Consider the following 56,717-nt stretch of genomic DNA (forward strand, 5'->3'; position numbering starts at 1 on the left):
GATTTCATCAGCCGTCAGGGCGGCACCTTTCTCATAATTCCAGATGATTTCAGGTTTGAACTGGTCTCTGTGCTCCCTGATCAGCGGGCCCATATTGGCGACAAACCAGGCTGCCCGCAGGGTCTGGAAACAATCAGCGGCTGCAGTCAGATCCGGGCAGTCCTCAATCACTTCAACGCCAGCTTCTCTGAACTTGTCAGCTGCGGCCCGGCAGATCTCCTGCACCATCGGATCAACCGGCATGATGCCGCCAAGATCCGGGGCAAAGGCCACTCGTCCGGGCGGTCGCCGGTTCTGCACCTGAGAGAGATAGCTTTCGCCGGATATGTTACCGACCGAAAGCGGGTCTTCTGCATGACGGCGCGCAAGTGCATCCAGCATCAGCGCCACATCCGCCGCAGTACGCCCCATCGGGCCTTCAACGGACAGATGGCTGAAGGCATATTCTTCCGGACCAAAAGGGCAGACGCCGGGGCTGGGTCGCAGGCCGACAATCCCGTTGAATGACGCCGGCATACGCAGTGACCCGCCGAGATCACTGCCCAATGCGGCAAACACCGCCCCCGATGCGACAGCAGCAGCCGACCCGCCGGAAGATCCGGCAACAGATTTCCGGCTGTCCCACGGATTACGTGTCTTGCCGAACACCTCGTTGAAGGTCGAGCCACCCGCGCCAAATTCCGGCGTATTGGTTTTGCCCATCACAATCCCCCCCTGTGCTTCGAGGGTTTCGACGATAAAAGATGACCTTGCCGGAACATGACCGGAGAAAACCGGCGATCCCCAGGTAGACCGGACACCGGCAACGGGGCTCAGATCCTTGATTCCCACCGGCAGCCCTCCCAGCAGGCCGGCAGCATCCGTACCCGCCATGATACGCCGCGCATGATCGCGGGCCCGATCCGGACAAAGCGTCGGAATGGCATTGAGTTCAGCATCCACCGCGGCAATGCGTTTCGCAGACGCTTCGACCAGATCCAGCGGCGTAACCTCGCCGGCATGAAGCAGGTCAACCGCCTCGCATGCCGTCAGTTGACAGAGATCATCCGCCATAGTGCCCCAGCCCCAGCTTGATTTCGGTTCCAGTTAATCTGTCACTGACATGCTATCGCCTTATCACGTCCGCCTGCACGTCATTCTGTACGGGACAAAGCGGCAGATCGCCGGATACTGAAACCAACAGACACTTTTCATGAGGACAGAACATGACAGCCTACGTGATTGCACAGATCGATGTTCAGGACACCGGAGCGTACGAAACCTACAAGTCCATGGCCCCCGCTGCGATTTCGGCTTATGGCGGGAAGTATATTGCCCGGGGTGGCGCGCTGGAAATTCTGGAAGGCGAAAACGACCTGCCCCGAACCGTCATTCTCGAATTTCCGGATATGGATACTGCGCGAACCTGGTACAATTCACCGGAATATGGCGCCGCGAAAGCTGCCCGGGAAGGCGCTGCCAGAACCCGGTTCCTGCTGGTCGACGGGCTTTAAGGGATATCCGGCAGACCCTGCTGCCGGTCTGCCCGGATCATCCGCGATAGCGCACTACCTTCTGATCGATTGCGCCGAAAATCGATGTACCGTCGATATCCAGCATCTCGATACGGATCGTGTCGCCGAACTGCATGAACGGGGTGGTCGGCTTGCCGTTATTGATGGTCTCGTACATGCGCAGTTCAGCAATACAGGAATAACCGACACCACCGTCTTCAATGGCCGAGCCATAGCGGGTGTTCTGTTTATTCGAAACGGTTCCCGAACCGATGATGGTGCCTGCTCCCAGGGGGCGGGTTTTCGCCGCATGACTGATCAGCCTCGGGAAGTTGAAAGTCATATCAACACCCGCCTGCGGCTTGCCGAACGGCTTGCCGTTGAGTTCCGACAGAAGCGGAAGGTGAAGCTTGCCACCCAGCCATGAGGCCCCCAGTTCATCTCTGGTTACGGCAACCGGTGAGAAGGCGGATGACGGTTTGGACTGAAAGAAACCAAATCCCTTTTCCAGTTCCGCCGGGATCAGGTTTCGCAGACTGACATCATTCACCAGCATCAGCAGCTTGATATGCGCTCCCGCCAGTTCCGGTGCGAGCCCCATCGGAACATCATCTGTAATCACTGCGATCTCTGACTCGAAATCAATGCCCCAGGCTTCGTCTTCCATTTCGATATCGTCACGCGGTCCGATAAAGCTGTCGGAGCCGCCCTGATACATCAGAGGGTCTTCGTAAAAACTGGCCGGCACTTCCGCATTCCGGGCTTTGCGCACCAGTTCCACATGATTGACGTAGGCACTGCCATCCGCCCACTGATAGGCACGCGGCAGAGGAGATGCCAGTGCACTCATGGCAAGATCAAAGGCATCCTTTTCAGTGCCTTCATTCAAACCGTCATAAATGCGTTCCAACTGAGGCGCGACATCATACCAGTTCTGCACGGCAAACTGCATTGTGGGGGCAACAGAGTCTGCCCGGACTGCCTTTGACAGATCACGGCTGACAACGATCAGCGTACCATCCCGGCCGCCTTCCTTCAGGGTCGCAAGCTTCACTCCGTATTCTCCTTCACACGCCAGGAATCCACATAACCATCCCACTCAACCCCGTCTGGTATTGCACCAATATCCAGCGGGTCACGGGTATCCACCATCACCGCATATTCATCTGTCGCCGGCTTACGGGGCGTAAACGCAGCCTCCAGCGCTTTCGGATGCGGCCCGTGCGTGAATCCGCAGGGATGAAATGTCACCATTCCCACCTCGATATTGTCGCGGCTGAAAAAGTCACCGGCGTGATAGAACAGAACTTCATCAAAATCATCATTGTTATGATAAAATGGGACTTTCAGCGCCTCCGGGTCACTTTCAAAAGGCCGCGGCGTAAAGGTACAGACGACGAACCGGTCGGCCACAAAGGTGGAATGAACTGACGGCGGAACATGATAGCGATGGCTCATGACCGGCCGAATATCGCGCAGATTCAGCCGGACAGCCGCAAGATCACCTTTCCAGCCAACAATATCCAGCGGGTTGTAGGGATAGCTGACCGTGCTGATGACGTTCCGCCGCTTGATCCGCACCTGCCAGACTCCACCCGGTCCGGTCTGGGTTTTCTGGTTCTCGAAGTGTTCATTGATGAGCGGCGTGTCCAGCACCGCAGGGTCGAAAATTGCATGTGGCCCAAGCACGCCTTTATCCGGCAGTTTGTAGGATCCGTTAGTTGCCTCGATCATCAGGGCCGTGACCTGGCTTGTGGTTTCAATGCGCCACATCGTACCCCGCGGCAGCAACAGATAATCCCCGGCTTCAAAAGACAGGTGACCAAAGTCACAGAACAGATCCCCCGCCCCCTGATGAATGAACAGCAGATCATCGCCATCGCCATTGCGGACCAGGTGATCCATTTTCGCCGGGGCACGCCAGAACCGCATCTGAACGGAAGCATTGTGCAGGATGGTTGTTGCCCCCCAGGGGCTGGCCTGCGTCGCGCTGATCCGGTTCAGGTCAAATGCGCGGGGACGAAGGGGACCTTCCCAGTCAACCCAGCCCGTAGGCGGATGGGCGTGATAGAAATGAGTGGCCGGACCGAAGAAGCCCTCCTTCCCCATTTCGCGCTCATAAGTGCCTTTCGGCAAAGCCACATGCGCCTGCCGGGCAGCCAGTCCGGAGCTACGCGGAAAAGAGATATTGTGCTTCATGTTCCACTCCCTGAGATGCGCCTTGACGGGTGATCTGAAATTAGTTTCATATGAAACTAAGTCAAGAATGATCGGGTGCTGCAATGGGTAGAAAATGCACAGACAGTGATAGCGGACAGGCTGAACTGCGGCTTGAGGAATTTCTGCCCTACCGCCTGTCGATTCTGGCCGGCCGGGTTTCTGTATCGTTTGCCGGTATCTACAAGCAGCGTTTCGGCATTTCGATACCCCAATGGCGCGTGCTTGCGAATCTGGGGCAATTTGCTCCGCTGTCAGCCGCTGAACTGGCCCGGCACAGCTCTATGGACAAGGTTCAGATCAGCCGGACAATCTCAAAAATGGCCCGGGCCGGGCTGATCACCCGACAGACAGACCCTGACGACAATCGCGCTCTGATTCTCAGCCTGAGTGACAGAGGGCAGGCGTTGCTTGCACAAATCATCCCGCTGGCACTGGCCTGGGAGGCAGAGCTTCTCTCGGATCTGGACGAACAGGAAATCGCTTTGCTGGATAACCTGCTGAATCGCCTTGGAAACAAGGTTGACCGGCTGTCCGCTACAGCAGATTAACGTTATAAAATACCCTCACACCGGCCCGGGACTACAAAGGGAGAGACAGCACATGAAGCATTACGGTTATTTCCGAAGTTCTGCCGCCTATCGCGTCAGAATCGCTCTGGCCCTCAAAGAACTACCGCACGACTTTATCAGCGTGCATCTGAAAAAAGACGGCGGACAGCATCAGAAGCCGGATTATCTCAGCCTCAACCCGCAGGGTCTGGTGCCGACACTGATAACCGACGACGGGGCTGCACTTACACAATCGCTGGCGATCATTGAATATCTTGATGAAGTTCACCCAACGCCTGCATTTCTGCCATCTGACCCGCTCGGGCGGGCCAAGGTTCGCGCCATCGCACAGGCGATTGCCTGCGATATTCACCCCGTCAACAATCTGCGTATTCTCGACTACATCACCGGCCCTCTGGGCGGCAGCAAGGAAGATATGCTGATCTGGTACAAACACTGGATCAATGAAGGCTTCAGGGGATTGGAAGGGCTGTTGCAGGCTTCTTCTCATGGCAAATTCTGCTATGGCGACACACCCGGTCTGGCCGATATCTGTCTGGTCCCGCAGGTGTTCAATGCCCAGCGTTTCAATTGCGACCTCTCCGCCTTCCCGCGATCTGTCGAGATTGCCAGCCGTTGCAACGAAATGCCTGCCTTCGCGAATGCTGCGCCCGGCAAACAGCCGGATGCAGAATAGACCGGTCAGGAAGGGGCGACGGCATTTGCCGTTTTCGCTATACTGACCAAAGAACCACTGAAAGCCGATTGCCATGCCTGCACCTGAAATCCTGCCTGATGCCCCGCTATTGCTGCGTGAGGATGACGGCCCCGTTGCCCGCCTCACCCTCAACCGCCCGGACCAGTTCAATGCATTGTCAGAGGAAATGCTGGATGCCCTGCAACTGACACTGGACGAAATTGCAGAGACACCGGCAATCCGTCTGGTCACCATCGGCGCCCGTGGCAAGGCGTTCTGCGCCGGACATGACCTGAAGCAGATGCGCGCCCGGCCGGACCAGCATTATTACGAATGGCTGTTCCGGAAATGCAGCCGGATGATGCTGACCATGATGCGCCTGCCACAACCGGTCATTGCCCGGGTGCAGGGCATCGCCACTGCCGCCGGGTGTCAGCTGGTTGCCAATTGCGACCTTGCCGTCGCCAGCGAGGACGCGCGATTTGCCACCTCCGGTATTGGCGTCGGGCTGTTCTGCTTTACACCCGGCGTTGCCCTGTCCCGCAATGTCAGCCGCAAAGATGCCTTCGAGATGCTGTTTACCGGTGATTTTATTGATGCGCCGAGGGCAAAATCCATGGGGCTGGTCAACCGTGTGGTCTTGCCGGAAGCACTGGATAAAGCCGTTGACGCACTGGCCGCTCCCATCCTGTCAAAATCAGCAGCTGCGGTCGCCGCCGGCAAACGCGCCTATTACCGACAGCTTGAAATGGGTGTCGATGCGGCCTACGCCTTCACCGCAGAAGAAATGGCCCGGAACATGATGTGCGCCGATGCCAGCGAGGGCATTGATGCTTTCCTGCAAAAGCGTAAACCGGAGTGGACGCACAAATAATCCGCCATTTCTTCCGGTTTTGAGATGCATCAATGCAAAACTCCGTCGCTCGCCTGACTATCTGCGGGAACGCTGATGTTCCCCACAGATGGAGGCTGCAATGTTTGATACCATTATCGTCCCGATTGATCTGAGCCAGGCAGAAGTTGCCCCGCAGATGATTAAACTTGCGAAGGCTCTTTCCAAACCCGGCGCGAAGCTGATCCTGTGCAATGTGCTCTGGAATATTCCGGAATATGTCGCGATCGAACTGCCGGAAAATCTGGGCAAGGAGGCCCGTGCAAAGGCTGAGGCGAAGCTCTCTGCGATTGCCACCCAGTCCGGAATCAGTGCGGATATCGTTGTGGCAAGCGGGCAGCCCGCAAATGAAATCATCAGGCTCGCAGAAAAACGCAATGCCGGCCTGATTATTGTCGCGTCCCACAAACCGGGACTTCAGGACTTTTTCATCGGTTCAACCGCATCGCGGATTGTCAGCCATGCAAAGTGTAATGTGCATGTGATGCGCTGAAGTATCTGCTGAAGGGGCGGGTGTCCCACCTGTCCCTTCAGGCTGTCTTGAGTTTATCGACCAGCTTGCGGAGATCCTTGATCAGCCCGGCAACCGTGCCGCCGCCGTTGCGGATCACCGCCATGAATTCATCGCGCTGGGTCTTGCGCAGGCTGATACCTTCGACGACCACATCAACGGCGCGAAGGCCGGCCGCGGTTTCGTGAACGAACCAGTCCAGCCGTACATCCTGACCGTCCTTGCCCCTGAACACGGACTGAACCCGGTGCACGTCATCCTGAAATTTGTCTGAACGGCCGACCTGAAGGCTGCCGCCATCAAATTTGGAGAACCGCTGGGCATAGGAATGAACCACATATTCCTCAAAAACCTTGAGGTAGTCGCTGCGTTCATCTTCGGTCGCCTGCCGCCAGTAGCGGCCAAGCACATATTTACCGATGTAATCAACATCGAACCCATCCTGAAACACAGCCCGCAGCTCACTGACTTTCTGTTCATCACTGCGTGCTTCATCGCTGGAAATTGTCAGCGCTCTGGAGGCCATGGACTGGACAAAGGCATCGGGTTCCGCAGCCGCCGCACGTTCGATATGCGCGACAACACCAATCATGCTGACAATGAACAGTAGGGTGATCAGCCGTTGCAGCGTCCGTGTAATGGAGTGGATCGCACTGGTGTCACTATTCGGCATGGCTCGTCTCCCACAAGATGAACGTCAGGTGACCGGTTGCCTTCAGGGTCATCACCCAGCGGGCTGTTTTCCCGGTCGTTATTCTCTCTTTGTACAGACTATATAACGGACGGGATGTGATACGGTTCACAATGACGACAAATAATCCTGAATCGATGACGAAGCCCGCTTGCTGTCCTATGATGAACATTCATTCAGATCAGAGACCCGCCATGGACCATAGTGCCTATTCCGACGATTATCTTCGCCGCGTGCTTGCCGAAACCAAAACCGTTGCCATGGTTGGGGCCTCACCCAACTGGAATCGTCCCTCCTTCTTTGTGATGAAATATCTTCAGGCCAAGGGCTACCGGGTTCTGCCGGTTAACCCCCGGTCTGCAGGTGAAGAAATTCTGGGTGAGACCGTATATGCCACTCTTGCAGAGGCCCCCGGTCCATTTGAAATGGTCGATATCTTCCGCAATTCAGCCGCTGCCGGACCAATCACGGACGAGGCAATCAGTGTCGCCGCAGACAAAGGTGTGAAGTCGGTCTGGATGCAGCTCACCGTCATCAATCCGGAAGCCGCAGAACGGGCAGAGGCGTCCGGACTTGATGTGGTGATGAACCGCTGTCCGAAGATTGAATATGGCCGGCTGTTCGGTGAACTTGCCTGGGGTGGCATCAACACCGGCATTATCACAGCCAGACGTCCGAAGGTGAAACGGGTATGAGCAGCAGCAAACCAACAAAATACGGCTTTGAGACAAGGTCCATCCATGCCGGGGCTATCCCCGACCCCACAACCGGGGCGCGGAATGTGCCGATTTACCAGACCACATCCTATGTCTTTGACGATGTGGAACATGCAGCGTCGCTGTTCAATCTGCAGACCTTTGGCTATATCTATTCCCGGCTGACCAATCCGACTGTTGCCGCTCTGGAAGAACGGGTTGCCAGCCTTGAGAACGCCCGCGCTGCCGTCGCCTGTGCTTCCGGTCATGCGGCACAGTTTCTGACCTTCTTTACCCTGCTGCAGCCCGGCGACCACTTCATTGCTTCGCGCAATCTCTATGGCGGGTCGATCACCCAGTTCGGGCTCAGCTTCAAGCGGCTGGGATGGAACTGCACCTTCGTCGATGCAACCGATCCTCAGAATATCCGTGATGCGATGACACCGGACATGAAGGCAATCTTCATTGAAACGCTGGCCAATCCCGGCGGCATCATCCTCGATATGGAGCCGATTGCCGAAATCGCGAAAGATGCCGGCATTCCGCTGATCGTCGATAACACCGTATCCACCCCCTATCTGCTGAACCCCTGCGACTGGGGCGCTGATATTGTCGTGCATTCCGCCACCAAGTTTCTTGGCGGGCATGGCACATCAATGGGCGGGGTGGTTGTTGAATCCGGTCAGTTCGACTGGGCGCAGAACAACAAGTTCCCGTCAATGACGGAACCGGAACCGGCCTATCACGGACTGACCTTCTACGAGACCTTTGGCGATTTCGGGTTCACCATGAAGGCACGTGCCGTGGCCTTGCGTGATTTCGGACCGGCGCTGTCTCCGACCAACGCCTTCAACATCATTACCGGCATCGAGACGCTGCCGGTTCGCATGGACCGGCATATTTCGAACGCCCTGAAGGTTGCGGAATTTCTTGAAGCACATCCCCGGGTAGCCTGGGTTTCATATGCCGGACTGAAATCCAGCCCCTATTATGACCTCGGACGGAAATACCTGCCAAAGGGTGCCGGATCGGTATTCACGTTCGGCGTGAAAGGCGGGTTTGAAGCTGGTGTGAAGCTGGTCGAAGCCTGCAATCTGTTTTCCCATCTCGCCAATATCGGCGACACACGCAGCCTGATTCTCCATCCCGCCTCCACAACTCACCGGCAACTGAGTGAAGAACAACGGATCACCGCTGGTGCCGGACCAGACGTCATACGCCTGTCGATCGGGCTGGAAACGGCTGACGATATCATCGCAGATCTGGATCAGGCGCTGGCCGCAAGCGGGTAATCCCCGACGGCAAGGCAGAGAATCAGCTCATTGTGTGGCCGGCTAGAAACCCTGCCTATTCCGCTGGCGCAGTGACAATGGCGTCTTCGTGACGCTCAAACGGCATCAGGGAAATGGCAATCAGGCTGACCAGCGCGAAACCGCCCAGCAGCAGCAGGATCTCTGTAAAGCCGCTGAAATGGTCATACATCTTGCCGACCACGGTCACGATCAGGGCAGTAAACCCGAGGCCCACGACAAATTTCGCAGCAAAAACCATGCTGCGCCACTTGCCGCTGGCATAGCGGGCAATGATCGCGTTCTCCGGTGCCAGACTGCCGGAATTAGCCGAGATCATCAGCGCCATCAGGGCAACAAACAACGGCCCACCGGCTATCGCAGCAAACAGAATCACCGGGGCCTGTAACAGATAGGCCCCGCCATAGACCCATTTCAGCGGATAGCGATCCGCCAGACGGCCACTGACATATTGCGCAATCATGCTGACGGAAAAGACCGCCGCCGTGAGAACACCCGCCCGCAGGGTGGATCCCTGAACCCAGTCGCTCCAGCCAACGGACAGCAGTTTCGGCATCACGTACTGGCCGGTCTGGGCAATCATCCCGCCACAGAAGATCACCAGAAACACGATTGCAAAAACACGGGTCACATCGCCACGGGTTGCAGCCTGATAATTTGTCGCATCAGCGACCGTATCCCGGATATCACCGCGCCAGACATAACCCAGGAAAGCCAGACCAGAGAGAAAACACAGGGCGCCCGGCACAAGGAAGGCAAACCGCCAGCCCGCAATATCCGTCAGGGCACCTGCAACAATCGCTGCACCGCCAACACCGGCTGCCCCGAAAATACCGTTCACACCAAGCGCCTCACCCCGGCGTTTTGCATTACGAATAAGCCAGGCAACGCCAACCGGATGATAGATCGAGGCAAACAGCCCGATGAAGAACAGGCCAATGGCAATCTGGGCAGGTGAATTGGCCAGCCCGGTTGCCATTGTCGCGACACCGGTGCCGATGAAGAACACCCCCATCATGCCAACCTGGCTCCACCGGTCGCCAAGCCATCCGGCTGGCAGCGCACCAAACCCCATCATTGCGATACCCAGCCAGGCAATGCCCAGCATTTCGCCATAGGTGACATTAAAAACAGACGGCAAAACCAGCACAACCGTGCCATAGAGCAGCGTCAGCAGGTGAGAGAACAGATGCGCAATCCCGGAGAAAACCATCGTCAGTCGGGCCACGTTATTCGTCATCAGTTCTTTCCCTGCAAAAATATGCTGCACCCCGTATCAACAGGCCGCAGTCCCCTATCATGGGACGCTAACCTGCAATCGCAGCCAGCGACAAGCGCACTATTTGCATAACTGTTATGTTGTCGACAACGGTAAGGCAGTCGTCTGCTTGATCCGGTCGAGCGCGATGTTCGACTTCACATTTGCGACTTCAGGCAAAGCCAGCAGGTCGTGCATCAGCACATCCGAGAAGGATTTCAGGTTCGTCGCGACGACCCGCAACAGATAATCCCCCTCACCCGTTACCGCCCAGCATTCAAGAATATTTGGCAGGCGTTCTATCGCCCGGTGAAACCGGGCGGCCGGTACTTCGCCATGCTGGGCAAGCGTGACAGTAACAAAGGCTGTCACATCAAAACCAAAAGCGACCGGGTCCAGCAGAGCCGCATAACCGGAGACCAGCCCGGCCTCTTCCAGTCTGCGTAACCGGCGACCGCATTGCGACGCTGACAACCCGACTGCCTCACCCACGTTCTGAAGCGGCAGCCGCCCATCTTCCTGAAGTACGGCCAGTATGCGGGTGTCCAGTCTGTCGAGTTTCATATCCGCGAATTTCCTGCATAAAATAATAAATATCGGAGATATAATTGCATGAATTCTCAGCGGGGCAATGTATTCGCCAACATCGATTGCGGTGAAACTGATATGATCGGTTCACATTCATGATGAGGAACCGATGACCGACACCAACCCGATGGGCACCGACGGATTTGAATTTGTTGAATATACCGCACCGGACACGGCCGCTCTGGCACAATTGTTCGAAACCATGGGGTTTACAGCTGTTGCAAGGCACCGGTCAAAGGATGTCACCCTGTACAGACAGGGCGAAATCAACTTCATCATCAATGCGGAACCGGACAGCTTTGCCCAGTCCTTCGCCCGTGTTCACGGCCCCTCCGCCTGCGCCATCGCCTTTCGGGTGAAAGATGCTGCCGCAGCCTTCAGACGTGCCGTGTCACTCGGTGCCAAACCGTTCGAGGGCCGGGTCGGCCCCATGGAGCTCAATATCCCGGCCATCCATGGTATCGGCGACAGCCTCATCTATCTTGTCGACCGTTATGGCGAGGACACCATCTATGATGTCGACTTCCGCCCCCTGCCCGGCGCAGAACAGAATCCTGCCGGGGCCGGGCTGACCACGATCGATCATCTCACCCACAACGTCTATCGTGGACGGATGGATATCTGGTCCGGGTTTTATGAAAAGCTCTTCAATTTCCGCGAGATCCGGTATTTCGATATTGAGGGAAAGCTGACCGGGCTGAAAAGCAAGGCGATGACCAGTCCCTGCGGCAAAATCCGCATTCCGATCAATGAAAGCTCAGACGACAAGTCTCAGATTCAGGAATATCTGGAAGCCTATCGTGGCGAGGGCATCCAGCATATCGCTCTGTCGACCAGTGATATCTACGACACTGTTGCCGAACTGGCGAAGATCGGCGTGACCTTCATGGACCCGCCACCCGATACCTATTACGAGATGCTGCCGGACCGGCTGCCCGGCCATGGCGAGGATATTGCGGCTCTCCGGAAACTCGGGGTGCTCATTGATGGCGCTCCGACAGATGATGGGGGCATTCTGCTGCAGATTTTCACCTCGACCGTTATCGGCCCGATCTTCTTTGAAGTCATTCAGCGCAAGGGGGATGAAGGCTTTGGCGAGGGCAACTTCCGCGCCCTGTTTGAAAGCATCGAGCAGGACCAGATCAAACGGGGGGTTCTGAAAGTCTGACCTCCGGGAATTTATTTTCTGGCGCTACTTGCCGCCCTGATCCGCCCATTCCAGATATTCATCGCCCGGACTAGCCGGGTGCATCCTGTGGGAGATAAAGGGATGGATCAGAAAATCATCGCGCTCTACGACGAATATACTCATACGCCCTTGCCACGGCGCGTTTTCCTGACGCGTCTGGCAAAAATCGCCGGCGGTACAGCTGCCGCCTACGCCTTGTTACCGGTTCTCGAAAACCGTTATGCACAGGCCGCCATCATTGCCGAAGATGACAGCCGGATCACCACCTCCATGACCACCTATCCGGTCGATGCAGGTGAGATGAAAGCCTATATGGCAAAGCCCGCGACCGGCAGCAACTTTCCGTCAGTTATCGTGATTCACGAAAACCGCGGACTGAACCCGCATATCAGGGACATCGCCCGCCGTTTTGCCGTTGAAGGCTATATGGCGCTTGCGGTCGACGCGCTGACCCCTCTGGGCGGCACCCCGGAAGATGAGGACAAGGCCCGCGAAATGATCGGCAAGCTGGACATGGATGTGACGCTGCAAAGCTACATGTCTGCCGTCGACTTCCTCAGCGACCATCCGGAAGGTAATGCCATGGTTGCCTCTGTCGGCTTCTGCTGGGGTGGCGGCATGTCGGCTAAGCTTGCCGTCAATTCGGAAAACCTCGATGCCGCAGTTGTCTATTATGGCAGTGCGCCAAAAAGCGACGAAGTCAGCAGCATCACCGGATCACTGTTACTGCATTACGCCGGGCTTGATGAACGTATCAACGCCGGCATTCCGGAATTTGAAGCTGCACTGAAGAAAGCCAAGATCAAATACCAGCTGCATATGTATGAGGGCGTCAATCACGCCTTCAACAACGACACCAATGCTGCGCGCTACAACAAGGAAGCCGCGGATCTCGCCTGGGCGCGGACCCTTGACTTCATCAAGGTACGGCTGGCAACAGCCTGACCGGCACACCCCGTCATCCCTCCTTGCGCCTGCGTGAGGAGGGATGATACCCGCGACACCCCGTGCAGCCTCACTCTCGGCTGGACATTCTGCCGCCAATACCCGACATAGCGCGCATGAAACAGACAGCGCCAAAAGTGGGACTGGTCAGCCTTGGCTGCCCGAAGGCCCTTGTTGATTCCGAGCGTATCCTGACCCGCCTCCGGGCAGAGGGCTACGAAGTTTCCGACAGCTATGACGGGGCCGATGCGGTCATCGTCAATACCTGTGGCTTTCTGGACAGCGCCCGCGCTGAATCGCTGGAGACCATAGGCGAGGCCCTGAACGAGAATGGCAAGGTCATCGTCACCGGCTGTATGGGTGGTGACGAAGCGACCATTCGCGGCATCCATCCCGGCGTACTGTCTGTTACCGGGCCACATCAGTATGAAGCAGTGGTCGATGCTGTCCATAACGTGCTGCCGCCCATGCATGACCCGTTCATTGATCTGGTCCCCGCACAGGGTCTGAAACTCACGCCCCGGCATTACGCCTATCTGAAAATATCCGAGGGCTGTAACAATCGCTGCAGCTTCTGCATCATCCCGCAATTACGCGGTGACCTTGTCAGCCGTCCGATCACGGATGTGCTGAAGGAAGCTGAAAATCTGGCTCTGTCCGGCGTGCGTGAACTGCTGGTCATCTCACAGGATACCAGCGCCTACGGCGTGGACCTGAAATATGCGCGCGGTACCTGGCAGGAACGCGAGATCCGGACCAAGTTCCTTGATCTTTGTCAGGCGCTTGGCGACCTCGGCATCTGGGTCCGGCTGCATTATGTCTATCCCTATCCGCATGTTGACGATGTCATTCCGCTGATGGCAGACGGCCATATCCTCCCCTATCTCGACATTCCGTTTCAGCATGCCAGTCCGCGTGTGCTGAAGGCCATGCGCCGCCCCGCGCATCAGGAAAAGACGCTGGACCGCATCAAACGCTGGCGCGAAATCTGCCCTGACCTGGCACTTCGGTCCACCTTCATCGTCGGGTTCCCCGGCGAAACCGAAGACGAGTTCGAAGAACTTCTGGACTGGATTGATGTTGCCCAGATCGACCGCGCCGGCTGTTTCAAGTACGAGCCGGTCGACGGTGCTCCGGCCAATGAGATGGGCGAGCCGGTCGATGAGGAAGTTGTCGATTACCGCTGGTCAGCCTTCATGGAACTTCAGCGGAAGATCAGTGAAGACCGCATGAAAACCCGGCTCGGCAAGACACTGGAAGTCCTGATCGACGAAGTTGACGAGGAAGGCGCTATCGGCCGCTCATATGCTGATGCACCGGAAATCGACGGCTGTGTGTTCCTGAACGGGGAAACCCGCTTCAAGGCCGGTGACATGGTCCGGGCGAAAATCGAGAACGCCGACGAATATGATCTGTGGGGCGAAGTCGCGGACGACGAAAAGCCGATCCGCCCAACACCCCGCCGACGCTAAACCGCGCGGCGGATCGCGTCTTCCGAAGGTTCCTGCATGGCCGGCAGCACTTCCGCTCCCGCCTTTTCGACATCTTCCTGAAAGTCGATCTCGATCCAGGGCAGACCAGTGATGTCTTCCCATCCGAACCGGTCACGAGAGCCGGTCAGCAGAATGTCCCGCAGGGCTTCTTCATACCAGTCGAAGACCTTGTTGTTCTCGATGTAGAGCTGCGTCTGGTCGACCAGCTGCTGTGCGACATCCGGTGAAAAGCGGAAAAAGCCCACGGACTCACCACACCAGTCGTACTCGGCTGACAGCCATTTGCGGAATTCGACGATCTGCTCATCCCGGATGCAGAGCTTGACCGGCTCGTCACCCTGCTCGAAATCCCGGTCAACGAGGAAGCTGTTGGGGTTTTCTGAGGCAAGCAGGCGTTCCAGAATCCGCACGTCATACAGCACGTCGCCATCCATCAGCAGCACATCATCTCCTGATGTCAGCTCCTGACGGGCATACCACAGGCTGATGATATTACCTTCGCGGAACCGGTCGTTGAAGATCGTGCGAACCATATCGCGGGCACCGATGCGATTGATTTCGTCGACGATCTGGTCGGCCTGATACCCGATCACGATGGTCAGCTGGGTCACACCACAGGCGCGCAGCGATTCAATATGCCGCTGCAACAATGTCTTTCCACCGAATTTCAGGAGAACCTTGGGCGGGTGATCGCCGCTTTCTCCTACCAGTCGGCTGCCGACGCCGGCTGCAAGCATGATCGCTTTCATCTGATCTGTCGCTCCTGCAGAAAATCAAAACAGACAAGAAGTCTGGAAACCGGGGGTATATCGCCGCATGCTGTTCTCTGCAACCCGGCTGATATAAACAGTCGCCAGTATGAGAGCACCATGACCGCCGATAAAACCTATATTTTCACGCAGGGTACAGCGCCGCTGCTGGTCAGCATGCCGCATGACGGCACCGAACTGCCTGATGACATTGCCGTGACCATGACGGAAACCGCCCGCACGGTACCGGATACTGACTGGCATATGCGCAAGCTCTACGATTTTGCCACAGAACTCGGTGCCAGTATCCTGCGCCCGCTCAACTCCCGCTATGTGGTCGACCTTAATCGCCCCCCCGATGGCGCTTCGCTTTATCCCGGCCAGCGGGTCACCGAACTCTGCCCGACCTGGATGTTTGATGGTGATCCCGTCTACCTGCCGGGCAAGGAACCGGATCAGGCTGAGATCGAACGCCGGGTCGGATTGTACTGGCATCCCTATCATCAGAAGGTCGAGGAAGAATTGCAACGCCTCAAGGCAGTGCATGGCGTGGCAATGTTGTTCGAAGCCCATTCAATCCGGGGCCATGTGCCGGAACTGTTTGAAGGGCGGCTGCCGGATCTGAATCTTGGTACCAACAAGGGGGCTGCCTGTGATCCGGTCCTCGAATCACGTCTCGCCGAAATTGCCGCCAATGCCGGTCCTTTCACCGGCGTCACCAACGGACGGTTCACCGGTGGTTATCTGACCCGTATCAACGGTCGCCCGGCTGAAAATATCCATGCCGTGCAGCTGGAACAGGTTCAGGACACCTATATGGATGAATTCCCGCCCTTTGCCTGGCGGGCCGACAAGGCCGCGAAAGTACAGCCCTATAACCGCGCCCTGATCGAATGCATGCTCGACTGGGCCGCCGGAAAATAAAACAGTCTGCATCCTTCGGGACGGGCTTTCAGCCCTCCTCAGGATGAGGAAGATATCGAAAACGTCCTCATTCTGAGCAGGCATGTCAGTGCCGTCCCGAAGGATTGCGCTATCTGCTGATCCTCCCATCTGCTGCAAAAAGCATGAAGTCCCGGACCCGTTCCGGGACTGCCTGCGACGCTGAACGCAGGTATCCGCAAGCTTTCCCCACAGAAATCATCCGTACCCGTCTTCCCTTCACACCAGATTTATCACCTTCATTCTTGCATCGTCAGGTCCGGCGCTTTACCAAGCATTTAATCAATCTATGTATTCCATAGATTAAATCTATATTATTGGAGTTCACTATGAGCCTTCACCCCTTCCCGACCGCCATCACGCCCAGCAACAAATTCGCCAGACTTCGCGATATACTGAGCAGTAACGATCTCCGTTTCATCATGGAGGCGCATAACGGTCTGTCGGCGAAAATCGTTGAAGAGACGGGCTTTGAGGGTATCTGGGCATCCGGCCTGTCAATTTCGGCAGCCCTTGGTGTGCGCGACAGCAACGAAGCTTCCTGGACGCAGGTTCTCGAAGTGCTCGAATTCATGTCAGACGCAACCGACATTCCGATTCTGCTCGACGGTGATACCGGCTATGGCAACTTCAACAATATGCGCCGCCTTGTCACAAAGCTCTGCCAGCGCGGCGTTGCCGGTGTCTGCATTGAGGACAAGCTGTTCCCGAAAACCAACAGCTTCCTCGGCGAAGCCCAGCCGCTGGCTGATATCGACGAGTTCTGCGGCAAGATCAAAGCCGGCAAGGACAGCCAGCTGGACGACAATTTCTCTATCGTGGCCCGGATCGAGGCTCTGATTTCCGGCTGGGGTGTTGATGAGGCGCTCCGCCGTGCAGAAGCCTATCATCAGGCCGGGGCAGACGCCGTACTGATCCATTCAAAGAAGGCCGACCCGTCAGAAATCTTTGCCTTCACAAAGGCATGGGAGAATCGCTGCCCGGTCGTCATCGTACCGACGATGTATTATGAGACCCCGACAGAAGACTTCCGCACAGCCGGCGTCTCCACCGTCATCTGGGCCAATCACAACCTGCGCTCAGTCATCCATGCCATGCAGGAAACCAGCCGCCGGATCTTCGAAAGCCAGACACTGGCCGGAATCGAGGCCGAACTGCCGACAGTCCGGGAAGTCTTCCGTCTTGCCGGCAATGCCGAACTGTCGGACGCAGAAGCCCGCTACCTGCCGCAAAGCGGCCAGCGCCCGACTGCCCTGCGTGCGGTCTAAAGCTGATATTAGCCAACAAGGATACCATGTTTTGGCAAAAGGTCTCGAAGTACAAATATACGATGCAAAGAAGCTGCCTGATAAAATCGAAACACTTCCCGATCCAACGCAACCTGGTGATCCTCTGTTCCGTCAAGGTTGTCCCAGTCAGTATTAAGACGAATACCATCATAAATAGGGATCAACTCGCCCTCAATTCCAAGACTTCCATCTGAAAATGCTCTTTTCCACGCATCTATTCTACCGTCTTTATTTTTTTGAACTTGGAGAACTTGAGTTACCACGCTCTTAATACTACCAAAAGGAACGCAATCACGATCAACAAATTCTTGATTTTCGCCTCCCACCCTGCAAAAATATTCATGTATTTTTTCACATCCTTCTAGAAAAGTTTCTTGGTTATTCCGCTCTGATATCTCGAGTTCATCATTTTCATATTCAAACGACCAAATAAGATACGGACGGTCTGGAAATGTAGCGACACCTCCGTGGCCAAGCGCACCTGACAACTCCTCAGCTGCAAAGCTTTGAAAAGAATGATTAAACTGCATAAACCTGCTTCTTATGTTTTCAAACAACCCCCCTTGAGTGCCATTTTTTTCAAAAAAACTTTCCGCCTTTGTCTGAATATAGTCACGAATTTCGCCTGAAACGTTTTTCAGGTCTATCGAATCTTGAGCAACCCGATTACCGCGAGAACTCACGCCAGAAAACCCATAATGCGAAAAGGTATCGGCATATACATGCGCAGTAATACCAAACAGTTCAGGCGCGAACTTCCGATCAGAAAACTGTAAATGATGCTCCAGCATTTCACGAGATATTGCGCTATCTTTTCGACATTTTAATCGCTCAGTGTATTCAGCGCCTTCATTACCTGGAAGAAAATGGAATGGAGCCCATACATTTCTTTGATCCTCTTTATTCACATTACTTAAATCAATCGGATGATGCGCTGTTGCTTGTACAAACAAATGAGCGCCATCAAGAAACTCGGCACCACTTCGTGCTACATTATCATCCACAAACTGAGCAGCCGTAGCAATTCTCGAACAGATATCCGGACGGAGTCCTGCTGTCCTCGCAAGTACATAAGTGCCATAATAATGCATATCAGTTTGCATTTTGCCCCCAAAATATTATTAATTGATCGTTTGTACATATCATTATACTACTTTTATATGCAATCGATTTACTTTCAATAAAACCTTCAGAGCCGTACTATCATAAGATGATTGAAGCTGATGACTTTCTTGATCCCGCCCGCGAGGCCGGGATCGATTTCTTCACGGGCGTGCCCTGCTCGTTTCTGACACCGGTCATCAACCGGGTGATCTCACGCACCGACCTCACCTATGTCGGCGCTGCCAGCGAAGGGGAAGCTGTCGGCATTGCCGCCGGTGCCTGGCTGGCCGGCAGGCGAACTGCCGTGATGTGCCAGAATTCCGGTCTCGGCAATGCGGTCAATCCGCTGACATCCCTGAACCATCCGTTCGAGATACCCACCCTGTTCATCACCACATGGCGGGGCGAACCGGGTCTGGGCGACGAGCCACAGCATGAACTGATGGGCCAGATCACGGCACGGCTGTTCGAGACCATGCAGATCGCCAACCGCAGCTTCCCGACCTCCGCCAACGCAACACGTCCGGCCATCGCTGATGCCATCGCGTCGATGGACCGGTTCAACCGCCCTTTCGCCTTCATCATGGCAAAGGGTACGGTTGCTGATAACGATCTCGATCAGTCGCCCATGACTCGCCGGGCAAACTGCGAACGGGCTGATCTGTCTGATGGCGGCGACAGCACCACCCGCGCCGGGGCACTTGAACGCCTGCTCAAAATCGTACCGGACAATGCGGCCATCATCGCCACCACCGGCAAATGCGGCCGGGAACTCTTCACCCTCGCCGACCGGCCCCAGCATCTTTACATGGTCGGTGCCATGGGCTGTGCGTCAGGCGTCGGGCTTGGCACCTCGCTCAATACCGACCGCCCGGTCATCGTGCTGGATGGCGATGGCGCGGCCCTGATGAAACTGGGCGGCCTCGCCACCATCGGTGCCTATGGCAGGTCAAACCTGATCCATGTGGTCCTCGACAACGGCGTGCATGATTCAACCGGCGGACAGGCCACCGTCTCCCCCGTGGTTGATTTCGCCATCGCCGCACAATCCTGCAATTACGGACTCAGCCTGACCGCCGACAGTGCGGCAAGCTTTGAAGCCGCGATGAAACTGGCACTGGCCCGCCCGGCAGATTCCGGCCCCACCCTGATCCATCTGCGCATCACCCCCGGCTCCCTGTCCCCGCTCGGCCGCCCGACGGTCAAACCGCGTGATGTCGCCCGGCGGTTCCGGGATTTCGTAACCCGTCAGTGAGCATCCTTGAGCGTTATCTGACCCGGACATCAAAGATGGCCCTGCAACGCCTTTCAGAAACGCCTTGACGCAGAGGCCGCGGACACTAAAAGGGGGAACGAAATGGGGCCAAGAGTCTGACAGTCACGTTTCTCTCTCATTGGAGACAGCCCGCGAAATCGCAATTAACAAAGCAATTTCAAAGGTATGGACATACAATGGCCGGCTTAGCTCAGTTGGTAGAGCACCTGATTTGTAATCAGGGGGTCGCGGGTTCAACTCCTGCAGCCGGCACCATTCTTTTCTGACATTTCAGGTTACCCTCCTTGCATTCTGTATAGTTTCGGGTATCAGACTGTTGATTTGGACTGTCTGTCACCCACCTACGTTCAAGGTGTTTTCTTCTGGTCGCAGGGGTTGTATATCTTCCCGGCGTCAGGTGACCTGGGAAATCGCAGATCAGGTGAATAGCTTTGCAGGTGCCTGCATTGTTATTGTGTATGTGGAAAGTCGCGTACCACCCTGACAGAATATTCTGGTCGGCGCGGTGGTAGAGCTGGTTCATGCACCGGACTGCAAATCCGGGGACACCGGTTCGAATCCGGTCCGCGCCTCCAGCTTCCTCTTCTAAGCTGATGTTATGTCACCGTCATGGCTGCAGTGGTCGTATAGATGCTGCCGTCGTCATCGAACCAGGTGAACAGAAACTCACCTGACATTTCTGCGCGCATGTAAAATGACAGATACGGGTTGGCCGAGGTCGCCGGCTCAAGGGTGACATCAATCACCGGCTGGCCATTAAAGGTCGCGGTGAAGCGATTGATGATATGCCGCGGTATCTTGCCGCCCGTCCCGTCCGGTCGCTGACCGGACTCCATCCGATGCGTGATCAGGGTCTTGATCTCGATGACCTCTCCCTGTCGGGCGATCTCCGGAACCTTGGCGCGGGGGCGTGATCCGATCATTCTGCTATACCCCGCATCCGCCAACGGTCACCGTGACGGCAACCGCACGGGAGAGATAACGACCGTCGCTCAGTTCCGCCACGGCAAACAGGCGCTGACTTCGGGCCAGCCTGATCCGGGTGGAGAGCGACGCCCTGCCGCTTGCCGGCGTAAAGCGGGCCGTGATCACGCCGGGCAAGGGATTGCTCTCGCTGATCACCGTAATACGAGTGACATGATCCTGTTCGGTCATCGGTGACTCCACAGAGACAGTCATCGGTACAACGAAACCATCTTCGGCGATCTGCGGCAGGTCGAGAGACAACAGGGGACTGTCAACAGGCACGGCCCCGCCGGTAAATTTCGCAATCTCCTCAGCAACCCGTCTGGCATCTGCCAATGCCAGTGAAGGCCAGGCCAGACTGCAAACAGCCAGTGCCCCTGCCCCGCGCAATACAGATCGTCTGTTGATCATGGTCGTTCCGAATTTCTTTCCACAGTGATGCAGACTCTCCGCCAGTCATGTCGCTGATATTATCCCGAAACATGACGGTCGGAAATATCACTCACCGAAGCGTGAGATGCAGGCCTGCCAGCCGGTCAGTCGAGCGGACGTTCTCCTGTAATCTTCAACCCGTCCAGACAGCGGCAGAGAATATCCAGCGACCGGCCTGATGCCTGAACCATCTGGGGCAGGATCATCCATTCCAGCGTCCAGGCCATGCCGGAGCGCTCAAACTCATGTACCAGCGCACTATGCATGCCCGAATTCTGAGTTGAACTGAACCGGGCCAGCGTCACCAGCATTTCCGGCAGGATGGGATTACGTTTATGGGGCATTGCCGATGACCCGCCGCCGGTGGGCAGCACCACTTCCGCTACCTCATTTTGGGCCAGCAACACCAGATCCATACCGGCCTTGCCACAGGCTCCCGTGACATGGGACAGCCAGTCGGTGAAAGCGACGATGCGTTCCCGGTCGGCATGCCAGGGACGGCCGGGGTCGCCGAGTTCCAGCCGTTCCGCCAAAGCGGCCCGCAGATTCGGCCCGGCCTCGCCAAACTTGTCGAGATTACCCGCAGCCCCTGCAAACTGTACGACCAGAAGCCGTTCGGCCAGCCCGCCTTCAAGCCGTTCCAGCGCGGCAGCGAGCGGTTCTCTCCAGATCGCAATTCTGTCTGTAATGCGGATCGGCACAGCGCGTTGCATGCGCGTCCGGCCGATTGTGCCGGTTTCACCCGCCTGCCCGGCCAGATTATCGAGCAGAGCGATGGTCTGGCGCAGACGATGAGCGAGAATATCAACCACTTCGGCCAGCCGGAGGATCAGCGCCGTATCGATGACATCCTGGCTGGTGGTCCCGAAATGAGCAGACTTGCCATGCGGATCGCCCACTGCCACCCGCAAAGCCTTCACAAAGGCCGGAACGACAACCCCGTCATTTGCCACCCCGGCTGCCAGCGCCTCCATGTCCGGGTCAAACCGTTCACACCCCTCGGCAATGGCCGCCGCCGCGTCAGCCGAAATAAGGCCCTGTTCCGCCTGCACTTCCGCCAGGGTTGCCTCAAAATCCAGCATGGCACGAAGCTCGGCCTCAGCCGAAAACAACGGGGATATCTCCTCGTCACCCAGCAGGTCTGCGAAGAAAGGATGGTCAAAAGATGTAACGCTCATAAATCAAGGTTCCGATCTGCGATTCAGGTCTCCCAACAGTGCGCGGAGAGAGCCTGAAGGCCAACCGAAAATTCATCGTCAGAGCGTTGCCGCCACGCCCCGCGCCTTCAGTTCCGGCACCCCGAACATCGCGAGCTTCAGGCTTTCTGCAATTCGCCGGGCACGGAGCATGAAGTAATCCGGGACATCCGGATGCGGTGCCGTCTCGTTCAGGGTTTCCCCGAACAACTGAAGCCAGCGTTCAAAATGATCCGGTGTCACGTCCGATAAGCGCTGGTGGACCGGCACCGGCTGACCGGAATAGGAACCGGCGCTGAGCGCCACAGAAGCCCAGAAATCCTTCATTCTCGCGAGATGACTGTCCCAGTTGCCGGTAATCACCCCATTGAAAATCGGGCCAAGTTCCCTGTCCGCACGAATCCGGTCATAAAAGCTTTCGACCAGAAGGGAAATATACGCCTCATCAATACCAATGAGTGCCGCTTTGGCCCGGGTTTCCCGTCGCCGCTGTTCGGCAAATGACTGCACATCACTCATCATCTTTCTCCATCTGATAACAACCTCAGCAAAGCCTCGTCTTGCGACAGCAGTGATTGAATGCTGTATCGGTCGAGGACCGCGTAGAACCCTTCCACAGCTTCCGCCAGAACCGACTTAAGCCGGCAATCGGACGACAGCAGGCAATCCCCGCCATCTGACCGGAAGCATTCAACCAGTGCGCCATCTGCCTCCAGATATCGTACAATCTGCCCGACGAAGACCTGATCTGCCGGTGCCGCAAGTCGCACACCACCGGAACGTCCCCGGACCGATTCGACAAATCCGCCCTGCACAAGATGATGCAGTACCTTCGTCATGTGATTGCGCGACACCCCGTAATGCGTCGAAATTCCGGCAACCGTTGCCAGCCTGTCCGTCCTGACCGCCATATACATCATGGCTCTCAGCGCATAATCCGATTGAACCGTCAGTCGCATTTTTATCACCAATTTAACATGCATATAATATACATATTAAATTATGCAGCAAAAGATAAAGATGCGATCAGGCATCCGCTATCAGCACTCAGACAGGCTTGATCAGTCTGGGTTAACTGTCATATCCGGGATTCAGGCGGTCCAGCCTGCGTCGCAAGGCAGGCCATTCATGCACACCGATAGGCCGGTATCCTGCTGAGCTGTTGGCTTTGCGGTTACGCTGCATGGTGATCTCCTGCATGTCATCCGGGATCGGCATCAGTTCCGCTCCGGCCTGCTGGAAAGCCAGTTGCATACGGCAGGCACGTTCAGCCCGGTACATCCACATGAAGGCCTCTCCCGCGGTTTTGCCAACGGTCAATAATCCGTGATTCCGAAGAATCAGGATCTTGTTGTCCCCGAGATCCGCCATCAGCCGTTCCCGTTCCGACAGGTCAAAGGCAATACCTTCGTAATCGTGATAGGCAGATACAGCCATCACCGCCAGCGCATGCTGGGTGATCGGCAATATCCCGTCTTTCTGGGTCGCAACACCGGTTCCGGCATAAGTATGCGTATGAATGGCCCAGTTGATGTCCGGACTGGCCGCATGAACAGCACTGTGAATGGTATAACCGGCAGGATTCACGCCATTCGGTGATTCTGTCAGTTCGTTACCATCTTCATCCATTTTAACGAGGCAGGACGCCGTCATCTCATCAAACATGACGCCGAACGGGTTGATCAGAAAGCAGTCGGGCTGATCGGGAACGCGGGCAGACAGATGTGTTGCCAGCAGATCAGACCAGCCATACAGGTCCACCAGCCGGAAAGCCGCAGCAAGGTCGACCCGCGCCTGCCATTCGGCCTCCGAGACATTGAGCGGGTTCGGGATAGAATGGGACAAAATCAGTCTCCTCCGGAAAATCAGCACATTGAATAAAGTCCGGACAAAGAAGCATCATTTGTGCTGACAGAGTCAACCGTGCTAGCCACCTCACAGGCAACTGGTCGCCAGAGGGACAAGGAACATATGTGGAAAGCTATCAAACCGGTTCAGGCACTGCTGTTAAGCGTCGGTCTGCTGCTGATGGGAAACGGCCTGCAGGGAACGTTGCTGCCCATTCGTGCCGGCATTGACAACTTTACCACCTTCGACATCGGTATTCTTGGCTCCAGCTATTTCTTCGGCTTTGCAACCGGCTGCCTGATCGGACCCTACATGGTGCGGCGCGCAGGTCACATCCGCGCCTTCACCGGTCTGGTTGCCATCGCGTCAACCAGCGCGCTGATCCATGTCATGCTGCCAATCCCGCCAATCTGGTGGGTCTTCCGGGCGATGACCGGGCTCTGTTTTGCTGCACTCTACATGATCATTGAAAGCTGGCTGAACGAGCGCAGCACGAACGAAACCCGGGGCACCGTGTTCTCGATCTATACAATCATCAACCTGACTGTCCTGACCGCAGGGCAGATGATGCTGACCCTGTCAGACCCCGCCGGGTTTATCCTGTTCGGTGTCGCCTCGATCCTCGTCTCTCTGGCTGCCGTGCCGGTTGCCATGACCGCGGCCCCGGCCCCGGCCCCGGTCGGTGAGGTGAAGCTTCGCATCCGGCATTTGTACAGGGTTTCCCCTGTCGGCTTTGTCGGCTGTCTGGTTGTCGGGCTGACCAATGGTTCCTTCTGGGCACTGGGGCCAACCTTCGCACTGAACAGCGGGATGGATGTCTCCGGCGTTGCAATATTCATGAGCATCACGGTTATTGCCGGTGCTTTCGGACAGTTTCCGATTGGCCGGACATCAGATCGCATGGACCGGCGGAAAGTGATTGCCGCGATCTGCCTCTGTGCCTCGGTTTCAGCCGTTGCCATTCTGGTGCTGAGCAATCTCTGGACCATGGGCCTGCTGATCGGCTCGTTCCTGTTCGGAATTTTTGCCTTTCCGGTCTATTCCGTCTGCGTCGCCCACACGAACGACTATGTTGATCCCGCAGACTATGTCGAGACAGCCAGCGAACTGTTGCTTCTGTTTGCGGCCGGTGCCGTGATTGGCCCGATTTACACATCCTGGCTGATGACACTGATTGGGCCTCAGGCCCTGTTCATTCAGACTGCGGTGATCCATTTCCTGTTCGCCATTTTCGTCTTCTACCGGATGCGGGTCAGAACCACGCCCGACGATGAAGTCAGAGCCGATTTCGCCGAACAGCTGCTGAATGCCTCAACGGTCGGTGCCGTAACAATTACGGAAGATCCCGAAGGCGAGGCATATGAACCGGAAACTGAAGATCGCAACCTGAAAGACAAAGCCGGGGCCAAATCGGAGAAACCGCACGAACCGGCGTCATAAGGACAATTTCATGCCGTCATGTGAAGCGGTGAAGCCGAGAGCTGCATAAAACCGGTGCGCATCACTCCGGGTTTTGTCAGTTGTAAGCTGTACCAGGCCGCAATTCTTCTGGCGGGCCTGATCAATGGCATATTCAAACATCAGACGTCCGATACCCTGCCCCCGATAGGTCCGGCTGGTCCGGACCGATTCAATTTGCGCCCGCCACATGCCTTTGCGTGACAGCCCGGGAATAAAAGTGAGTTGCAGGCATCCCGCGATTTCGCCCTGCTTTTCACAGAGAACAAGACGGTTGTTCGGATCCGCAGCTATAGCGTCAAATGCCAGACGATAGCAGTCCGCCGGTGGCATGGCTGCGATTTCACGATTCTTGCCTAGAGTGTCATCCGCCAGCATACCGATGATCATCGGAAGGTCCGCCTCGACAGCATCCCGAAAAACGAGTTTTTCAGACATTTCAATAACCTCGTTAATATTCGTCGTGATTGATACCCCCTGATTCCAGACAGACTTAACTGAATGACCCTCAACGGATTGTGACCGTCATCACATTTGATCCGGCAGGAAATGTCTATATAGGTCACCGTGGGTAGGGCGCAGATATTAACTGAAGCGCTCTTAAGGTTTAAGACAATGACAATTCAATTTGGTCAGGCTGGAAACGCATCTCTTCGCTTCCTGAGCGATGATGTGCTTGAAGCATTACGTGCAACTTCTGGCATTTCCTCTTTTGCTGGCGATTCCGCACATACCGGTGTCACGACAACCGGTTTTGGGTGGGCGTCATCAGGGGATATTACCCGCGGCACCCATTTTTCAGGTGCTGTCTGGGCGAAAGTCACGAACAGTGGTCAGATTGTTCTGAAATCCACCGGCCCCTGGAACAGTGTCAAAAATCTTGAGGTTCTGGAATCCGGCCCTGCATCACTCCGGATCGACGGATTTGTTCACACAGATGTCGTGACCGGCGACGGCGGCGATTCAACGGTCCTCATCAATGGCGCCAAACGCGGCAATATCGTCACCGGGGATGGTGACGACAAGGTGGTGGTCGGTATCGCCAGCAACAATGCGGGTTGGCAGAATCATTTCAACATTGCAACCGGGGATGGAAATGACCTCATCCGTCTCAAGGCGGCGAACACTTCAAATACAGATGTCTATTCCGATGCGCACAACCCGTCGATCACGGATGGTTCGGTCACCACGTCGCTGATTTTTTCCGGCGCAGGTGACGATACGGTCATAGGCCATGGCAGTGCTGATGAAATTCATGGCGGGGATGGCAATGACATCCTGAAGGGGCGCGGCGGCAATGACAGCCTTTACGGTGAAGATGGCGATGACGTCCTGAAGGGTGGCCAGGGCAATGATATCCTTGATGGCGGTGCCGGCAATGATGATCTGCGTGGTGGCAGCGGGGATGACACTCTCACAGGCGGTGCTGGCAATGACACGCTTCGCGGCGGGGCCGGTAACGACACCCTGAGCGGTGGGGCCGGCAATGATATCCTGATCGGAAGCGGCGGAAGCGATATCGCCCTGTTCTCCGGCAATGCGGCCGATTACGAGATTAATTACGGTACCGGCACCATCACGGCGCTCAGTGGCGACGGCGGGGCTGATCAGCTCTCGGGAATCGAGACCCTGATCTTTGACGACATCACTCTGGACTGGGGCGAAACCCCGCCCGTCGTTGATCCGGGCCCGGTTTATATTCCGATCAACCCGGACGATGGATACGACATGGTCTGGCGCTCGGGCACGGGAACCGCATGGGCCATGATCAATGGCGACCCGGATGCTTCCAGCTATCTCGACCAGCGCGGGAATGACGAATTTCTCGGTCGAGCCGATCTGAATGGTGACGGGTTGTCGGAGCTGATCTGGCGCAATGGCACCTCCGGCTCTACCTGGGCCATGATGGGTGGCGACAAGGACGATGTGCTCTGGATGGATTATCGCGACGGCGACGAGTTTCTCGGTATTGCCGACCTGAACGGCGACGGAAACGATGATGTCCTGTGGCGCAATGGCACCTCCGGCTCCACATGGGCCATGTATGGTGGCGACAAGGACAACTCCATCTGGATGGATTTCCGGACCACCGACAGTCTGCTAGCACTGGGTGACTTCAATGGTGACGGCAGCGATGACGTGCTCTGGCGCAACGATACGTCCGGCGCGACATGGGCCATGTATGGCGGCGACAAGGATTCAACGCTCTGGATGGATTTCCGGGCTAATGACAGCATTCTTGCAGTTGCCGACTTTGACGGTAACGGAACCGACGACGTGATCTGGCAGAACAATCTGACCGGATCCGCCAACCTGTTTTTGTCCGGTAACAAGGACACCTCGGTCTGGATGGGCCCCCAGAGTGGTAACGAACTGCTTGCAGTCGCCGACTTCAATGGTGATGGCAGTGCGGATGCGCTGTGGCGTTCTGCCAGTGGCGCCACATCCGCAATGCTGGGCGGCGACCGTAACAACACGCTCTGGATGGAATATCGCGGCGGTGACGAATTCATGGGCGTTGGCGACCTGAATGCGGATGGTCAGTCTGATGTCATCTGGCGCAATGAAACATCGGGTGCCACCTTTGCCTTCCTCAGCGGCGATCGCACAAGCCAGCTTTATATGGGAGACCGCAGCGGTGATACCCTGCTGGACATTGCGGACTTCGATGGTGACGGCAAGGATGATCTGCTGTGGCAGAATGGCGATGGTGATGCCTATTTTGCCCGCGGCGGCGACGTCAATGATATCGGCTGGCTGGAAGACCGGTCGGATGATGAACTGCTGGATGGCTATCAGACCACGCCAACCGGATTGCCGGATATCGACGTTCCCTCGTCCTGATAATGGCTGCAAAACCAACCAGTACCCCAAAGAGCAAAACCGGCGTTCCGGATTCACAGGTTAAGGTCGACTTCCGGAGAAAACGGATTGTGCGACCTGTCCGTGCAATTCCTCACCGGGCACCGGCAGAGCTGTTTCAGGCGCTTGTTGCTATCGCGGACGGACTGGCTGTTGCACTTCCCACGCTGCTGATCTTTCGCGGTCATGCCAGTTCCGCTTTGCTGTTGAGCTGTGGTGCAGCACTGTTGTTCATCGTCATCAAGACCATTGGCGGTGGCTACGCAATGGTCAACCGGCGGGCAAGCGGGGATTACCTGCTGCGCGCCCTGCAACATGATGCCTCCCGCGCCATCCGGGACGCCATCACGGTGCTTCTTGCCTTTAGCATGTTCGTTCTGGTTCAGTTCACACTGTTCGGTTCGGCCGATTTTATCCGGACACTGGCTGCAATAGGCGCCTCCCTGCTTTTGCTTCCGTTTTCCTTTCTGCTGCGCCACTGGCTGTCGATGCGGTTACGCCGCGCCCAGTTCGCGCTCCGGCGTTCGGCAATCTATGGAGCCGGCCCTGATGGTGTCTCGTTGGCAAACAGGATTTCAAACGGCGAACTCGGAGAATCCAACGCCATCATCGGTGTCTTCGATGAACGCGACACCCGTATCGCTCTCGGCGGGGGTGTCGAAGCCATTGCCGGCGACTGGAATACATTGATGGAATTCGCATCGAACGGCTGGGTCGATACCATTTTCATCTGCATGCCCAGCCTGACCGCGGACCGGGTGCAATCGTTGCTTGCCCGCATGAAAATTGTCTCGGTCGACGTAATCCGGGCCCCCGTGGCAGACAGTGATGATCCGTTTACACCTCTCGCAGAACGCCCGCTTGGCGGATGGAACCGGATCATCAAGTCTGTTGAAGACAAGCTGATCGGCGGCATTGCCATTATAGCACTATCTCCCGTGATGGCGCTGATCGCCCTGGCCATCAAACTGGAAAGCCGGGGCCCGGTTTTCTACATTCAGGAACGGGTGGGTTTCAACAACCGGCCGTTCACCGTCTATAAATACCGCAGCATGTATGGCGATGGCGACGACGCCCGGAAGTTCAAACAGGCAACCCGGAATGATCCGCGCATTACACGGGTCGGTCGTATCTTGCGGCGCACCAGCCTTGATGAACTGCCACAGCTTTTCAATGTTATGCTGGGTACGATGTCACTGGTCGGCCCCCGCCCGCATGCGCCCGGCACGCAGACCGAGGGGCGCTACTTCCATGAAGTGATGGATGATTATGCCCATCGTCACCGGGTCAAACCCGGCATTACCGGCTGGGCACAGGTCAATGGCTTTCGCGGCGAAACCGATACCCGGAAGAAACTTGAAGACCGTGTTCGTCACGATCTCTATTACATAGACAACTGGTCACTTGCGCTGGATATCGAGGTGCTGTTCCGGACAGTCCTTGTCGTGCTGACTGATAAAAACGCCTATTGATCAGGTATCCTGCGCGGTCGGAAAAAAGGTCGCCGCGCCCGGCCACCAACAATCTCGTCTGTTGGCAATTCCCCCACAGGCTGATCTGAGACAACCCGGCCGGAGGGGAGAATTTCTATCGGATCCCGGCCAGACCTGCGCATGACCAACGATCCCCGGACAGCCAGTTGCATGACGGCCAGCGAGAACAGCAGCTGGATGACGTTGGTTGCTTTCAGCAGGTAACTTTCTGTCAGGTTCGCAAAGAAAAAGAAGATGATATAGAACGCTGAAAACTGGACCGCGGGCGCAGCATTCTCCAGCCGGACCGCCCTTCCGACCATGAACAGAAGCATGATGTAAATCAGCAGGAAAGCACCAAGCCCGACAAATCCTGTCTGCAGGACAAGGTCATAAAATCCGTTGTGCGAATCATTGGCCAGCCAGCCTTCATCCTTGACCAGTTGCCCGCCAAACCTGGGCACCTCCCAGAAACCGTCATAGCCATAGCCAAAATATGGCCGGTTTTCGACAAATCCGGCGGCGAATTCCCAAAGTCCGATGCGGCCGGTAAAGGAAAGTGGAATACCAAGAATTTCAACGGTTTCGCCGGTAATCAGCAACAGCGGATCCTGTTGCAGGACAGCCTGTAACGCCAGCGACAGAATTGAGAAGGCAATGGCAATGATCAGTCCCAGCACCACTACTGGTCGCCTGCGGAGCAGCAGGAAGACCAGACAAAGCAAACCGATGGCCGTAATGACCAGCGATGTCCGGGATCCGGTGTTCGGCAACACAATCAGGCCGACAATCAAGCCAACCCAGGCCAGCCCCTTCTCACGGTAATAAAACAGCATGAAGACTGACATGAGAATAAGCAGCGTCATCTGCCGGCCCAGCGAATTCTTCTGCCGGTAGATGCCGCTCCAGTCCCCCTGATGGTAGTAGGCTTCCATGGTCCCGATTGACGGAACAAAAATGGCCAGCAGCGCGGAAACAACACCGATTGCTATGAAGGTCGTAACGATGATGCGCAGCAGAACCCTGAATTCAAAACGCAGCGTCAGATAGACCGTCCAGCCGGTAACAAGCACAAACCCGATATATCGGGCTGCCGCCTGTCCGGGTTGTCCGCTCCACAGGATCGAAATGCCAACAAACAGGTAAAAGGCAACAATCGGGATTGCGAGATGATGATCAATCCAGCGAAATCCCCCCCGCATTTTTGTCAGCAGGATACTCCAGCCGACCGCCGTGCCGATGGCCACGAAGAAATCATTGATCTTGAGGCCGCCAACCTCCGGTGCCAGCTTCGGATCCAGCAGGCCGGAGGCAAACAGAAACACAATGCCCGCCAGCCAGAGCTCGAAACTGCCGGGGTTACGGTCCAGCGCAGCAGAACGCACTTCGCTGGGGTATCCGCCTTTCTGCTGCTGCCTGACTGCCATTATATCTTCCAGCCCGTCAATTCGCTCAGTCCGGCAGACCTGCGCCGGAGCGCCATAATGCTAAACAGGATAGCACCAACGCCAATCTGACCCAACAAACCGGGCCAGCCGGAAACAAACAGGCTGAACACAGCCACCCCCAGAGCCATCATGGCCGACAGGATGATGACCGAGAGAAGCTGTGCACCATCCACTGGCATGGGTAATTCCCGCCAGCCGACAGCCACCGATAAAGCCAGCGCCATAAGAGCTGTCAGGCAGGTTGCGGCGGCAGCCCCCGACAACCCGAGCCAGCGGGTCAGAAACCAAACCGAGACGATTGCCATCACCAGAGACAAAAGACTGATCACAGCCAGTGCGCCGGTCCGGCGAACCAGCATCAGGGAAATATCGAAATGCTGGCTTCGGATTGCCTCAATCAAAATTGCCAGGGCAGCCAGAGCGACAATGTTTACTGTCACGTCCCCGACAAATTCACACCCGAAGATCAGTGGTATCGCAGAGAACGACACAACCATCAGGCCATAAGCCAGAGGGATACCAACCAGCACCAGCCCCAGCCAGTTACGCCGCCCCAGTTCAAGAACCGTTGCTTTATCACCACGGTCATAAGCTGCTGCCATTCGTGGGTAGGTCACCAGATTAACCAGTGACAGGGGCACGCCGATAGAGCGACGGGCAAGGTCGTAAGCAACCGTATAAATGCCGACAGCTTCAACACCAAGCAGTGCGGCAATCACAAACCTGTCGACACGCTGTGTGGCAAGCCGGGCCAGCAGCGAGACAGACAAAGGTGCCCCGTAACGGCAGATTTCGCGCAGTCCGCCAACTGCGGGCAGGCTTTCTCCTGCCTCCGGCGACTTGCGGGTATCCGGCCAGATCAGCAGCCCCACAAATCCCGCGATCAGACAACCGGCTGCGTGTCCGTACACCGCCGCTGTCACTGTCGGCCCGAATTCCTGAATGCTGACGATGGCCAGTACCAGCGCACCCAGTGATCTCAGAAGAACCAGACCCGCAAAGCGACGTACCCCACCTGTCGCCCGTTGGGCTTCTGCCGTACCGGCGGCAATCGCCTCACCTGCCGCCATCAGGATTGCGGGCAGGATCAGCCCCGCCACCCAGGCTGGCAGGAGGCCGTTCTTCAGGTCCAGCAGCCGGACTGCGAGAAAACCGGCAAGCAGGGTGAAACTGATGAGATAGCCGAAAAGCAGACTGCGTTGCAGATCACCCCGACCGGAAGCTGCCGTCGGCAAAAACCGTAGGATCGAGCTTTCAAGCCAGTGAAACAGGCCATTATGCAGAATCACCGCAGCAGCCTGACAAAGCGCAAACAGGCCAAACATTTCTGGCCCCAGCAGACGGGCATAAATGATCAGCGCCGCCAGATTGGCCACAGCCGAGAGCCCCCTGCCCCCGGCAGACCAGACAACCCCGGCCCTGAGCGAAGATTCAGCCGTCATGACCAGACGCCCGCAGAAAACCTTCCGCCATGGCACCAACGCTATATGCATCGGCCAACGTCAGAGACTGCCGCGACAGACGTGCCCGAAGCTCCCTGTCATCGCGCAGGCGGGTCAGCGCAGATCGGATATCCTCCTCGCTTTCCGGATTGAAGAACAACGCATTCCCGGCTTCCGGTTCTCCCGCCACCTCCCGCATCGCCGGGATATCAGAGACCGCAATCGGCAATCCCGCACCCGCGGCTTCCAGCGGTGCCAGCCCGAAGCTTTCCCAAAGCGATGGCAGGATGAAAGCATCAGCCGCTGCGAACAGTCGTCCAAGGTCACGGGGCATGACCTCCCCCAGCAACCGGGTAGTACTATGCTTACCCAGACCGGATATCATCTGCTCAAGACCGGTACGACATTCGCCATCACCTGCAATCAGCAGAACCAGCCCCTCAAGCCCGGCCGCAGCCCGGATTAATCGCTGATGATTTTTGACATCCGCCAACCGGCCAACCGTCACGATGACACAGATATCTGCGGTAAGGTTGAAGCTCTGCCGGGCCTCAGCCCGTGATCCCGGGAAGACCGGCGGGCGTGCGACCCCATTTGGCACCAGTTGCAACCGGCGGACATAGCCATCCGGACGATCCTGCAATGCGGCGTGAGTCGTTACAGAATTGGAGATCACGGCGGAATAAACACCGATCGTTCCGAACAACAGATCGAGATGACGCGCCATCGCCGGAATACGCGACGGCAGACCCGTCTGGTTTGCACATCTGTTTGGAACGCCGGACAAAGCAGCAAACAGACAACCGAAAACATTGGCATAATGGCTGTAGGTAATCACCGTCCGCGGGCGTGTCTTGCACAGGCGACACCAGAGCCGGACAAAAATCCGGAGATAATCGAGGGTCCCGGCAGGTGGATGATCCATCAGGCAAACAACAGCCGCTTCATCCTCGAACGCGCCCCGTTTCCGGTAAAGAAACCATGTCTCCACGGGCAACCCGTCTGACAGATAGACACGGGCGTTTTCAATGGCACAACGCTGTGCCCCGCCCGCTTCCATCTGCGTCACGATCTGAACCAGTGAGGTTCGCATCTCTAGCGCTCTGACCGGGTCAGCAGACACCAGGCGGCAATCACATTTGTGACGAGATAACGCCATCCTTTGCCGACCGGGTCCTGCATCAGACGGTACAGCCATTCCAACCCGGCAGACTGCATCCAGCCGGGGGCACGCTTTTCGGCTCCGGCAAGATGCCCGAACAGGCCGCCACAGGTTTTCAGCCAGCCAACACCTGACAGCTGCTCCCGCATCAGAACACAGAACCGTTCCTGCTTCGGGCGCCCCAGGCCAACCCAGACGACATCGGGTCTCGTTGCCGCAACTTCTGCTGCAACAGCGGGAAAGTCCTCATCCGGAAAATAGCCGTCCCTTGATCCGGCGATAATCAGTTCAGGGTATTGATGCCTGACAGCAGCAACCGCAGCTTCTGATGTCTGCCCGTCTGCGCCGAGGAAATAGAAGCGTAGCCCCTGCTCACTCGCAAGCCGGGCCGCATCATGGAAAAAGTCCGTTGTTGCCGATCGCTCCGGGATTGCCTCGCTGCCGGTCAGGCGGGAATACAAAACCAGCGGCTGACCATCCGCATGGATGATATCAGCTGCGGCCAGCAGCTCTGAAAAAGCAGGGTCGGTGTGGTTCAGGGCCAGTGAATGACCATTCGCACTGAAAGCAATCCGGGGATATTGACGGCTTCCGGACCGGGCAGCTTCGCAATCCAGCCGCATCTGCTTTGCCAGCATCTGACGTGATGCAAGAACCACCGGCAACCCGCCAAGCCGACGCCTTGCCAGACCGTCAGTGACGGCCCCGGGCATTACAGCAACCGGTAGAAGATTGAGGGGATATAGCGACGACGGCCATTGAAGATCACAGCACTGACATAACCGTCATTTTCCGTCACCCGGTCGCGCAACAGTTCGGCCACCGGCTTGCGGGTACGTTCCGCCGAAATCACCAGCATGCTGGCATCGGCCCGCTTGCTGACCGTCAGACCGTCATAATTGCGGATCAGCGACGGGGAATCGATAATCACCAGCCGGAAATTACCATGCAGCGAATGCCAGAAACGGTCGCTGGTGCTCAGTTGAACTGTCCCGGAAGCCGCAACACTCTCCGGATCAATCCGGCTGACGATAAGGTTTGAAGCACCCAGCCGATGCAGGGACATATCGACAATCTGACGGCCCTGATCCAGTGCCTGCGAACTGGCCCGCCACAGCGACCGCGTGCTGACGGTGGTATCTTCAGCAGGTCCGGGATCGCCAAACCGGTCTGACAGTTCTTCGGCAATGACATCGAACTGGCCACGCCCCGATGTGTTCAGGTCAAGCAGCAGCACGTCACCGGCAATCTGCTGTGCCGCAACCAGCGCAAATTCCCGCGCTATCGTCGACGAGCCTTCACCGGGGGCCGCGCCGACAATCTGCATGATGACGCAATAATCATCTGCGATCGGTGGGTCGAGCATGAAATAGAGCCGGTTCATTTCCATGAACAGATTGAGCGGGCCACTGGACCGTTTCTCGTCGATCGCAAAGACATGCAGGTCAAGAGCCCGATGTGCGCCCTCTGCGCTGATGAAGACCGCACGGCTGATAGCGCGGACATAGATCACAGCAGCAGTCAGACCGATACCGACGATGAAGGAGAGGAACAGAACCTGTATCCGGATGTTACGGCCTTCAACCGGAACCTGAGCCTGCTCAATGACCCGGATTGTCGGATCTTCGAACGCGCTTTCCAGTGCCCGCGCCAGACGTTCCTGCTGAACCCTGCCGGCATACTGGGTATAGCTTTCAACCAGCACGATACGTTTCAGCTGCAGCTGGCGGTAGCTGCTTTCCGCATCATCGAGATCGCGCAGCTGTTTCTGTGTGATATCAAGGGCGGATTCGAGCGCACCAAGTTTCGCTTCAACCGACTGGCGTTCACCTTCCAGCAGAATGATCTGCTGTAACAGTGAGTCGTAGACCGTATTGCGGCCCTTGCGTTCCCGGTCAAGACGGATTGCGCGGAAGGTTTCAAGAATACGACGTGCCACATCAAGACGCTCATCAATTTCGCGAATGAACCGGCTGCCCTCACGATACCGGTCAGCCAGCCGGGCACGCTCCTGCTCCAGTTGCCGCACGGAATCCATGGCATTGTTCAGCGCATCCGTGTTGCCGTCTTCGACAAACAAATCGACTGTCTCCGGAATCCGGCTGATCGAACGTTCCAGTTCCGCCACCTTGGCGAACAGCGCCTCCGTATCGACGCCGGCACCGATCTGCTGGGTTTCAAGCTGATTGTAACGACCGATCAGGGCAGCCCGCTGAACATCCAGATCACTGACTCCGGTCAGTTCCCGGAGACTTGCCAGACGGGTATCCACATCAACAATTTCACGTTCGAGACGGTTCAGTTCCTCCGTCAGGACTTCCGGCGTGACATCCGAAAAGATATCCTGACGTTGGGTCAGATACAGTTCGATCAGGATATTCACCAGATCAGCCGCAATCTGTGGTGAGGGATGTTCGTAATTGATCGATATGACGTTGGTACTAGGAACCAGCTGAATTTCGAGATCCTGATCCAGCTCTTCCGCCGCCTTGATCTTCAGGGTGTTCGGGTCGTCCGGGCCAATACCGGCGGCAATCTTCGGGTATATCTTTTCCGGACCAATCCTGTTGACAGCAGCCTCCCGCAGGGCACGACTGCGCAGAATCTGGGCTTCTGCCTGAACAATACGGGCCTGTGCATCAAAAGACTGACCAAAGCCCGCTGACCCCAACTCACCCCCGGCCACATGTTCACGACTGACCAGCACCAGCAATCGTGCGGTAACGTCATAGATGGTCGGCAGGAAAAAGCTGGCCGCAATCCCTGCAACAATCGGAATCATCAGGGTCGCCATTACCAGCGACCGGTTATAAAAAATTTCCGTCAGCAGATCTCGCAGGCCATAGGCGGGGGGCGCACCGTGGCTACGGCTCTGCTGTCGCCGGCCTTCGGACGAAGCTTGTCCTTTGACGGGTTGCGGCGCGTTCATTTCAATCCGACAATATCACCGATTCGGATGGGTCGGTCTGACCATCCGATATCGGAATTCATCCAGATATCTGACCAGAGGCGATACCTGTTGAAAGACCTATCCTGCAAAATCCGGACAACCGGGCACGACAAGAAACCGTCTCGTCTTGTTACGCTGTTTGCAGGTTGCGTCATCTTTGCTTTCACCTCTGCGGGATGCTCAACGACAGCCCCCCAGCAGAGCAGCTCTCGTTTTCTCGCCTGGAGTGACGCCCAGCCTGCCTACAGGCTCCAGACGGGGGATCAATTGAGCATCGTTCACCCCTATTCTCCCGAATTGAATCAGGATGTCACGATCCTCCCCGATGGCCGGATTGTACTCCCCCTTGTAGGTGCGGCTTCCGCGGCTGACAAAGCTCCGGAGGAACTGGCTCAAGATCTTGAAAATAAATACCTTTCCGAACTCAAGGAACCCGACATCACTGTCATTCCCCGGACCATAGGCCCGATGAAGTTCGTGGTTGGTGGCGAGGTAGGAAATCCCGGTATATTTACTTATACAGGCCGAATCGGAGTGGTTGAGGCCTTGTTCACCGCTGGCGGCTTTGAAGACACGGCAAACCGCTCAACCGTCGCCCTGATCCGTCGCTCCGAAGATGACCAGCCGATGCTGAAAGTCATCGACGTTGCTGCCATCCTCTCCGGCACCGGCACAGAAGCGGACGTACCTCTTCAGCAATATGATGTACTCTATGTCCCGAAATCGACTGTGGCAGAAGTCGGGACCTGGGTTGATCTCTACATCACCCGGATTCTGCCGTTCAATCGTGGTTTCAGCTATTCTCTGAACAAGACCCTCGAATAGCGTCGCTCAGTCAATATTCTCAAGCATCCTGACGATTTCCCGCCGCGCCTTCGCTTCGTCATCTTCAGGGCGAAAATGCTGATAGGCCAGAACAGCAGCGCGCAGACATTCCTTGTCCGTTGCCGACCTTGACCGGGCATCCAGATAAGCTGCACGTACTGTCCGGATCATGCGCGATGACGGGGCAGCATCGACAACCTCCCCGGCAGCGCCACCACCTCGACGTTTCAGCAGAAAGACAATCAGAACACCGGAAGCAGCCCCTGCCGCATTCACAACCGCATCCATCAGTTCAGCCGTTCGTCCGCCGCCGGAGGCACCCTGAACCACCTCAACCAGCATCCCGCCCAAAATCAGGACTGCCCCGAAAATCATTGCTCCGGTCAGGCTTCCAACACTGAACCCGGCCAGCAAAGCCGCGACAAAGAAAAAGCTGAAATGCAGAACCTTGTCGTAAGGTGGCATCGCTTTTGGTACCAGCCCCGGTACAAACAATGCCACAATGCCAAAAATGACCATTGCCCCGATTCCCAGCCGGGCAAGCAGTCTCGCCATATTCCCCTCCCTGTTCGCCTTCCCTGATGCAGGGTAATCCATACCTGCCAGAAAACCCAAGCGGGTAATGCCAGCCTTACCGGAACAGAGTCAGTTCAGCCCTTTATTCAACACCGGCGGCACGACGGAACCGGTTCTTCAGCTCTACACCGTCATGGGTAGGCAGAACCCTCGGATCATCCGTCACATCGACACGAATCTGGGCAAAGACCGGGCCGTCAAGCCCGTGAATCTGCGCCCTCAGCATGTCCAGATCAGCCTCCGTCGAAACCGGCAGAGTCCGCCGGAAGCCACAACCTTCGGCAATCTTTGTCAGGCTTACGCCGGACGCCGTATGACTGTGCTGCATACCGGTTTCACCATAACGCTGGTTATCGATGACCGCGATCGTGAGATTTCTCGGACGCTGAACACCGATGGTTGCCAGTCCGCCAATCCCCATCAGCATCTCGCCATCGCCGGTCAGTACCAGAACCGGCCGGTCCGGTTGTGCCAGTGCCAGCCCCAGTCCCATCAGGCTGGCACCCCCCATGGCTCCCCAGAGATAGAAATTCAGATCATGATCGCCGGCAGCGGCCACATCCCAGCAGGCCGACCCGAGACCACAGACAACCGCCACCTGATCCCTGCCCGCAAGCAGACGGGAGACCGCCGGACGCCGTTTCAGCATTGTTCCGTTGCTTACCATACCTTCCTCCCGATCATGCGCTGAGACATCAGTACCGCCGCACTGCGATTGCCGTTAAAGACAAGGCTGCCGGCGCCATCAACCGTCTCGCATAACTCGTTCGTGTCATCGACCCGGTAAACCAGCCCGCCCATCATTTCGATAGCCGCACCCGAGTTCTGTCCCATTGGAATCTGCCAGGGATTGAACTCCGCCCATTCACCGCGCTGCGTGACCAGCATGAGCAGCGGAAACCGGCAAGTCGCCGCCAGTGACAGCATATTGACGCAGTTACCGACACCACTGGACTGCATCAGCAGCACGCCGCGCTCTCCGCCAAGCCAGGCGCCAGCCAGCAGCGCAATACCTTCTTCCTCCGTCGTCAGAGGAATCGCTTTCATGCTATCTTCGTTGCGACATGATTCAATCAGCCGGGCATGCCCCGCATCCGGAACATAGGCAACCTGCCGGATATTCAGTTCGATCAGCTTGGCGAACAGCTGATCCGGCCATTCCATCTGCATTGATCCCTCCATCTGTCTCCCCAGTCTGCAAAAGATGATGGCTTCATGCATAAAGCTTGATCCGGCACGGGGGAAGGATCATCTCGATAACATGACAAATGCAGATACAAAGATCGCCGTCATTGGTGCCGGCATCGCTGGCCTGTCCTGCGCCCGGACACTTACCTCAGCCGGGTATGACGTACATGTCTTTGACAAGGGACGTACGGCTGGTGGCCGCATAAGTACGCGACGCAATGAACAGGGTCTGTTCAATCATGGCGCCCAGTTTTTCACCGCCCGTGATCCGGAGTTTGCAGCCCTGGTTGAACAGTGGAAAACCCGTGGCCTGATCATCGAGATGTCAGAACAACCTGCTCAACTCGGCACGCCCGACACCACACCTCCTGCGACCAGACGTTACACAGGCGCACCGGCAATCAACGACCTCGCCCGGTCCATGGCACAAGACCTTGCCGTACACTGCGGCATTGAGATAACGCGGGCAGAGCAGATCAGGGGCAAGTGGTTACTATCGGACCGGGCCGGTCAGACTATCGGGCCGTTTGATCATCTTGCCGTTGCCCTTCCGGCCCCTCAGACAGCGTCACTTCTAACGGAAGTCAGGCCTGTAAGGACTGCCGCTGAAAGCACCGCTTACGCTCCCTGCTGGGCAGCCTGGTTCACGACCAAAGCCGCTCTGACAACCGGCTGGTCGAGTGCCTTCATTGCGGACCCCGTACTGTCGTGGGCAGCCCGGCAGCAAACCAGTAATACACAAACCGGTTTTGTGCTGCATGCGACCGCAGAATGGTCAGCGGACAATCTGGAGCTGGAACGCCCGGACGCTGCACGCAGACTGGTTGAGGCATTTCAGAGCCTCATCAAAACCCGCATCGACACGGATTATCTGCGTGGCCACCGGTGGCGGTATGCCCGGGTGACAAAAGCTCTCGGTCAGGATTGTCTCTATCTGAATGACCGGAGAGTCGGTGCCTGCGGCGACTGGCTGCGAGGCCCCCGCGTCGAGGAGGCGTGGCTCTCAGGTCGGGCGCTGGCAATAGCTATCATTGAAGATGGCTGAAACCAGATGCCAGGTCAGTCCAGCAGATCGAGAATGAAACGCGGCAGGGCAAATGCACCCAGATGCAGGTCCGGCGTGTAGTAACGGGTTTTCATCTGCAGGGCTGCAAAACGGCTGCGAAGCTGCTCAACCGGTACAGACGCAAGACCCGGATTCATGGTTGAGAAACCAAGCGTCATATGACCACCGATATAAGTCGGCACACTGATCGCAAAGCAGGTCGAACAGGGGAAAATCGCCTGAAGCCTGTTCAGGGCAGGCCGGAAGGCACCCGGCTGCAAAAAGGGCACGCTGTTCTGTGTGACCATGACTCCGTTATCAGTCAGGCGCGCTTTGCAGTCACGATAGAAGGCATCGGTAAACAGTACCTCGCCCGGCCCGATGGGATCCGTTGAATCAACGATGATGACATCAAACTTCTCGTCGCTTTCGGCAACATATTTGAGGCCGTCTGCGATTACCAGATCAGTCCGCGGATCGTCAAAAGCACCCTCAGAATGCTTCGGCAGATATTCACGGCTGAGATCGACCACCGTCGGATCAATCTCCACCATCGTGACTTTCTCAACACCCGGATGACGCAGAGCTTCCCGCAGACAGCCGCCATCACCACCACCGATGATCAGCACACGTTTCGCTGCGCCATTGGCCAGCAGCGGAGTATGCACCATCATCTCATGATAGATGAACTCGTCCTTTTCGGTGGTCTGGATAACACCATCCAGCACCAGCACCCGGCCGAACTTGGGATTCTCGAAAATCACCATGTCCTGAAATTCGGTTTTCTCCGAAAACAGGACTTTGCTCACCTCAAACCGCTGCTGATATCCATCATGCAGCGTCTCCGAAACCCACTCCGTCAAGGGAGAAGGCCCCGGCGATGTTCCGAGAAGCCGATATGTGAAGGCTTGAATGCCTTTTTGATGACCTGCACCGCCTTATACGGGTCGCAGGCACCGCACATGAATACGTCAACCGCAGCAAAGTCGCGCTCCGGCCATGTGTGGATGCTGATATGCGATTCAGCCAGCACCACAACACCGGACACACCGGTCGGCGTGAAATGATGCATATGGGTGTGCAGGATCGTCGCTTCGGACGCCAGAGCAGCTTCTTCCAGCGAAGCACCAATCTGATCGGGGTTGTCAAGATTACTTGCGCCCCACAAGTCCAGCAGCAGATGCGTACCGGCAAACTTCAATCCGTCTTTTTCGACGAAGAAGTCAGATTCGTTTTCTGTCGACGGCCAGTTCGTTTCGGTTTCAACCGAATTTTCGTGGCTGTCCTGATGGTCTTGAAAAGCAGAATGGTCCATTGACGACTCCCAAGGGAAGGGGTGGTCCGAAAGCGCGGGTTTGTGAGGCATTCCCGCACCGGATGCAAGGGAAAAACGTAATTATTTTTATGACAGTTTCCAGACACTCCCGAGGAATTTTCTTAAAGCCCCGAATGCCGAACGAAAGCCCCGTCAGTTGATGGCACTCAGGCCACCGCCCTTCAGGCGGTCACGATAGTTTGTCATGAAAGCCTGGAACTGCTCGACATCCTTCACCTGATTCTGAATCGTCCTGTAATCAATCAGGCCCTTGCTGGCTGCCGATGTAATCAGCTGGAAGGCTTCTGCCAGTTCTGTCTTGTTCATGGCATCACCAAGACGGGTCCGCAAATCCCGCAGTTTTTCCTCGTTTGCCGCCAGCGCCAGCGCAATCGCCCAGTTCAGCGCATATTGCGCCGTCTCCGTTGATATCTCGCCCCGCCGGTCAATCGGGCCCACCAGACGGCCAAAGATTACCGCCGACCGGCGCCAGTCCTTCATTTCCGTATAGGCTTCCGCCCGCAACAGATTAGCGTCCTTGCTGCCGTCATTATCAAGGGTGACAAGCGCGCCCTCGAAATTATCCTGCTCGATCTGGGCTCTGGCCCGGATATGACGGCGCTGTTCAACCAGTTCTTCCGGCATATCCTCAATCTGGCTGTCATCCAGTGCTGCAACGGTTGCGTCGGGTTTGCGATCAAGCAACTGGATCAGCGCCAGTCGCGTGCCGACCCGTGCTTTTTCAACACCGGTCAGCCGCGTCTCAATCTGGTCCCGGAGAATACGGGCTGCCTGCGGCAGCAAATCCACGCCGACCAAACGGTCTGCCAGCTTGCGAATCAGTTCATCGCCCCGTTCCCCACCCGGCGTCAGCTCCCGAAACTCGTTATAGAGGGAGATCGCCGTCACCGGGGGTATCGCATCGGCGGCATCATTCAGATACAGGTTCTCGAAGATATCCTTCATCAGCTGCGTTACCGCCTTTGATTCAGGTTTCGACGGGAAATTGCTGACCAGTGACTTGTAGGTCTCCAGCGCCTGCCGGTAATTCCCGGCTTCCAGATAAAAATCCCCCATCCGGCGCAGTAACTGGAATTCAAACGCATCACCCCGCCAGACAAAGCGCAGTTTTTCAAGCTCTTCGGTCGCCTTGCTGGCATTGATTTCTTCGGTCCGGAACAACAGTTCGATACGTGCCAGTGCGGCCCGGGAGCGGGCATAACGATCCGGCCCGTTCTCGACCTTCTCCCATTTCGCAATCGCTTCCTCATAATCGCCGGTCAGTTCTGCCAGCGCCCCCTGCAGACGCTGCAGTTTCGCCTGATCACGGGCCGTCGGGTTTTCCTGTTCCAGCATCCGCAGGAATTCCTCGGCGCTTTTGGCATCACCCAGGGCCAGCGTTGCTTCGGCACCCAGCAGGGCCAGCTTTCGCTTCACCGTCTCCGGATAGTCCGCAAGAATGGCCCCGCCCGAGCGCATAGGCAGACCAGCCCGTTGCAGATCCCCTTCACGGGCCAGCACCGCGCCTCGCCAGAGCTCTATTTCATCGACACCATCCAGACGCTCATGAAAAAGGTCTTCCCGTGCCCCCGGCAGATTATTGTTCAGTAACCGCGCGCCCCCACGCAACGCCCGGAAAGCCGGATCCGACAGAATTTCCGGATCAGATTCCGCCATCAGCGCCAGGACACCCAGCGTCTCGGCACCCAGACCATTGGCAAAGTAGAACCGGGCCAGTTCCAGACGCGCCGGATCCCGCTGACTGCCCCGTGATGTCGCAACCGCATTATAGAGACGCTGCTTGTTACCCAGAAAACTGCCGTTGCCGACCCAGACCGGCAAATCGAAGATGCGTGACGCATTTCCGGTCCCGCCAAGCGATTCTCCCTCGACTTCCTTGTTCTCAACCGACAGGGCCAGACCACTCGGCCGGGTGATGACGGCACCGGTTCGCGTCGGCTGAATGACAATATCATCCGCAAATGCGATCAGTGCGATGCCCTGCACAGACGGCAGAATACGCATATCCCGCAGGTCGCGCATCTGGACCACACCGGAACCAAGCGGGACAACCGGAATCGCGGTAATCCGGTCACCCACATCAGGATCAACGAACTGCACTGGTGCAGCCGGTTCCGGTACGGGCAGCAGAATACGTGACCCGGATGCCAGACCAACCTGCGGAATGACAGCAATCGGCTGCTGTGGTTTCAGTTTCCCCGGCGCAACATCAACAATCCACAGCAACCCGTCCTTGCGAACCTGCGGGGCATATCCCGGCGGAATCGACATGCGCACCGCACTGCCGCGCTCACCGGGCAACTGCTGAATATCCGTCGCCACATCGGCGCCCAGCCGCTTCAGCAAAGCCAGATCGAATTCCCGTTTACGGTCAAAGACGACCCAGAGGAATCCATTACGCATAAAGATCGACGCTGCCGCCGGATCACGCCATTCAAAACTGAGGCTGACCGAAGGCCCTGTAGCCACCGGCTGTTCTGCCTCTGGCGCTGCCGGTGCGGCAGGAGAAACAGACGGAGCGGCCAGTTCAGCATCAGCTGACTTGCGCGGCACCAGCACAACAGGCTCACCCAGCGGTTTCGGCTGGGCCGCAGCCGGTGCCGGCTCTGGTGGTGCTGCGGGAGGTGTCGGGACGGAAGGCTCAGGCGTCTTGCCTGCCACCTGCGGTGCAGGCTCGGCAGGCGCACTGCCATCACTGAGGACATCAACCACGATCTTTGGACCGGACCGGAAATGCCGGAGCCGGATACCATCAGCCACGTTCAGTGTAACCGAGAGGTTGCCACCTCCTGCTGCACTGACCGAACGGATATTCTTCGGCAGCGACCGGGAAAGCGCAGCGGCATCAATGCGCCCCGGCGCACCGAACCTGACGACAACCTTGTCGTCTTGCTGGTCCACCGCATAATCAATGGTTCGCGACCAGTCAAAAACCACCCGGCTATATCGCTCATGCTCACCGGTCCGCACACCGATCAGCGGTGGCCCCGCAGGCGCAGCCGCCCGCCCTGAGGCCGGCGGGCTGGTTCCCGGAGGGTTCACGACATCAACGACCACGGAGGTTCCGGATCCAAAACTGCGAATATCAACCGGCCGGGTCAGCGTGAAACGCGCCTGCCGGCCAGCGATACGCCCGTCAGAAACATACTGCCGCAGCAGACGTATCGCCGGTGCCAGATCAGAACTGAGCGGCTGAGTGAATTCCACCACCAGTTCATTGCCTTCAATCCGCGCCTCGAAAACAACCGGTTGCGGCCAGTTGAACACCAGCCGGCCATAGCCATCATGTACCCCGCCCCGGGTTTCCACCGGCGTTTGTGCTGAGGCGCTGGCTGCCATCAGCATGGACATAAAGACGACGAGACTGACCAGGAAGCGCATCAATAGCCCCCCTGCACAGTCTGCAGAACAATGATGTCGACACGCCGGGCCACTTCAAACCGCTGCTCTTCGGGCATCGTCAGCGGCACATCCGCAAACCGGCTGTCGGCAAATCCGAAGGCGTAAATCGCGTCCTCATAACCTGCCCGGCTCAGTTCGTTCACCACCGCCCCGGCCCGGGCCAGCGACAGCTCCCAGTTTGACGGAAAGGCGCCACTTTGTGGTGGTGCCGGGTCTGTATGCCCGCCGACCGCAAGCTGGTTACCCACATTCCTCAAAAGTCCGCCCAGCCGGAATACCGCAGCGCGGGCATCATCACGCAACACCGCACTGTTGAGGTCGAACAGAATCCGGCCCGGTAATGATATCACCATCCGATCCGCCATCATGTTGATCCGGCTTTCGCCAAGGATCGGATCATCAGCAATATTTTCCCGCAGCACTGCATTCAGGTAATCCAGATTGATCGCACGCTTGCGAAATGTCTTTGCGATATTGAGCGGTGCGGCCGGCGGTGTGTCACGAAGAACCTCAGTCGGGGCGACGGTGCGGTTCAGTGCGTCAATCATCTTCTCCCAGACATCAACCTTCACCGATGACATGGAAAACAGCATGACGAAGAAAGTCAGCATCAGAGAGACAAGATCAGCGAATGTGATCATCCATGCAACGCTGGCTTCTTCCTTTTTGGCGGGTGTGTCATGGCTCATGACTGCGGCGCCTCCAGATTGAGTACCGCATCACCACGGGGCCGAACAGAAAACAGAATCCGGACTTCGTCGGAATCTCCGGGATGAAGCCCGACCGAAATACTGTCTGGCGGCCCGCCACGAGATGTATATTCGCGGGCAATGGCTCCAAGGCGACGGCTTTCCAGAGTCGGCGCAATCGGTAATGTCCGCCCGTTCAGATAGACAGCCCCGATCAGAACATCCATTTCAAAACGAAGCGTATCAGGACGGGAACTGATAACTGCGATGATACCATCAAACAGCTGATCACGGGAACTGCCGGGACGCAGCTCCGCCTTGCCCTCAAAAAACAGACTGTTGACCGGGAACACGGCCTGCATCTGCTCGCCCGGCTGAACAACGGTAACTTTCACCGCAGGAATAAGAGTCTCGAAAAGTTTTGCCGATGTTTCAATAAACGCCTGCGCCTGAAGTACATCGCCGGTTTCAGCGTTGAAATTACGCAGGTCACTCTCGGGTGGCAGCAATGTCGAGAACGTCGAGGTAAGGCTGTCCATCACGGCATCAGCCTTGATCTCCTCAATTGTCGAGATTGCATTCAGCAGAATAAAGAAAGCGAGAATAAGGAGGTAAAGCCCAAGGAAAAGCGTCAGGCTGGGGTCTTTTTTCGGGGCGCTTTCCGGGGGCAGTTCGTCATTGCCGTTCATGGTACCACGGCATGTCAGCCGACACCGCTGTCGGAGAACAGCTTGTCGATGTCATCCTGTGAAGGCTTGTCCTGCTGGCCGGAAGGCCCGTCCAGCAGTCCGGCGTTCTTTTCAGCAGCCCGGCTTTCCGTCATCTCAGCAGGCAGCGGTCCATTAGCCGCGATGTCCAGTAACTGCCCGGCTTTGTCGCAACGCTGCCCGACAATATCCTGAAACCCGCAAGCTGTGAAAATGTCTGATAATGCAGCATCCTGACTTTCCCCATTCTGGATCGCCTCACAGGCATCCATTATAGCATTTGCTGCAGTTTCTGTATCTGTACGAATTTCCTCAATCAGCAGCTTCAGATCAGCCAGAGAGGAGGCCAGCGCCCCTCTTGCCAGACCGTCCTGCAGGGCCGTCAGAGACGTCTCGATACTTGAAAGCCGGGTTTGCGGATGATCCTGGCTCCGGGCGACAAGGCCGCCAAGTTCATCAACCAGACGCACCAGACCAGCCTCACGGCTTTTCGAGGCCGGTTTTTCGGCCAGTTGTTTGATGCGACCGCTGGTCATTCCGCGTCAGCGTCAGAACTGGCCGATAACGCTAGCCATCTTGCCTTTGAGCGTATCCGCATTGAATGGCTTGACGATATAATTCGAAACGCCGGCCTGTTTGGCAGCGATGACATTCTCGGACTTGCTCTCGGCCGTCACCATGATGAAGGGCAGTGACCGAAGCTTTGCGTCTGCCCGTACTTCCTTGAGCAACTGCAATCCCGTCATCGGCTCCATATTCCAGTCCGAAATGACGAGCCCGTAGTTCTTCGTACGCAGCTTCTCAAGCGCTGCCGACCCGTCACTGGCTTCATCAACATTGATGAAATTAAGCTGACGCAACAGATTGCGCATAATCCTGAGCATCGTCTTGTAATCATCGACGATGAGGATGTTCATATTCATATCTACTGCCATTTTCTCACTCACTATTCAGATCAGTTTGATACTGCGCCATATCCAGTCGAACGACAGACAATCAGAATAACCTGACTATCAGCTAATTTCTTACTAATTTGCTGCATTCTGGCCATTACTACCACCCGGTTCCGGCAAATTTCTGCCATCGAGCAGTTTTACTGTCAGTTCATTAGCCTTCTCGACTGTCATATTAGCCATAACGGGAGCCAGTTTTGCCTCACGCATCTGCTCGGCGATGGAAAGCAAAGTGGCCATTTCCATCGTATTAAAGATGGCTGCCGCATCTTTTGGTTTCATTGATTCATAAGTCTTAACTGCACGACGCAATTCACGCAGTTGCTGCTCGTCATGCTTCACCAGCAGGCCATCAATAACGCCCTGAAGTTCCTTCAGCTCGACAATCTTGCGGTCAATCCTGGTTTCTGCGGCCGACAGCAGGTCCTGCCGGCGGTCGATCTGCCGCTCACGCTGTTCCAGCTCTTCACGGCGGGCCGCAAGCTGTTGCAGGGTATCGATTTCCGTCTGGGTCAGATTCAGCGCCGACAGCCCCGGATCAACCGGTGCCAGCGGGGGCGGAGATGACGGTGCTGTTGCTGGCGCAGCCGGAGCAGAAGCAGCCGGCGCCTGCTGGCTATCTGCCGGCGGTGATTCCTGCTGTGCAATCGCACTCGCGACGGCGACAGCCGGTGCCTGTCGGCCATAATACGGGTCGGTGATAACACCCCAGATTGAATTCAGTTTCACCGTCAGCAATAACGCTGCAGCAAAAATCGTTATGGGAAGAATTCTGAGATATTTCACAGCAACTTCCTACCGGGCAGACTTGAGGGCTTTGAGCAATTCCTCGCTCGGGCCTGTTCGGTCAGCTTTCGTATGCGCATCCGGGTTCGGGGCCGCCTTGGGCATTCCCCCGGCGACCTTCCGTCCTTCTGAAATGCCAGCTTCAAGTTCATTGGCAAGCCGGTCACCGCGCTCCGTAAAGAATTCCAGTTCATCCCGCAAAACCTGCGCCCGCTTGATTCTCTGATCCAGTTCCTGGGCTGTCCGGTCAGCCGCCCGCCGCAATTCCTGAATGCTGCCCTGCGCACGCTGGGTCGATTCATTAAAACTGGTAATCATCTGGCCAAGTTCCGACCGGCTGTCACGAAGCGTGCGTAACCGGCGGTTGAGTGCAAAGGCAAAACCGATCGTCGCTGCCAGCAGCAGCGCCAGAATAATATCGAGGATCAATGACCAATCCATAACAGCCCCATCCTGATCCTGTTATCCCTGTGCACGGTCACGGGGTTTTGCCTTCTCATCAATCCGGATCGCAATCTGTCCGTTACGACGTCCCATCTTGCCCTTGAACAGTTCAATATCACCACACCGCAGGGCAACCCGGGAATCCGGGGTCGCATTCAGCATCAGCCGGTCGCCGACCTTCAATGCAAGTATATCCTGCAGTGACAGTGTTTGTTGATCCAAAACTGCCCCAAGATCAATGTCGGTTAACCACAACTCCTGCGCCAGATGGGTTTCCCAGATCGAGTCCCGTCCGAATTTCTCACCCATGAACATCTGAAGCAGCAGTTCGCGAACCGGCTCCAGCGTCGCATAGGGAATCAACAGTTCAAGGCGCCCGCCACGGTCTTCCATATCAATCCGCAGCTTGGCGCAAATCGCTGCGTTTGATGGCCGGGAAATAGTGGCAAAACGCGGGTTGGTTTCCAGCCGGTCAAACCGGAATGCAACCGGGCTGAGAGGATCAAATGCCGCGCTGAGATCATCCAGGACGACATGGATCATCCGTTCCACCAGATTGCGTTCAATCGTGGTATAGGGCCGACCTTCAATCCGCATGGCAGCCGTGCCGCGGCGTCCGCCAAGCAGCACATCGACAATCGAATAGATCAGGGCAGAATCAATCGTCAGGAGCCCGTAATTGTCCCATTCCTCAGCCTTGAAAACACCCAGCATCGCCGGCAGCGGAATTGAATTAAGGTAATCACCGAAACGCAGCGACAAAATGTTGTCCAGCGACACCTCGACGTTATCCGAGGTAAAATTCCGGAGCGATGTCGACATCATCCGGACCAGACGGTCAAAGACGACCTCCAGCATCGGCAGACGTTCATAGGAAACCATGGCGCTGTTGAGAATCGCCTGGATTCCCGACTGCTCGCCCATATCATCGCCGTCATCGTCGAAACCGAGCAGACTGTCGATTTCATCCTGGTTGAGAACGCGGGTCGTTTCACCACCACCCCCGTCATCATCATCGCCGTCCATCATGGTTTCCCATTCGGCCGCCAGGTCGTCGTCTTCTCCGTCGCCGTCGCCGCCACCCTCGCCGCCTTCTGAATCGAGCATGGACTCCCAGTCTTCGGCGACGTCCTCGTCGTCACCTTCCGGTGGTAAATTCTGATCGGTCAGGCCACTCATTGCACAAGCATTTCCTTGAACAACACATCACGCACGCGGGTTGGGCGCGTCGCCGCATTCACCCGGATCAGCAGTTCTTCACGCAGACGATAGATACCTTCCGACCCCTGCAGGTCTTCCTGTCGCAGTTCGCGCAAATAGACTGTAAAATTATCAACAATCCGGTCGATGACCTGCTCAATCCGCGGAACGTCTTCCTGAGCGTTCAGTTCAAGCGCGACACGAATTTTCAGGAATTCCTTGCGACGACCATCCGAATTCAGATTCACCAGCATTTCCGGAACTTCATAGAAAACACCAATCTCGTTGACTGTTTCCTGCTGTGGCTGGGCTTCCTCTGCCGCCGGCTCACCCCCCGTAATCATAGCGATGATCGGATCTGCCAGCCCCATGAAATAAGCGCCAGCACCACCACCAATCAGCAGCAGCAACGGCACAACGATCAGCAGCAGCTTCTTCTTGCCGCCTTTCTTTCCGCCACCTTCATCGGAGCCGGAATCAATGTCGTCACCCATTGGTTCGTCGAGATCGTCGTCCGCCATATCCGCCTGTCACCGCCTGAGCGGCATCCTTTCACTGCCCGAAAAAAACTTCGGGTCCACCCTGTAACCTATATCAGTTCATGGATGCCGGGGGAACGCAAACCAGCCAAAACTGATCCTTTATCTTAGTGTTACAGGGTTAAAAAAGCCTTTCCGCCGGCCTGATCCGGGAGGTCAGCGACCGGAAGCGGCAATAATTGCCTTCCCGGTGGGTCGATTTCGTCCCCCAGCCGTCCCCTCAAACCGACACACAATAGTTAATGCATTGATTTCATTGATTTATTTTTCTTGGCACGGCTCCTGCTACAGGAATGGCAGCTAATAACGCCACGCCGCTGATACAGGCCGGAGACGAAAATGGAAAACCTCACACTCGTCGCATTATCGCGAATGAGCGTTCTCAGAAACCAGATGGCGACAATCGCCAACAATGTCGCAAACGCCGACACTGACGGTTTCAAGAGCGAACATGTCATGTTCGATGACTACGTTGTGAAGACACGGGGCGGCGAATCGAGCCTGAAGGCCAAGATCGCCTTCGTGTCCGATGTTGCCTCCTACACCGACCTCAGCAAGGGCCCGCTGATCGCGACAGGAAACGACCTTGATGTTTCCATCGCCAAGGAAGGTTATTTCGTCGTCGAAGGCAGGAACGATAACGAATACACGGCCAACGGACGCTTCTCGCTGAACGCAGACGGGGAACTGATCACTGCCGGCGACAAGCGTGTTCTGAACACGGATAACGAGCCCATCGTGATTGATGGCGGTGTCTCCACCATCGATATCTCGCGCGACGGCACCATTTCGACCGACGGCGCAGAAATCGGGAAATTGCAGGTCGTCAGATTTGACAATCCGCAGGAACTGGAACGCATCGCCAACGGCCTGTACCGGGCACCCCAGCGGATCACCCCGCAGGTGATGGATAACCCCGATCTGGTCCAGGGTTCGATTGAGGAATCAAACGTCGAACCGATCCTGCAAATGAGCCAGATGATTGAAGTACACCGCGCCTATGAAAGCACCAGTCGCCTGATGAGTCAGGATCATGACCGGCAGCGCAAGGCCATCGACATTCTCACCCGCACCAACTGATCCGTCGATCAGCTGAACGATTAGAAAAGGATAACGACATGAGATCATTGAGCATCGGCGCGACGGGAATGCTGGCACAGCAGACGAACGTCGAGATTATCTCGAACAACATCGCGAATATGAACACCACGGCCTATACCCGGCGCCGGACTGAATTCCATGACCTGCTGTATCAGGATCTGCGGCGCGCCGGTTCGACCAGTTCGGACAATGGTGACGTTGTGCCATCCGGCATTCAGCTCGGCCTTGGTGTGCGCACCGCTGCGGTCTATCGCATCACCACCCAGGGCAATATCCTGCAGACCCAGAACACCTTTGATCTGGCCATTCAGGGCAAGGGTTATTTTGCCGTCGACCTGCCGTCCGGGCAGACCGGCTATACCCGTGACGGCTCGTTCCAGCTGAACGCAGACGGACAGATGGTCACCCATGACGGCAATACGGTACAGCCGGGCATCACGATCCCGCAGAACGCCATCAACATCACCATCAATGATTCCGGCGAAGTGCTGGTGACTCTTGATGGTACCGTGGCACCCCAGAATGTCGGCCAGATCCAGCTCTCCCGGTTCCAGAACGAAGCTGGCCTGAGCGCCATCGGGGACAACCTATTTGTCGAGACTGACGCATCTGGCAACGCAACAACAGCAAATCCGAATTCAACCGGGTTTGGCAGCCTGCTGCAGGGTTATCTCGAAACCTCCAACGTTAATGTGGTCGAGGAAATCACCAATCTGATCACCGCACAGCGCGCCTATGAAATGAATTCCAAGGTTATTGAAACCTCCGATCAGATGATGGCGACCGTTACAAACATCCGATAGGCGAAACCTTCTCCAAGGAGAGACAAGATGAAGAAAATCATCCTGACACTGGCGATCGTTCTTGCAGCTCATTTCATGGCTGCCCCCGCCATCGCCGAACTCGACGGAACGCCCCTGCCCTCATTGCGCGGGCATTCAGAGGTGGACGACAATTACATTCGCCTCGGCGACCTGTTTGCCAACCTGCCGGAAGATCAGCGCGAAATTTCTGTTGCCTACGCACCGAAACCCGGTCGCAAGGCAGTGTTCGACGCGCTCTGGCTGTATCGGGTCGCCCGGCATCACCGCCTGAAATGGCGCCCGATGAGCCGCCTTGATCAGGCAATCATCACTCGTCCAAGCCAGATTATCGGCCAGTCCGATATCGAGCAGGCAATTTCTGCAGCCCTGTCCGAACGGGGCGCGCCGGACCGCTTTCAGATCGAATTCACATCCCGCAACCTGACCCTGCACATCCCCCAGGATGCAACGACGGCAATACGGATAGAAGACCTGCAGTATCAGCCGGGAGACGAGCGTTTCGCAGCCATCCTTGGCATTTCAAGTGACATGGCCAGCGGCACCCGCACCCGGGTTTCCGGACGCATCCACCCGGTCGTTGATGTCCCCGTGCTTAACCGGCGCATGGAAAGTGGTGACGTGATTTCGGAAAATGATATCGAATGGCTGGAACTGCGCCAGGACCGGATTGAACGGAACACCATCGTTGATCAGGAGCAGCTGGTCGGCATGTCGCCCCGCCGCGCCCTGCAATCGGGAACCATTGTGCGGGCAGGTGCCGTCCGTCGCCCGGTTGTCGTCGAGAAGAATTCACTGGTCAACATGTACCTGATCCGCGGTGCCCTGAAACTGACCGCACAGGGCCGTGCGCTGGAGGCGGGCAGTGAAGGTGATGTGATCCGGATTCAGAACACAACCTCCAAGACGACCATCGAAGCCACCGTTACCGCACCGGGGACAGTTACCGTCGCCGGCATCGGTGGCCGCCTGACAAATTGAACGATAACCCCGTTCAGGAGAGCTTGAAATGACATCCCCTACCCTCGCACAGACAGCACGGATCGCCGGTCTGACCGCCCTGATGCTGTCGACCGCAGCCTGCAACACGCTGAGCCGCCTGTCGGAAGTTGGCTCCCAGCCCTCACTGGCAGAGATTGAAAACCCGACACAGCAGGCGAATTACAAGCCTGTCAGCCTGCCCATGCCACAGCCCGAGATCGCCCGGCATAACTCCAACTCGCTCTGGCGGCCCGGCGCGCGTGCCTTCTTCAAGGACCAGCGGGCAGCAAAGGTCGGTGACATCCTGACCGTTACCGTCTCAATTGCAGACAGCGTAACCACCCAGAACAAGACCGAACTGAACCGGACAGCCGGAGAGAATGCCGGTCTCGATCAGTTCCTCGGATATCAGAATGCGCTGGGCAGAATTCTGCCGGAATCGATCACCCCCGCTTCAGCGATCGATTTCGATTCCCAGCATGTTTCGAACGGTGAAGGCAAGATCACCCGGAACGAAACTGTCAGTGTGCAGCTTGCCGCAATTGTGACCCAGGTCCTGCCAAACGGTAATCTGGTAGTTCACGGGCGGCAGGAAGTTGGCCTGAACTATGATGTCCGGGAAATTATTGTCGACGGCGTGATACGCCCGGAAGACATCACAGCATCAAACCAGATCAGCCATGACAAGATTGCCGAGGCCCGCATTCGTTACGGCGGACGTGGCCAGATCATGGACCTTCAGTCACCGCGCTGGGGCCAGCAGATCTACGACATCATCTTCCCGTTCTGATCTGACCGGGAAGATGCCAGAAAAAAGCCCGCAGCTTTATCGCTGCGGGCTTTTTGCTGTCCGGAGACAAAATCATCAAACCACGTTAGGGGTTCACGCTGTTCCTAGTCGTCGCGATGCGTCCGTTCCATACGTTCATGGCGTTCCTGAGCTTCCAGGCTCATGGTCGCGATGGGACGCGCTTCCAGCCGTTTCAGGCTGATCGGCTCACCGGTCTCTTCACAATAACCGTAAGTGCCATCATGAACGCGCTTCAGTGCGGCATCGATTTTCGCGATCAGCTTGCGGGCCCGGTCACGGGTCCGCAGTTCCAGAGCCCTGTCTGCTTCCGCAGAAGCCCGGTCAGCGATATCCGGCTTCTGAAGATCGCCTTCCTGCAGACTGGCGAGAGTCTCGTTTGATTCCGCCAGAAGTTCAGAACGCCAGCGCAACAGCTTTTCTTTGAAGAACCGCCGCTGACGCGGGTTCATAAACTCTTCGTCTTCCGACGGTTGATAATCAGGGGGTAAAGGGAGGTCCATGAGCTCCATGTTCACTTTGTTCCTAACGCCGGTTAAGTCCAAAAACATTACTTTTCTTGATTATTGGCGGCGGAATATAGAGACGCCCTCCACGACCTGCAAGCGCCGATCAGTCACCTGACGAAACGAGTTCGTGAAGATCATAAATGATTGTTTTAACTGACCTTTGGATTGTCAGTCCCGCCCGGCCTGCTATCTGCGCTGCAGCTTTGCCAGCTCAACTTCGGTTCTGAGCTCAATCTGGGCGATCAGATCTTCCAGTTCGGCATCCCCGCTCTGCCCCTTCCGGGACCGCAAAGCCTGTGCCAGTCGTCCGAGCTTCTCCATTGGTATGGATCCGGTCAGCAAACCGAGTCTGATCTCTTCCAGGCCATCCAGCAGACTGCTGCCATGGGTAACCGCACGGCGCCGTGCCGGCCGGTCCTCGGCATCCGGCGCCTCCTGCAATGACAGCAGTCCTCCAACGGAGTCCACCGAAGCCATGCTCTCCATCTCCGGCGTATCCTCCGCCGAAGACAGTGACGTCAGCGCCTCGGCAAACGAGCTGCCGGACTTGCCTTGCTTCTTTGTGGTTCGCGATGGCCCGCCTACACGACTTGAGCCACCAACTTTAATGCCATCGGACATTCAACGTTCCTCCGCCTGCATTCAGACTCACAGGTTACAACGGCAGACTGTCACACAACACTTAAATCCCCGTGAACACGGCTCAATGACAGGCGGCAATAATTGCCGCTGAGCGGAAACAGCTTCCCTGAAAGCAGAGCCTTTCACAAAACCAGAACCCCAGAGAAATAAAAAATATTCAGTAATTACAATGCACTGAACATCTTTCCGTTTATGGCACGACTTTCGCATTAACAGTTGCGGGCGAGAGACGTCCGGATTGACAGAGATGAGCAAGAAGATGCTGAAGCCGTTCAAACAGTTCCTCCACTCCAAACCAGTTATCCTGGTTGCCCTGAGCCTCGCTCTCACGGTGATGTCCCTGACCCCGGCGGATGCCAATTCGCGGATTAAGGATATCGCCGAATTTGAAGGCGTCCGGGACAACATGCTGGTCGGCTATGGCATCGTCGTCGGCCTGAACGGAACCGGTGACACGTTATCCTCTGAAATCTACACCCGGCAGAGCCTGATCGGCATGCTGGAACGCCTCGGCGTCAACGTTCGTGACTCTGCCTCCAGCCTCTCCTCACAGAATATTGCAGCGGTTATGGTGACGGCATCCCTGCCGGCCTTTGCCCGTCAGGGGGCACGGATTGATGTAACAGTCAGCGCACTCGGCACCGCATCCAGTCTGCTGGGCGGCACCCTGCTGGTGACCCCGCTGATCGGTGCTGACGGCGAAGTCTATGCCGTCTCGCAGGGGCAGGTCGCAACCGGCGGCTTCACCGCGGCCGGTGCTGCGGAAACCATCACCAAGGGTGTCCCGACCTCCGCCCGTATCGCTAACGGTGCAATCATCGAACGTGAAATCGGCTTCGAGCTGGAAAGCCTGCAAAGCATCCGGATCAGCCTGCGTAACCCTGACTTCACAACGGCCCGCCGACTGTCAGATGCCGTGAATGCCTATCTCGGCACTGCTGCTTCACGGCCAACCGATCCGGGCACCGTCTTTCTCAGCATTCCCTCGAACTACGAGAACAACGTCGTCGGATTGCTGACCGATATCGAGCAGCTGCGG

At 56.6% G+C, this 56,717-nt stretch carries 57 protein-coding genes, 2 tRNA genes and 1 pseudogene (2 of these 60 cut by a window edge); 24 read left to right on the top strand and 36 right to left on the bottom strand.

The window, feature by feature from the left end:
- Positions 1 to 1,053, bottom strand: partial view of an amidase gene (locus GH722_18795; GenBank protein MRG73814.1) — the 5' portion only. 369 nt of this gene lie to the left of the window's left edge; 1,053 of the gene's 1,422 nt are visible here — the first part of the coding sequence; the start codon lies at positions 1,051 to 1,053; its stop codon lies off the left edge, out of view.
- Positions 1,054 to 1,205: 152 nt separating this feature from the next.
- On the opposite strand from GH722_18795, the gene GH722_18800 reads away from it, so the two are divergent.
- Positions 1,206 to 1,493 carry a DUF1330 domain-containing protein gene (locus GH722_18800; protein ID MRG73815.1) on the top strand — a complete coding sequence of 96 codons (288 nt, stop codon included), beginning with the start codon at positions 1,206 to 1,208 and terminating at the stop codon, positions 1,491 to 1,493.
- A 37-nt stretch (positions 1,494 to 1,530) separates the two neighbouring features.
- Here the strand turns inward: GH722_18800 and GH722_18805 are convergent, their stop codons facing one another.
- The gene (locus GH722_18805) at positions 1,531 to 2,547 is read right to left on the bottom strand and encodes a 2-keto-4-pentenoate hydratase (GenBank protein MRG73816.1); all 1,017 of its coding nucleotides are present in this window, start codon (positions 2,545 to 2,547) and stop codon (positions 1,531 to 1,533) included.
- Positions 2,544 to 3,692, bottom strand: coding sequence for a homogentisate 1,2-dioxygenase (locus GH722_18810; GenBank protein MRG73817.1), 1,149 nt, complete (start codon positions 3,690 to 3,692; stop codon positions 2,544 to 2,546). Before GH722_18810 ends, GH722_18805 begins: the two co-directional genes overlap by 4 nt.
- A gap of 83 nt (positions 3,693 to 3,775) precedes the next feature.
- Here GH722_18810 and GH722_18815 point away from each other — a divergent pair, with 83 nt between their 5' ends.
- The 4 genes from GH722_18815 to GH722_18830 all read left to right on the top strand — a co-directional run bounded on the left by GH722_18815 (position 3,776) and on the right by GH722_18830 (position 6,343).
- The gene (locus GH722_18815) at positions 3,776 to 4,261 is read left to right on the top strand and encodes a MarR family transcriptional regulator (protein ID MRG73818.1); all 486 of its coding nucleotides are present in this window, start codon (positions 3,776 to 3,778) and stop codon (positions 4,259 to 4,261) included.
- 52 nt (positions 4,262 to 4,313) lie between these two features.
- On the top strand, positions 4,314 to 4,958 hold the full coding sequence (maiA, locus tag GH722_18820; GenBank protein ID MRG73819.1) for a maleylacetoacetate isomerase: 645 nt from the start codon (positions 4,314 to 4,316) through the stop codon (positions 4,956 to 4,958).
- Positions 4,959 to 5,031: 73 nt separating this feature from the next.
- Positions 5,032 to 5,832 (top strand): enoyl-CoA hydratase, encoded by an 801-nt coding sequence (locus tag GH722_18825; protein MRG73820.1) that lies wholly within the window; start codon positions 5,032 to 5,034, stop codon positions 5,830 to 5,832.
- An 88-nt stretch (positions 5,833 to 5,920) separates the two neighbouring features.
- A complete protein-coding gene (locus tag GH722_18830; protein MRG73821.1) occupies positions 5,921 to 6,343 on the top strand; it encodes a universal stress protein in 423 nt (140 codons plus the stop codon).
- A 37-nt stretch (positions 6,344 to 6,380) separates the two neighbouring features.
- Here GH722_18830 and GH722_18835 read toward each other — a convergent pair whose 3' ends face one another.
- Positions 6,381 to 7,034: an ABC transporter substrate-binding protein gene (locus GH722_18835; GenBank protein MRG73822.1), complete on the bottom strand. Its 654-nt coding sequence runs from the start codon at positions 7,032 to 7,034 to the stop codon at positions 6,381 to 6,383.
- Positions 7,035 to 7,246: 212 nt separating this feature from the next.
- Between GH722_18835 and GH722_18840 the strand changes: the two are divergent.
- Positions 7,247 to 9,039 (top strand): annotated as a pseudogene (locus GH722_18840) (O-acetylhomoserine aminocarboxypropyltransferase).
- Positions 9,040 to 9,094: 55 nt separating this feature from the next.
- Here GH722_18840 and GH722_18845 read toward each other — a convergent pair.
- Entirely contained in the window at positions 9,095 to 10,297 is a 1,203-nt protein-coding gene (locus tag GH722_18845; protein ID MRG73823.1) for an MFS transporter, read from the bottom strand.
- Between the two features lie 114 nt (positions 10,298 to 10,411).
- Positions 10,412 to 10,879: an AsnC family transcriptional regulator gene (locus tag GH722_18850; protein MRG73824.1), complete on the bottom strand. Its 468-nt coding sequence runs from the start codon at positions 10,877 to 10,879 to the stop codon at positions 10,412 to 10,414.
- A 133-nt stretch (positions 10,880 to 11,012) separates the two neighbouring features.
- Between GH722_18850 and hppD the strand changes: the two genes are divergently transcribed.
- From hppD to rimO, 3 genes are all read left to right on the top strand, one after another.
- On the top strand, positions 11,013 to 12,071 hold the full coding sequence (gene hppD, locus GH722_18855; GenBank protein MRG73825.1) for a 4-hydroxyphenylpyruvate dioxygenase: 1,059 nt from the start codon (positions 11,013 to 11,015) through the stop codon (positions 12,069 to 12,071).
- Between the two features lie 102 nt (positions 12,072 to 12,173).
- A complete protein-coding gene (locus tag GH722_18860; GenBank protein ID MRG73826.1) occupies positions 12,174 to 13,037 on the top strand; it encodes a dienelactone hydrolase family protein in 864 nt (287 codons plus the stop codon).
- A gap of 116 nt (positions 13,038 to 13,153) precedes the next feature.
- Entirely contained in the window at positions 13,154 to 14,509 is a 1,356-nt protein-coding gene (gene rimO, locus GH722_18865; protein MRG73827.1) for a 30S ribosomal protein S12 methylthiotransferase RimO, read from the top strand.
- Here rimO and GH722_18870 read toward each other — a convergent pair.
- A complete protein-coding gene (locus GH722_18870) occupies positions 14,506 to 15,279 on the bottom strand; it encodes an NTP transferase domain-containing protein (GenBank protein MRG73828.1) in 774 nt (257 codons plus the stop codon). The two genes, rimO and GH722_18870, sit on opposite strands and share 4 nt — an antisense overlap.
- 120 nt (positions 15,280 to 15,399) lie before the next feature.
- Here GH722_18870 and hutG point away from each other — a divergent pair, with 120 nt between their 5' ends.
- Entirely contained in the window at positions 15,400 to 16,203 is an 804-nt protein-coding gene (hutG, locus tag GH722_18875) for an N-formylglutamate deformylase (protein ID MRG73829.1), read from the top strand.
- 347 nt (positions 16,204 to 16,550) lie between these two features.
- On the top strand, positions 16,551 to 17,489 hold the full coding sequence (aepX, locus tag GH722_18880; protein MRG73830.1) for a phosphoenolpyruvate mutase: 939 nt from the start codon (positions 16,551 to 16,553) through the stop codon (positions 17,487 to 17,489).
- 8 nt (positions 17,490 to 17,497) lie between these two features.
- Here the strand turns inward: aepX and GH722_18885 are convergent, their stop codons facing one another.
- Positions 17,498 to 18,613, bottom strand: a complete 1,116-nt coding sequence (locus tag GH722_18885) for a hypothetical protein (GenBank protein MRG73831.1) — start codon at positions 18,611 to 18,613, stop codon at positions 17,498 to 17,500.
- Between the two features lie 107 nt (positions 18,614 to 18,720).
- Here GH722_18885 and aepY point away from each other — a divergent pair, with 107 nt between their 5' ends.
- From aepY to GH722_18900, 3 genes are all read left to right on the top strand, one after another.
- On the top strand, positions 18,721 to 19,869 hold the full coding sequence (aepY, locus tag GH722_18890; GenBank protein MRG73832.1) for a phosphonopyruvate decarboxylase: 1,149 nt from the start codon (positions 18,721 to 18,723) through the stop codon (positions 19,867 to 19,869).
- A 200-nt stretch (positions 19,870 to 20,069) separates the two neighbouring features.
- Positions 20,070 to 20,145, top strand: a tRNA-Thr gene (locus tag GH722_18895).
- A 244-nt stretch (positions 20,146 to 20,389) separates the two neighbouring features.
- Positions 20,390 to 20,465, top strand: a tRNA-Cys gene (locus tag GH722_18900).
- 21 nt (positions 20,466 to 20,486) lie between these two features.
- Here the strand turns inward: GH722_18900 and soxZ are convergent.
- From soxZ to GH722_18930, 6 genes are all read right to left on the bottom strand, one after another.
- Positions 20,487 to 20,813: a thiosulfate oxidation carrier complex protein SoxZ gene (gene soxZ, locus GH722_18905; protein MRG73833.1), complete on the bottom strand. Its 327-nt coding sequence runs from the start codon at positions 20,811 to 20,813 to the stop codon at positions 20,487 to 20,489.
- Between the two features lie 4 nt (positions 20,814 to 20,817).
- Entirely contained in the window at positions 20,818 to 21,267 is a 450-nt protein-coding gene (locus GH722_18910) for a thiosulfate oxidation carrier protein SoxY (GenBank protein MRG73834.1), read from the bottom strand.
- Positions 21,268 to 21,392: 125 nt separating this feature from the next.
- Complete coding sequence (locus GH722_18915) at positions 21,393 to 22,466, bottom strand: 3-carboxy-cis,cis-muconate cycloisomerase (GenBank protein MRG73835.1); 1,074 nt, start codon at positions 22,464 to 22,466, stop codon at positions 21,393 to 21,395.
- A 78-nt stretch (positions 22,467 to 22,544) separates the two neighbouring features.
- The gene (locus GH722_18920; GenBank protein ID MRG73836.1) at positions 22,545 to 23,003 is read right to left on the bottom strand and encodes a globin; all 459 of its coding nucleotides are present in this window, start codon (positions 23,001 to 23,003) and stop codon (positions 22,545 to 22,547) included.
- Positions 23,003 to 23,443, bottom strand: a complete 441-nt coding sequence (locus GH722_18925) for an Rrf2 family transcriptional regulator (GenBank protein MRG73837.1) — start codon at positions 23,441 to 23,443, stop codon at positions 23,003 to 23,005. The genes GH722_18920 and GH722_18925 overlap by 1 nt, the downstream gene beginning before the upstream one ends.
- 112 nt (positions 23,444 to 23,555) lie before the next feature.
- On the bottom strand, positions 23,556 to 24,332 hold the full coding sequence (locus GH722_18930; GenBank protein ID MRG73838.1) for a class II aldolase: 777 nt from the start codon (positions 24,330 to 24,332) through the stop codon (positions 23,556 to 23,558).
- Positions 24,333 to 24,455: 123 nt separating this feature from the next.
- Here GH722_18930 and GH722_18935 point away from each other — a divergent pair, with 123 nt between their 5' ends.
- Entirely contained in the window at positions 24,456 to 25,772 is a 1,317-nt protein-coding gene (locus GH722_18935; protein ID MRG73839.1) for an MFS transporter, read from the top strand.
- Here the strand turns inward: GH722_18935 and GH722_18940 are convergent.
- The gene (locus tag GH722_18940) at positions 25,767 to 26,228 is read right to left on the bottom strand and encodes a GNAT family N-acetyltransferase (protein ID MRG73840.1); all 462 of its coding nucleotides are present in this window, start codon (positions 26,226 to 26,228) and stop codon (positions 25,767 to 25,769) included. The genes GH722_18935 and GH722_18940 overlap by 6 nt on opposite strands.
- 177 nt (positions 26,229 to 26,405) lie before the next feature.
- On the opposite strand from GH722_18940, the gene GH722_18945 reads away from it, so the two are divergent.
- Together GH722_18945 and GH722_18950 are read left to right on the top strand one after the other, a co-directional pair.
- A complete protein-coding gene (locus GH722_18945) occupies positions 26,406 to 28,634 on the top strand; it encodes a hypothetical protein (protein MRG73841.1) in 2,229 nt (742 codons plus the stop codon).
- A gap of 2 nt (positions 28,635 to 28,636) precedes the next feature.
- Positions 28,637 to 30,124, top strand: a complete 1,488-nt coding sequence (locus GH722_18950; protein MRG73842.1) for an exopolysaccharide biosynthesis polyprenyl glycosylphosphotransferase — start codon at positions 28,637 to 28,639, stop codon at positions 30,122 to 30,124.
- Here GH722_18950 and GH722_18955 read toward each other — a convergent pair.
- The 5 genes from GH722_18955 to GH722_18975 are packed head-to-tail and all read right to left on the bottom strand — an operon-like array spanning position 30,118 to position 37,105.
- Positions 30,118 to 31,551, bottom strand: coding sequence for an LPXTG cell wall anchor domain-containing protein (locus GH722_18955; protein ID MRG73843.1), 1,434 nt, complete (start codon positions 31,549 to 31,551; stop codon positions 30,118 to 30,120). The genes GH722_18950 and GH722_18955 overlap by 7 nt on opposite strands.
- Positions 31,551 to 33,065 carry an oligosaccharide flippase family protein gene (locus GH722_18960; protein ID MRG73844.1) on the bottom strand — a complete coding sequence of 505 codons (1,515 nt, stop codon included), beginning with the start codon at positions 33,063 to 33,065 and terminating at the stop codon, positions 31,551 to 31,553. The genes GH722_18955 and GH722_18960 overlap by 1 nt, the downstream gene beginning before the upstream one ends.
- Positions 33,004 to 34,212 carry a glycosyltransferase gene (locus GH722_18965; protein MRG73845.1) on the bottom strand — a complete coding sequence of 403 codons (1,209 nt, stop codon included), beginning with the start codon at positions 34,210 to 34,212 and terminating at the stop codon, positions 33,004 to 33,006. The genes GH722_18960 and GH722_18965 overlap by 62 nt, the downstream gene beginning before the upstream one ends.
- Positions 34,110 to 34,889: a WecB/TagA/CpsF family glycosyltransferase gene (locus GH722_18970; protein MRG73846.1), complete on the bottom strand. Its 780-nt coding sequence runs from the start codon at positions 34,887 to 34,889 to the stop codon at positions 34,110 to 34,112. The genes GH722_18965 and GH722_18970 overlap by 103 nt, the downstream gene beginning before the upstream one ends.
- The gene (locus GH722_18975; GenBank protein MRG73847.1) at positions 34,889 to 37,105 is read right to left on the bottom strand and encodes a hypothetical protein; all 2,217 of its coding nucleotides are present in this window, start codon (positions 37,103 to 37,105) and stop codon (positions 34,889 to 34,891) included. The genes GH722_18970 and GH722_18975 overlap by 1 nt, the downstream gene beginning before the upstream one ends.
- Positions 37,106 to 37,132: 27 nt before the next feature.
- Here GH722_18975 and GH722_18980 point away from each other — a divergent pair, with 27 nt between their 5' ends.
- Complete coding sequence (locus GH722_18980; GenBank protein MRG73848.1) at positions 37,133 to 37,951, top strand: polysaccharide export protein; 819 nt, start codon at positions 37,133 to 37,135, stop codon at positions 37,949 to 37,951.
- Between the two features lie 6 nt (positions 37,952 to 37,957).
- Here the strand turns inward: GH722_18980 and GH722_18985 are convergent, their stop codons facing one another.
- The 3 genes from GH722_18985 to GH722_18995 all read right to left on the bottom strand — a co-directional run bounded on the left by GH722_18985 (position 37,958) and on the right by GH722_18995 (position 39,691).
- Positions 37,958 to 38,506, bottom strand: coding sequence for a hypothetical protein (locus GH722_18985; GenBank protein MRG73849.1), 549 nt, complete (start codon positions 38,504 to 38,506; stop codon positions 37,958 to 37,960).
- Between the two features lie 103 nt (positions 38,507 to 38,609).
- Complete coding sequence (locus GH722_18990) at positions 38,610 to 39,194, bottom strand: aldehyde dehydrogenase (GenBank protein MRG73850.1); 585 nt, start codon at positions 39,192 to 39,194, stop codon at positions 38,610 to 38,612.
- Positions 39,188 to 39,691, bottom strand: a complete 504-nt coding sequence (locus GH722_18995; protein ID MRG73851.1) for a phosphonopyruvate decarboxylase — start codon at positions 39,689 to 39,691, stop codon at positions 39,188 to 39,190. Before GH722_18995 ends, GH722_18990 begins: the two co-directional genes overlap by 7 nt.
- A gap of 40 nt (positions 39,692 to 39,731) precedes the next feature.
- On the opposite strand from GH722_18995, the gene GH722_19000 reads away from it, so the two are divergent.
- Positions 39,732 to 40,760, top strand: a complete 1,029-nt coding sequence (locus tag GH722_19000; GenBank protein MRG73852.1) for an FAD-dependent oxidoreductase — start codon at positions 39,732 to 39,734, stop codon at positions 40,758 to 40,760.
- A gap of 14 nt (positions 40,761 to 40,774) precedes the next feature.
- Here the strand turns inward: GH722_19000 and speE are convergent, their stop codons facing one another.
- The 11 genes from speE to GH722_19055 all read right to left on the bottom strand — a co-directional run bounded on the left by speE (position 40,775) and on the right by GH722_19055 (position 50,798).
- Positions 40,775 to 41,623, bottom strand: a complete 849-nt coding sequence (gene speE, locus GH722_19005) for a polyamine aminopropyltransferase (GenBank protein ID MRG73853.1) — start codon at positions 41,621 to 41,623, stop codon at positions 40,775 to 40,777.
- Positions 41,620 to 42,075, bottom strand: a complete 456-nt coding sequence (gene speD / locus GH722_19010) for an adenosylmethionine decarboxylase (GenBank protein MRG73854.1) — start codon at positions 42,073 to 42,075, stop codon at positions 41,620 to 41,622. The genes speE and speD overlap by 4 nt, the downstream gene beginning before the upstream one ends.
- 153 nt (positions 42,076 to 42,228) lie before the next feature.
- Positions 42,229 to 45,477: a tetratricopeptide repeat protein gene (locus GH722_19015; GenBank protein ID MRG73855.1), complete on the bottom strand. Its 3,249-nt coding sequence runs from the start codon at positions 45,475 to 45,477 to the stop codon at positions 42,229 to 42,231.
- Positions 45,477 to 46,187, bottom strand: coding sequence for an OmpA family protein (locus GH722_19020; protein ID MRG73856.1), 711 nt, complete (start codon positions 46,185 to 46,187; stop codon positions 45,477 to 45,479). Before GH722_19020 ends, GH722_19015 begins: the two co-directional genes overlap by 1 nt.
- Positions 46,184 to 46,876, bottom strand: coding sequence for a hypothetical protein (locus GH722_19025; GenBank protein ID MRG73857.1), 693 nt, complete (start codon positions 46,874 to 46,876; stop codon positions 46,184 to 46,186). Before GH722_19025 ends, GH722_19020 begins: the two co-directional genes overlap by 4 nt.
- Positions 46,877 to 46,890: 14 nt before the next feature.
- Positions 46,891 to 47,430, bottom strand: coding sequence for a hypothetical protein (locus tag GH722_19030; protein ID MRG73858.1), 540 nt, complete (start codon positions 47,428 to 47,430; stop codon positions 46,891 to 46,893).
- A 12-nt stretch (positions 47,431 to 47,442) separates the two neighbouring features.
- The gene (locus GH722_19035) at positions 47,443 to 47,829 is read right to left on the bottom strand and encodes a response regulator (GenBank protein MRG73859.1); all 387 of its coding nucleotides are present in this window, start codon (positions 47,827 to 47,829) and stop codon (positions 47,443 to 47,445) included.
- A 93-nt stretch (positions 47,830 to 47,922) separates the two neighbouring features.
- Positions 47,923 to 48,633, bottom strand: coding sequence for a hypothetical protein (locus GH722_19040; GenBank protein ID MRG73860.1), 711 nt, complete (start codon positions 48,631 to 48,633; stop codon positions 47,923 to 47,925).
- 9 nt (positions 48,634 to 48,642) lie between these two features.
- On the bottom strand, positions 48,643 to 49,074 hold the full coding sequence (locus GH722_19045; GenBank protein MRG73861.1) for a hypothetical protein: 432 nt from the start codon (positions 49,072 to 49,074) through the stop codon (positions 48,643 to 48,645).
- A gap of 21 nt (positions 49,075 to 49,095) precedes the next feature.
- On the bottom strand, positions 49,096 to 50,256 hold the full coding sequence (gene fliM / locus GH722_19050) for a flagellar motor switch protein FliM (GenBank protein MRG73862.1): 1,161 nt from the start codon (positions 50,254 to 50,256) through the stop codon (positions 49,096 to 49,098).
- The gene (locus GH722_19055) at positions 50,253 to 50,798 is read right to left on the bottom strand and encodes a flagellar basal body protein FliL (protein MRG73863.1); all 546 of its coding nucleotides are present in this window, start codon (positions 50,796 to 50,798) and stop codon (positions 50,253 to 50,255) included. Before GH722_19055 ends, fliM begins: the two co-directional genes overlap by 4 nt.
- Before the next feature lie 357 nt (positions 50,799 to 51,155).
- On the opposite strand from GH722_19055, the gene flgF reads away from it, so the two are divergent.
- The 4 genes from flgF to flgH are packed head-to-tail and all read left to right on the top strand — an operon-like array spanning position 51,156 to position 54,509.
- Positions 51,156 to 51,896, top strand: coding sequence for a flagellar basal-body rod protein FlgF (gene flgF / locus GH722_19060; GenBank protein ID MRG73864.1), 741 nt, complete (start codon positions 51,156 to 51,158; stop codon positions 51,894 to 51,896).
- Positions 51,897 to 51,934: 38 nt separating this feature from the next.
- Positions 51,935 to 52,720, top strand: a complete 786-nt coding sequence (flgG, locus tag GH722_19065) for a flagellar basal-body rod protein FlgG (protein ID MRG73865.1) — start codon at positions 51,935 to 51,937, stop codon at positions 52,718 to 52,720.
- 27 nt (positions 52,721 to 52,747) lie between these two features.
- Positions 52,748 to 53,719: a flagellar basal body P-ring formation protein FlgA gene (flgA, locus tag GH722_19070; GenBank protein ID MRG73866.1), complete on the top strand. Its 972-nt coding sequence runs from the start codon at positions 52,748 to 52,750 to the stop codon at positions 53,717 to 53,719.
- A gap of 28 nt (positions 53,720 to 53,747) precedes the next feature.
- Complete coding sequence (gene flgH / locus GH722_19075; protein ID MRG73867.1) at positions 53,748 to 54,509, top strand: flagellar basal body L-ring protein FlgH; 762 nt, start codon at positions 53,748 to 53,750, stop codon at positions 54,507 to 54,509.
- A 104-nt stretch (positions 54,510 to 54,613) separates the two neighbouring features.
- Here the strand turns inward: flgH and dksA are convergent, their stop codons facing one another.
- Both dksA and GH722_19085 read right to left on the bottom strand, forming a co-directional pair.
- Positions 54,614 to 55,030 (bottom strand): RNA polymerase-binding protein DksA, encoded by a 417-nt coding sequence (dksA, locus tag GH722_19080; GenBank protein MRG73868.1) that lies wholly within the window; start codon positions 55,028 to 55,030, stop codon positions 54,614 to 54,616.
- 192 nt (positions 55,031 to 55,222) lie between these two features.
- Entirely contained in the window at positions 55,223 to 55,657 is a 435-nt protein-coding gene (locus tag GH722_19085; protein MRG73869.1) for a flagellar assembly protein FliX, read from the bottom strand.
- A 280-nt stretch (positions 55,658 to 55,937) separates the two neighbouring features.
- Here GH722_19085 and flgI point away from each other — a divergent pair, with 280 nt between their 5' ends.
- A protein-coding gene (gene flgI / locus GH722_19090) for a flagellar basal body P-ring protein FlgI (protein ID MRG73870.1) crosses the window boundary here: on the top strand, positions 55,938 to 56,717 show its 5' portion. Its footprint extends 369 nt past the window's final position; only the first 780 of its 1,149 coding nucleotides appear in the window; its start codon is at positions 55,938 to 55,940; its stop codon lies beyond the right edge, outside the window.

It is taken from the genome of Alphaproteobacteria bacterium HT1-32, assembly GCA_009649675.1.
GTDB lineage: Bacteria > Pseudomonadota > Alphaproteobacteria > Rhodospirillales > HT1-32 > HT1-32.

What these genes read in the sequence shown, in the direction of transcription:
- GH722_18800 (MRG73815.1), top strand. Translation starts at nt 1,206, where the DNA reads ATGACAGCCTACGTGATTGCACAGATCGATGTTCAGGACACCGGAGCG.
- GH722_18810 (MRG73817.1), bottom strand. Translation starts at nt 3,692, where the DNA reads ATGAAGCACAATATCTCTTTTCCGCGTAGCTCCGGACTGGCTGCCCGG.
- GH722_18815 (MRG73818.1), top strand. Translation starts at nt 3,776, where the DNA reads ATGGGTAGAAAATGCACAGACAGTGATAGCGGACAGGCTGAACTGCGG.
- maiA (MRG73819.1), top strand. Translation starts at nt 4,314, where the DNA reads ATGAAGCATTACGGTTATTTCCGAAGTTCTGCCGCCTATCGCGTCAGA.
- GH722_18825 (MRG73820.1), top strand. Translation starts at nt 5,032, where the DNA reads ATGCCTGCACCTGAAATCCTGCCTGATGCCCCGCTATTGCTGCGTGAG.
- GH722_18830 (MRG73821.1), top strand. Translation starts at nt 5,921, where the DNA reads ATGGAGGCTGCAATGTTTGATACCATTATCGTCCCGATTGATCTGAGC.
- GH722_18835 (MRG73822.1), bottom strand. Translation starts at nt 7,034, where the DNA reads ATGCCGAATAGTGACACCAGTGCGATCCACTCCATTACACGGACGCTG.
- GH722_18845 (MRG73823.1), bottom strand. Translation starts at nt 10,297, where the DNA reads ATGACGAATAACGTGGCCCGACTGACGATGGTTTTCTCCGGGATTGCG.
- GH722_18850 (MRG73824.1), bottom strand. Translation starts at nt 10,879, where the DNA reads ATGAAACTCGACAGACTGGACACCCGCATACTGGCCGTACTTCAGGAA.
- hppD (MRG73825.1), top strand. Translation starts at nt 11,013, where the DNA reads ATGACCGACACCAACCCGATGGGCACCGACGGATTTGAATTTGTTGAA.
- GH722_18860 (MRG73826.1), top strand. Translation starts at nt 12,174, where the DNA reads ATGGATCAGAAAATCATCGCGCTCTACGACGAATATACTCATACGCCC.
- rimO (MRG73827.1), top strand. Translation starts at nt 13,154, where the DNA reads ATGAAACAGACAGCGCCAAAAGTGGGACTGGTCAGCCTTGGCTGCCCG.
- GH722_18870 (MRG73828.1), bottom strand. Translation starts at nt 15,279, where the DNA reads ATGAAAGCGATCATGCTTGCAGCCGGCGTCGGCAGCCGACTGGTAGGA.
- hutG (MRG73829.1), top strand. Translation starts at nt 15,400, where the DNA reads ATGACCGCCGATAAAACCTATATTTTCACGCAGGGTACAGCGCCGCTG.
- aepX (MRG73830.1), top strand. Translation starts at nt 16,551, where the DNA reads ATGAGCCTTCACCCCTTCCCGACCGCCATCACGCCCAGCAACAAATTC.
- GH722_18885 (MRG73831.1), bottom strand. Translation starts at nt 18,613, where the DNA reads ATGCAAACTGATATGCATTATTATGGCACTTATGTACTTGCGAGGACA.
- aepY (MRG73832.1), top strand. Translation starts at nt 18,721, where the DNA reads ATGATTGAAGCTGATGACTTTCTTGATCCCGCCCGCGAGGCCGGGATC.
- soxZ (MRG73833.1), bottom strand. Translation starts at nt 20,813, where the DNA reads ATGATCGGATCACGCCCCCGCGCCAAGGTTCCGGAGATCGCCCGACAG.
- GH722_18910 (MRG73834.1), bottom strand. Translation starts at nt 21,267, where the DNA reads ATGATCAACAGACGATCTGTATTGCGCGGGGCAGGGGCACTGGCTGTT.
- GH722_18915 (MRG73835.1), bottom strand. Translation starts at nt 22,466, where the DNA reads ATGAGCGTTACATCTTTTGACCATCCTTTCTTCGCAGACCTGCTGGGT.
- GH722_18920 (MRG73836.1), bottom strand. Translation starts at nt 23,003, where the DNA reads ATGAGTGATGTGCAGTCATTTGCCGAACAGCGGCGACGGGAAACCCGG.
- GH722_18925 (MRG73837.1), bottom strand. Translation starts at nt 23,443, where the DNA reads ATGCGACTGACGGTTCAATCGGATTATGCGCTGAGAGCCATGATGTAT.
- GH722_18935 (MRG73839.1), top strand. Translation starts at nt 24,456, where the DNA reads ATGTGGAAAGCTATCAAACCGGTTCAGGCACTGCTGTTAAGCGTCGGT.
- GH722_18940 (MRG73840.1), bottom strand. Translation starts at nt 26,228, where the DNA reads ATGTCTGAAAAACTCGTTTTTCGGGATGCTGTCGAGGCGGACCTTCCG.
- GH722_18945 (MRG73841.1), top strand. Translation starts at nt 26,406, where the DNA reads ATGACAATTCAATTTGGTCAGGCTGGAAACGCATCTCTTCGCTTCCTG.
- GH722_18950 (MRG73842.1), top strand. Translation starts at nt 28,637, where the DNA reads ATGGCTGCAAAACCAACCAGTACCCCAAAGAGCAAAACCGGCGTTCCG.
- GH722_18955 (MRG73843.1), bottom strand. Translation starts at nt 31,551, where the DNA reads ATGGCAGTCAGGCAGCAGCAGAAAGGCGGATACCCCAGCGAAGTGCGT.
- GH722_18960 (MRG73844.1), bottom strand. Translation starts at nt 33,065, where the DNA reads ATGCATATAGCGTTGGTGCCATGGCGGAAGGTTTTCTGCGGGCGTCTG.
- GH722_18965 (MRG73845.1), bottom strand. Translation starts at nt 34,212, where the DNA reads ATGGCTGTACCGTCTGATGCAGGACCCGGTCGGCAAAGGATGGCGTTA.
- GH722_18970 (MRG73846.1), bottom strand. Translation starts at nt 34,889, where the DNA reads ATGCCCGGGGCCGTCACTGACGGTCTGGCAAGGCGTCGGCTTGGCGGG.
- GH722_18975 (MRG73847.1), bottom strand. Translation starts at nt 37,105, where the DNA reads ATGAACGCGCCGCAACCCGTCAAAGGACAAGCTTCGTCCGAAGGCCGG.
- GH722_18980 (MRG73848.1), top strand. Translation starts at nt 37,133, where the DNA reads ATGGGTCGGTCTGACCATCCGATATCGGAATTCATCCAGATATCTGAC.
- GH722_18985 (MRG73849.1), bottom strand. Translation starts at nt 38,506, where the DNA reads ATGGCGAGACTGCTTGCCCGGCTGGGAATCGGGGCAATGGTCATTTTT.
- GH722_18990 (MRG73850.1), bottom strand. Translation starts at nt 39,194, where the DNA reads ATGGTAAGCAACGGAACAATGCTGAAACGGCGTCCGGCGGTCTCCCGT.
- GH722_18995 (MRG73851.1), bottom strand. Translation starts at nt 39,691, where the DNA reads ATGGAATGGCCGGATCAGCTGTTCGCCAAGCTGATCGAACTGAATATC.
- GH722_19000 (MRG73852.1), top strand. Translation starts at nt 39,732, where the DNA reads ATGATGGCTTCATGCATAAAGCTTGATCCGGCACGGGGGAAGGATCAT.
- speD (MRG73854.1), bottom strand. Translation starts at nt 42,075, where the DNA reads ATGGACCATTCTGCTTTTCAAGACCATCAGGACAGCCACGAAAATTCG.
- GH722_19015 (MRG73855.1), bottom strand. Translation starts at nt 45,477, where the DNA reads ATGCGCTTCCTGGTCAGTCTCGTCGTCTTTATGTCCATGCTGATGGCA.
- GH722_19020 (MRG73856.1), bottom strand. Translation starts at nt 46,187, where the DNA reads ATGAGCCATGACACACCCGCCAAAAAGGAAGAAGCCAGCGTTGCATGG.
- GH722_19025 (MRG73857.1), bottom strand. Translation starts at nt 46,876, where the DNA reads ATGAACGGCAATGACGAACTGCCCCCGGAAAGCGCCCCGAAAAAAGAC.
- GH722_19030 (MRG73858.1), bottom strand. Translation starts at nt 47,430, where the DNA reads ATGACCAGCGGTCGCATCAAACAACTGGCCGAAAAACCGGCCTCGAAA.
- GH722_19035 (MRG73859.1), bottom strand. Translation starts at nt 47,829, where the DNA reads ATGGCAGTAGATATGAATATGAACATCCTCATCGTCGATGATTACAAG.
- GH722_19045 (MRG73861.1), bottom strand. Translation starts at nt 49,074, where the DNA reads ATGGATTGGTCATTGATCCTCGATATTATTCTGGCGCTGCTGCTGGCA.
- fliM (MRG73862.1), bottom strand. Translation starts at nt 50,256, where the DNA reads ATGAGTGGCCTGACCGATCAGAATTTACCACCGGAAGGTGACGACGAG.
- GH722_19055 (MRG73863.1), bottom strand. Translation starts at nt 50,798, where the DNA reads ATGGCGGACGACGATCTCGACGAACCAATGGGTGACGACATTGATTCC.
- flgF (MRG73864.1), top strand. Translation starts at nt 51,156, where the DNA reads ATGGAAAACCTCACACTCGTCGCATTATCGCGAATGAGCGTTCTCAGA.
- flgG (MRG73865.1), top strand. Translation starts at nt 51,935, where the DNA reads ATGAGATCATTGAGCATCGGCGCGACGGGAATGCTGGCACAGCAGACG.
- flgA (MRG73866.1), top strand. Translation starts at nt 52,748, where the DNA reads ATGAAGAAAATCATCCTGACACTGGCGATCGTTCTTGCAGCTCATTTC.
- flgH (MRG73867.1), top strand. Translation starts at nt 53,748, where the DNA reads ATGACATCCCCTACCCTCGCACAGACAGCACGGATCGCCGGTCTGACC.
- dksA (MRG73868.1), bottom strand. Translation starts at nt 55,030, where the DNA reads ATGGACCTCCCTTTACCCCCTGATTATCAACCGTCGGAAGACGAAGAG.
- GH722_19085 (MRG73869.1), bottom strand. Translation starts at nt 55,657, where the DNA reads ATGTCCGATGGCATTAAAGTTGGTGGCTCAAGTCGTGTAGGCGGGCCA.